This is a genomic window from Bacillus sp. CH_70, from assembly GCF_038007045.1.
Lineage (GTDB): Bacteria > Bacillota > Bacilli > Bacillales > Bacillaceae_G > Bacillus_A > Bacillus_A cereus.
In genome coordinates this window covers 2763575-2821245 of record NZ_JBBOWL010000001.1, presented here as the reverse complement: position 1 = coordinate 2821245, position 57671 = coordinate 2763575, and the positions used below count along the sequence as shown (strand labels likewise).

Genomic DNA, 57671 nt, shown 5'->3' with positions numbered 1-57671 from the left:
AAAAGCTAAAGAAGAAGAGAGAGCAAGAGAAATAGCAAAAGCTAAAGCTAAAGAAGAAGAAAAAGCAAGAGAAATAGCAAAAGCCAAGGAAGAAGAAAGAGCAAGAGAAATAGCAAAAGCTAAAGAAGAAGAGAGAGCGAAAGAAGTATCAAAAAACAACATACAGTCTGCTAAACGTGAATTAACGGTAGTAGCGACAGCGTATACTGCTGATCCAAGTGAAAATGGTACATATGGTGGACGCGTTTTAACTGCGATGGGGCATGATTTAACGGCAAATCCGAATATGAGAATTATCGCAGTTGACCCGAAAGTAATCCCATTAGGATCTAAAGTATGGGTAGAAGGTTATGGAGAAGCTATCGCTGGTGATACTGGAAGCGCAATTAAAGGTAATCGTATTGATGTATTAATGGGGTCAAAAAGTAAAGCTATGAATTGGGGAAGAAAAACTGTTAAAGTAAAAATTTTATAGTAACTATAATGATCCAAATAGAAGTCAGTTCTCTTTATTGAGGCTGGCTTTTATTTTTTTAGTGGAAGTATAATAGGATTTTTAAATGACTTATTAATAAACCTGTAATAAAACATAAAAATTGTCTCATGTTTAGAAAAACTATTAAGAATGAGGTAAGGAAGTAGAACAGAAGGTTATTGAGAAGTAGAGAAGAATAGTATGTTGAAAACGAAGGGTTAACGTATAATGAAATATATAAATCGGATCAAATCGTTTACTAAACACTTTCACTCATAATAGTGTAATTAAGTTCAAAGGATAGGTGTATTTCATGAAAGAAGTAAGAGAATATATTGAAACAAAGAAACAAGGTGTATTGGAGTTGCAAATAAAAGAAACGGAAGAAAAGCTAGGTGCTGCTTTCCCAAATCAATATAGGGATCTTATTAAATTAGTTAATAATGCTGAAATAGGGGAATGGATACTATATCCGATTAAAGATAATAGAAATGTAACGAAAACTTTGGATGATATTGTTAGAAAAAACATTGACATGAGAGATGAGTCTATACCAGAAAATCTTATCATAATTAGTGACGATGGTTCAGGGGATAAATTGTGCTTTAAAATAAATAATGGAAAAATGGATGATAAAATATATATTTGGTATCACGCGGATGACGAAATGGAAGAAATATCTCCGAGTTTAAAAGAATTTATTATGGAAACTATTCAGGAAGACGATGTTTTTTAGTCTTAATTATTATCATTTTGTGAATCATTCTTATAAAAGGCGAGGATAGAATATGACAATAGAATTATATGGCGCACATTGTAATGAGCGGAAAGGGTATAGAGTAATTGAAGGAAGAGGTTCATATAATCATTACTTTGGCGGTCAAGATTGCAATTTGCCAGTATGTAAGTTATGCGGTGAGAAGATGCACCAAATTCTCTGTTTTGATTTAAAAGATGAGAGACTTGCTGAACTTAAAAGTAGTGAACTAAATATTTTACCATTCGTTTCATGCTTGAACTGCGCGATGGTGTGGGAACCGCAATATTTTCAGTTAAGTGATGGAGGTAAAACAGTTCAAATCATACAGCAGCAAAATACAGAAGAATGGATAATGGAAGAGGAAGATAAGTTACCAGTTTCATTACCAAAAACAACGGTAAAGCTTATAAATATGAAAAATGAAGATATACCTACAGATGAAGATAGGTACTGGGAAGCTTTCGACTTGTTCGGTTCGGAATATGTATGTAGATTGTTAGGGGCACCATTATATGATGATCTTCCAGAGGATTTGGCGTGTCCAACTTGTTCTAAAGAGATGAAGTATGCTGCTACAATTACACAAGATATCGAGGAACGTGAACTTATTTCAGTAGTTGATTTCCAGTTTGGGGAAATGAATATCTATTTTTATTTATGTAAAGATTGTTCAATTATAAAAACGGAAACACAAAGTACATAACAAGACTAACATATTATATTAGTCTTGTTTTTGTATCGCAACATCGTTAAGAATCGCATCAAATATATCTTTTTGTGTAAAATTATCTGTAAAAATAGTTTCACTAGCAACTTCAATTGTATCGTGCGGATTATACCATTTTTGAAGGGAATATTCACCAAATTCATGTCGTTTGTCCCTTGTGTTATGTCGTCTAATGGTTTCCTCGAGTAATAAATCAAAGTAATATGTATATGCATTTCCATCAAAATAACGAATTAATTCTTTCAACATATCACCGTATCTACGATTGTTTAAAATACCTTCTAAAATAACAAACTTACATTTTCCTTTTCCGTACTTCGTAATTTCAAATAGTAGATCATGAGATAAGTTCCCCATCGTGTCGTGTACTCTTAACATATCTCTACGCACGACGTCTTGAGAGACTAAAAGTGTACCTTGTCCGAAATGTTCTTGTAGTTGCTTTGCGATCGTTGTTTTACCACTTGCGGAGTTTCCTCTAAGAATGATTAAAGTGGATGTAAGTATATGATTAGACATAATGCATTCCCCCAACAGTATTGATTATATAGAAAATTTTAACAAATAACGTGGAGAAAGTGTATAATCAATATGATGGATATTTAAGGAGGGGGTTAGATGGGGGATATATTAAAAAATGCACAACCTATATGGAAACGGACTTGGTTTCGTTATCTAGGGGCATTTTTTATTGTTCAGTTACTGTTTATTTTGTGTGAAATAACTGCGTGGGCACCAAACTTTAGGCCAGGCGGAGAGTTTTTTAATAGAATATTAAATTCTCAATTTTTCACTGAATGGTTCACACTCTATACAATCCCGCAATTTAACGTATTTACAGCATTTTTTGCGATTACATTACTACCATATGCATTAGTAGGTGCAATGAAAGATGTAACATCAAGAAAAAATATAAAGGAATAATAGAGGTATAATATGCTTTTTCAAAAAGAAGGTTTATTGATTAGATACGTAATGGAAAATGATGCAGCTATCATTTCTAAATGGTTAACGGACCCAGCAGTCCTGCGGTATTACGAAGGGCGAGATAATCCGCAATCTGTAGAAAAGGTGCTTGATCATTTTATGCATAATCCAAACAGTAATGAAAATAGATGTTTAATAGAATTTGATACCGTTCCGATTGGTTACATACAAATGTACCCAGTTGATTCAGAGTGGAAAGCGATATATGGCTATAAAGAATCACAAAATGTATGGGGAATGGATCAATTTATCGGTGAACCAGTCTATTGGGGAAAAGGAATTGGACAAAAACTCGTTCAGGCAGCAATTACATACATTATGGGTGAAATGGGAGCAGAAGCAATCGCAATGGATCCGAAAGTAAATAATGAACGAGCGATAAAGTGTTATGAAAAATGCGGATTTAAAAAAGTAAAGATTTTAAAGGAACATGAGCTGCATGAGGGGGAACTAGAAGATTGTTGGATGATGGAATACAAACAATTATAATGAATATGCAATGGCTTATATAAACGAAGGGAGCTGTGTGAAATGAAAAAAGCATTAATCGTAATTGATGTGCAAGCCGGTATGTATACAGCTGGAATGCCAGTACATAATGGGGGAAAGTTTTTACAAACATTGCAAGAGCTTATTGGGGAATGTCGTTCAAATGATATTCCAGTTATTTATGTCCAACATAACGGTCCTAAAGACCATCCGTTAGAAAAAGGTACGGATGGATGGCAAATCCATGCAACAATCGCTCCGCAAGAAGGGGATGATATTGTTGAAAAGACGACGCCAGATTCATTCCATAAGACAAACTTAAGCGAAGTGTTACAAGAGAAAGGAATTGAACACGTTATTCTTTCGGGAATGCAAACAGAGTATTGTGTAGATACGACAACGCGCAGAGCATGTAGTGAAGGATATAAAGTAACGTTAGTTAGTGATGCGCATAGTACATTTGATGCAGAAGTGTTACGTGCTGAAGATATTGTGAAACATCATAACGCAGTATTGGGAGCGTTTGCGGATGTTGTTGCATTAAAAGACTTGAAAGTGGCTGCCTCTAAATAAGAGGCAGTTTTTTTATTAGAAAAATAGCGTCAAATATTGTTGGTAAGTCGATATTTTGAAATAATCGTTTATATAATTTCACGTATCATAATAAAAATATACAAAAAAGGAGCACCACATAATTAAAAAGGGTGCTCCTGTATTAAAATGTTACTTTTTCTTGTCTTTATCCAATATATTTTGTTCTTCAGCAAACTCCGTACCATATGCAAAGCGGCGATTAATACGAATGTTATCATTGTTGTGCCTTGTATGAGAGTTAGAGAAGCGATGAACGATTACTTCAGATAAAGTGAAGACGATGGCAGAAAGGATACTGCCCCATGCAATTTGCATATAGTTGTCTAATAAAATATTACCGAAAATCCATACGCTTAAATATGTTAATAAGAAATCCGACATAATGGCACCAGTATTGCCAATTCGATTTAAAATAATTTTATCAACGAACATGTAGGATACGATTGTAACAAAGAGACTGAATGAAATAATTTGAACAAACGTTGCAGGGAAAAATAAAGCAAGCCCAATGCTAAATGCGATAATGCACGATATAAACTTGATAAGCACTACTGTGAAATCATTCAAAATTTACACCTCCGATTTATACATAGTTTTGCAATAAATTCTGGAGTTCATACATTGTAACGGATTTATTTACATAAAACTTTTTCATGTTCGGAATTTAGTCTAAATATTATAAAAATAACGAAAAAATGTTATAGTAAAATGAGAGTGTATGACATTTTTAGGTAAGGGGGAATCCAGGATGTGGATTACTTCAGAAGTAGAAATTCCAGATGAGTTAATTGATCACATTGAGCAAGGAAAGTTAGTGTTATTTGTTGGAGCGGGAGTTTCTATGAAAGGGAAATCAAACTTACCAAATTTTGATGATTTAGTTGATGAAATTGCAAAAACGTTATATGTCGAAAAGCGTGAAATAACAGAACCACATGATTATTATCTTGGTAAAATTGCGAAAACAAAAGATGTACATCAAGTCGCAAGAGATCTTGTTCATATAGAGAAATCAAAACCGAATCCATTACATTATGCAATTCCAAGGTTATTTCCTTTAGATACAGATATCCGCATTGTAACAACAAATTTTGATCAACATTTTACAACTGCAATTAAAGAAATAAATAGAGATATCAATGTTTATTACGCTCCAGCTTTACCGACTGGGAGAGCTTTTAAAGGTCTTGCTTATATACATGGTAATGTAGAACAGGAGAAAGAGGCTTTAATTTTAACAGACGGTGATTTTGGAAGGGCTTACTTAACGGAAGGGTGGGCGAGAAGATTTTTAGTCGATCTATTCTCAAATTACACCGTTTTATTCGTTGGATATAGTCATAATGACCCAGTAATGAAATATTTAGCAACTGGTTTACCACCAAGTACAAGACGATTTGCTTTCGTCGCACAAGGAGAAAATACGTACCACTGGGAACATTTGGGGATAAGACCGATTGTGTATCCGAATAAAGTGAATAATCATCAATCCCTCGTAAAAGCGGTAAAACGCTGGGCGGAATTAATGGGTGATAATTATATTACGAAAAGAATGCGTATTCGGGATATTGTAACGGTTCCCCCGTCAGTAGAACAGGAACAATTATCATACATAAAGCAATCAATTAAAAAAATTGAAACAGTTCGTTACTTTGTGGAATTTGCTCACGATTATGAATGGGTCGAATGGTTAGAAGCAGAAGGTAAATTACAAAATTTGTTTATGCTTACGCCAAACTATAATGAAGTAGATGAATTACTTGCAGAATGGTTAGTGGAACAATTTCTTTTTAGTCATCAGATAGAATTATTTCAATTAATTTATAAAAACTATTCTAAAATATCACCGTTATTATGGAGAACAATTTGTAACTACTTAAACGAAACGAAGAGTAAGATGGACCCATTGTTGTTTGCCAGGTGGACACTCCTTTTATTAGAAACTGCTGAAAAAGATAGTAGCTCTATAGAAAAGATTTCTAAGTTACTGCAAAAATGTTCTTTTCCTGAGCATAAGGAAATTGCGTTATTGTTACTAACTTTTATTTTAGACGGAAAGCTGAAGTTGAAACGTGTAAGAAAATGGGGAAATGATACGCAAGAAGCAATAGAACTCGAGGAATCGAGTCGCTTACCAGTATCAACAGTTTCTCATGTGGAGCAAATTTGGAATGAAAAGATGAGGCCATATATCGCCTATTATGCTGTTCCAATTATGATGATTGGATTAGAAAAATTGAGAATGTTGTCATTAAGACAAACGGCACTGAAAAAAAGAAATACGGAAGATGTAGAAAAAGAGTTTCATCAAAATGATCTTGCATTTTTAATACAAATTGTAAAAGAGTGTCTAACTTATTTATGTGAAAACAATGAGAAAAAAGCGGATTATTATATTACAGAAATGATAGAAGCGAATAGTGTACTTCAAAAGCGAATTGCAATTGATGCGATGAATAAAAATATTTTTGTTCGTGTAGATGACAAAATGAAATGGTTGTTACATGAAGGACTTCTTTTAGATTTCACTTATAAACACGAAGTTTTCCAACTTTTAAAAAGTCATTATGCAAATTGTTTGGAAAAAACAAAAGAAGAAGTCACTCGAACTGTAATAAAGCGTCTTACAGAAGAGAGAGTATTTGATGCATGTCTCGTATTAGACTTATTATTTAAGTGTGATTCAAATAGTCCATCTACGGCAAATGGGTATGAGTTAATGAAGCAAAAGCATCCTCATTTTCATTCTGAACAATACAGTGTACAAAAGAAAGAGGATACAGCGCAAAGCATTACTTGTAATGTAACAGCTGACGGATTATTGCAGCTGAAAGATGTTGAAATTATGAAGCAAGTTCGGCAATTTTCGCAAGATGGTGTTTTTGAACAACGCCATTTTTTAGAGATGTTATCAAAAGCATGTAAATTGAATACAGAGTGGAGTATTTCATTCGCATATCAATTAGTAGGAGTGCAAGAAATAAGTAATGAAGTATGGTTTGTTTGTATTAGAGAATGGCGAAATAACAGAGGATTGACAAATGATCAAATCCAAAAAATTATTCCGTTATTGCAGAAATTTGTTAGAAATACTGCTTTTCATTGGTTAATTAGTAGTTTTCTATATGAAATTAGTAATCGACTAGAAGAGTTAGAAGAGAATAGTATACGTGTTGTAAAACGCTTTGCTTTTTCAGTGTTTCCTCAAGTTATGAAGAGTGATACGGATTTTAAGCTTGGAAAACAAGATTTTTACAATGAATCAATTCAGCATCCTGTTGGAAAAATGACGGCTGTATTATTAAAGTTGTTATCATATGATCATTTATACGATCGTAATGTATATGAATATTTATTTTTATTTGAAGAACAAGTAAGAGTTAATTCAGTACGAACAAACTTTATGTTTGCTCGTTTAATAGCAGATATTACATTTCTATATCATATTGAAAAGCAATGGTGCCGAAAATATTTGTTACCATACTTAGATTTAAAAAAACAAAATGAAATTACGGAATATGCATGGGCTGGTTTATGTTACACGCAAATAAATTTACCTTTATTTACAGAAATGAAGCGTTTTATTAAGTATGCGATAGAACATTTGGAAGTATTACATCCGCATACGAGGGAAGCTTTCTTGAAGTGGCTTAGCTTTGTATTTATTAAATGTGTACTATATTGGGAGCAAAAAACAGATTGGTTATACCCTTTACTAGTATTAGAAAATGAAGAAAATAAAATTAAATTTATGCAGTTTTTATGCTATTACGTCAAAACATTAAGTGTAAAAGAACAACAAAAATTTTGGACAGCTTGGCTCAGTGTATTTTTGCGAGAACGACCAAAAATGGGTGAGATAACAGCGAGAGAATATGTAATGCTTTTACGTATTATTTTATACATGGATGAAATATTAGAAAAAGGATTATGTATTATGTCTCGTGCATTTTCAAGTGTAAATGGTAAATGTACAGGTGAGGAAATGAAGCAGTTATTGATTGAAATGCTTCATAAGAAAGAAAGTATGAAAGCGCATAAAGAAATGTTTGCAAATGTGTTTTTTATTTTACTACAAACATGTCAAGAAGCCGTTTTATTTGAAAAAGAAATCATAAAAATAAAAGAATTATTAGTTCAGTATGGAGTAGAGGAATATGTTTTACATTTACTAGAAAATGAAATAATTCGCATAGGAATTGTAATGGGTGATTTACAAGAAGAATTATAGGACGAAAGTGGAATTTTAAAAAATATATAAAAAGTTGTTGACAGTGTTTTGAAAAGCGTTCTATAATACGAATCATACTTATTCAATTTCAAAAACATTTGAATAAACAAAGTGCAATGAAGAGATCACAGTAGTGGTTAGTCTTACTGTAACAGAGAGCTGGTGGTTGGTGTGAACCAGTACAGGGATAATCATGAATTACAGTCTTGGAGCATCTTTTTCGTAATAAAGATAGTTTGTCTTTATGAGGAAAAAGCGGTCAATTGATCGTTAACAGTGAAGAGAGGTAGACAGAAAGTTAGTCTACAACTAGGGTGGTACCGCGATAAATATCGTCCCTACTGATTTATTCAGTAGGGACTTTTTGTATTTTAGTGGTCCAACTTGAAAATAAAATAGTCATGCATTGAAAGGAAAAGCAGTAGTTGTTGTTTCCCTGTAACAGAGAGCTGGTGGTTGGTGCGAACCAGTACAAAAACAAGAGCGAATTACAGTCCTGGAGCATCTTTTTCGTAGTAAAGATAGTATTGTCTTTATGAAGGGAAAGACGGTCAGATGATCGTTAACAATGAAGAGAGGTAGACGAAAGAAGTCTACAACTAGGGTGGTACCGCGATAAATATCGTCCCTACTGATTGGATCAGTAGGGCTTTTTTGTACAAAAAAGTGGCTTTTTAACTAGTAGTTCATGTCTTTGTACGAATTATTAGTTTAAAATAAGAAGAGGTATCGATTCCACTATAAATTTGTATAATTAACCAGTTCAGAAAATAGAGAATCTTTTATTCTCTTACTATACTTTTAAAACATTAGAGGAGGATTTCCAAATGGCAAATCATGAATTAGATCAATTACGTAAACAGGTAGATGAAATTAACTTACAACTATTACACCTTTTAAACAAACGTGGTGAAATCGTTCAAAAAATTGGAGAACAAAAGCAAGTACAAGGTACGAAACGCTTTGATCCAGTACGTGAGCGTGAAGTACTTGATATGATCGCAGAGCATAACGAAGGACCATTCGAAACATCAACAGTTCAACATATTTTCAAAACGATTTTCAAAGCAAGCTTAGAGTTACAAGAAGATGATAACCGTAAAGCGTTACTAGTATCACGTAAAAAGAAACAAGAAAATACAATCGTTGATGTAAAAGGTGAATTGATTGGAAACGGAACACAAACGTTCATCATGGGACCTTGTGCAGTAGAAAGCTTAGAGCAAGTTCGTCAAGTAGGGCAAGCGATGAAAGACCAAGGCTTAAAATTAATGCGCGGTGGTGCATTCAAACCGAGAACATCTCCATACGATTTCCAAGGTTTAGGAGTAGAAGGACTACAAATTTTACGCCAAGTAGCAGACGAGTTCGACTTAGCAATTATTAGTGAAATTTTAAATCCGAACGATGTTGAAATGGCATTAGACTACGTTGATGTAATTCAAGTTGGCGCACGTAACATGCAAAACTTCGATTTATTACGAGCTGTAGGTAAAGTTAACAAACCAGTATTATTAAAACGTGGATTAGCAGCAACAATTGATGAGTTCATTAATGCAGCGGAATACATCATTGCGCAAGGTAACGATCAAATTATTCTTTGTGAGCGTGGTATCCGCACATACGAAAGAGCAACACGTAACACATTAGACATTTCTGCAGTACCAATTTTAAAGAAAGAAACACATTTACCAGTTATCGTTGATGTAACACATTCAACTGGACGCAGAGATTTATTATTACCAACAGCGAAAGCGGCACTTGCAATTGGCGCAGATGCAGTAATGGCTGAAGTTCATCCAGATCCAGCAGTTGCATTGTCAGATTCTGCACAACAAATGGACATTCCAGAATTCCATAGATTCATGGATGAGTTAAAAGGTTTCAAAAATAAATTATCTTAATTCCATATCATATATGCGTTGAAGAGGAAACAGTAGTGCTTATCTCACTGTTAAAGAGAGCTGATGGCTGGTGTGAATCAGTACAAAGGTAAGCATGAATTACAGCCTTGGAGCATCTTTCTCGACAACTTATGGAGGGGAAGACGGTCAAACGATCGTTAAAGAAGAAGAGAGGTAGACGACAGTTGTCTACAACTAGGGTGGTACCGCGATAAACATCGTCCCTACTGAGCGCTCAGTAGGGACTTTTTTGTACAAAAAAATAGTAAAGGGGCAAGAGAAATGAGATACATTACAGCTGGAGAATCACATGGACCGCAGTTAACAGTTATTTTAGAAGGTGTACCAGCAGGTTTGACACTTACGGCGGAACATATTAATAAAGAATTATTAAGAAGACAAAAAGGTCATGGACGCGGAAGACGCATGCAAATTGAAACAGATACAGTTGAAATTGTAAGTGGTGTTCGTCACGGGATGACACTTGGATCACCGATTACGTTAATCGTAAAAAATGATGATTTCAAACATTGGACGAAAGTAATGGGTGCTGAGCCAATTTCTGAAAAAGAAAGTAAGGACATGAAACGTACAATTACAAAACCACGTCCAGGACATGCGGATTTAAATGGAGCAATTAAATATGGTCATCGTGATATAAGAAACGTATTAGAGCGCTCATCTGCAAGAGAAACGACAGTTCGTGTAGCTGCTGGTGCAGTTGCAAAACAAATTTTAAGCGAATTAGGCGTAAAAATTGCAGGACATGTTCTTGAAATTGGTGGAGTAAAAGCAAAACATATTTCAAACTTACCGATTGAAGAAATTCAAACGATAACTGAAAACTCACCAGTTCGATGTTTAGATAAAGAAGTAGAGCAAGAAATGATGGATGCGATTGACAACGCAAAAAGTAGCGGAGATTCAATCGGTGGTATTGTGGAAGTTATTGCAGAAGGTATGCCAATTGGCGTTGGTAGTTACGTTCATTACGATCGTAAATTAGATGCAAAACTTGCTGGTGCAATTATGAGTATAAATGCATTTAAAGGTGCTGAAATTGGCTTAGGTTTTGAAGCGGCAAGACAACCAGGAAGTAAAGTGCATGATGAAATTCTGTGGGATGAAGAAAAAGGATACACGAGAAAAACGAATAATGCCGGTGGTTTAGAAGGCGGTATGACAACAGGTATGCCAATTGTCGTAAGAGGCGTTATGAAGCCAATTCCTACATTATACAAACCGTTAGCAAGTGTTGATATTGATACGAAGGAAGCATTCCAAGCGAGTATTGAAAGATCTGATAGTTGCGCAGTGCCAGCAGCGGGTGTAGTAGCTGAATCTGTTGTAGCATGGGAACTTGCAGATGTACTAGTCGAACAATTCGGAAAAGATCGTATGGAATTATTAAAACAAAACATTATGCAACACAATAACTACGCAAAAGAATTTTAATAAAAAGGTGGGTTTAACGTGCAAGTAAAAGATCAACTATCATCATTACAACCATATAAACCAGGTAAATCACCAGAACAAATGAAAGAAGTGTACGGAGATCATTCGTTTGTGAAATTAGCATCGAATGAAAATCCATTCGGTTGTTCACCGAGAGTTTTAGAAGAGTTGCAAAAATCTTGGTTGGAACATGCTTTATATCCTGACGGAGGTGCTACGACGCTCCGTCAAACAATCGCGGATAAGTTGCATGTGCAAATGGAACAAGTACTTTGTGGTAGTGGTTTAGATGAAATCATTCAAATAATAAGCCGCGCCGTATTACGAGCGGGAGATAACATTGTAACAGCAGGTGCAACATTCCCGCAATACCGTCATCATGCGATTATTGAAGGCTGTGAAGTGAAAGAAATTCCTTTAAATAATGGTGTATACGATTTAGACGAAATTTTGTCAGCGGTAAATAATAATACGAAAATCGTATGGATTTGTAATCCGAACAACCCGACGGGCACATATGTGAATGAGCAAAAATTAACTCAATTTATTGAAGGCATTAGTGAAAATACGTTAATTGTCATTGATGAAGCGTACTATGAATACGTAACAGCAAAAGATTTCCCTGAGACATTACCGCTTTTAGAAAAACATAAAAACATTCTTGTACTTAGAACGTTTTCTAAAGCATACGGATTAGCTTCTTTCCGCGTTGGATATGCGATCGGACAGGAAGAGCTAATTGAGAAATTAAATGTCGTACGTTTACCATTTAACGTATCTTCATTAGCGCAAAAAGCAGCTACGATTGCTTTTGGTGATAACGAGTTTATTGAAGAAATAGTTCGTGTGAATACAGAGGGATTACAACAATACGAAAGCTTTTGTAAGGAAAATGAAATTCCATTTTATCCATCACAAACAAATTTCATCTTCTTGCCAGTTGAGAATGCAGGAGAGATTTATGAAGCTTGTGCACATGCAGGGTTTATTATTCGTCCATTCCCAAATGGTGTCCGTATTACAGTTGGAACAAGGGAGCAAAATGAAGGAGTGATTTCAGTGTTAAAACAACACTTTGAAAACAAAAAAAGTAAGTCTCGAGATGAGGCAAATGCGTAAAAAGGTAGTATTAATTGGAACAGGTTTAATAGGAGGCTCTCTCGCATTAGCGATTAAGAAAGAGCACGATGTAACGATAACAGGTTACGATATATTTAAAGAGCAAGTAGAGCGTACAAAAGAATTACACGTAGTAGATGAAGTAGCAGTTGATTTACAACATGCATGTGAAGAGGCACATTTAATTGTTTTTGCTTCTCCAGTTGAAGAAACGAAGAAGCTATTACACAAACTTGCGTCATTCCGTTTACGAGAAGATGTTATAGTGACTGATGTTGGTAGTACAAAAGGGTCTATTATGAACGAAGCGGAAGCTTTATTTTCAAAGGAAGTTTCTTTCATTGGGGGACATCCGATGGCGGGTTCTCATAAAACGGGAGTTGAAAGCGCAAAGGCGCATTTATTTGAAAATGCATTTTACATTTTAACACCGATGAATCATGTACCAAATGAACAAGTGGAAGACCTTAAAGTATGGTTAAAAGGAACAGGATCTCATTTTCTTGTTTTAAATACAGAAGAACATGATTATGTAACAGGGATTGTTAGTCATTTCCCGCATCTTATCGCAGCAGGTTTAGTAAAGCAAGTTGAGAAACATGCAGGAGATAATCCGCTCATTCATCAACTTGCTGCTGGAGGTTTCAAAGACATTACACGTATCGCATCTAGTAGTCCGAAAATGTGGAGTGATATTGTAAAGCAAAATCGAGAGCATTTAATGGTATTATTAAAAGAGTGGATCTCTGAAATGGAAGGTTTATATAAGACAGTTTCTACCGGAGATGCAGGCGAGATTCAAAACTATTTTGCAGATGCGAAGGAATACCGTGATTCTTTACCAGTAAGAAAGAGTGGTGCAATTCCTGCCTATCACGACTTATACGTTGATGTATTAGATAAGGTGGGGGCATTGGCTCATATTACGAGTATTTTAGCGCGCGAGGAAATTAGTATTACGAACTTGCAAATATTAGAAGCGCGTGAAGGACTGCTTGGGGTATTACGTATTAGTTTCCAAAGGGAAGAAGATCGTATGAAAGCGAAGCTAGCGCTTGGAGAAGAAGAATACCAAACTTATGAAACAATTTAAATGAGAAGGTGAAAAACGTGAAAGAAAGAACAATACAACCTGTTAATAACGGATTGAATGGCAATATTACAATCCCAGGTGATAAATCCATTTCACACCGTGCTGTTATGTTCGGTTCGATTGCAGAAGGGAAAACAACAATTAAAGGTTTCTTGCCCGGTGCAGACTGTTTAAGTACTATTTCATGTTTTAAAGAAATGGGAGTAGAAATTACGCAAAACGGTGATGAAGTTACTGTAGTTGGTAAAGGATTAGAAGGTTTACAAGAACCGAAAGTTGTATTAGATGTTGGTAATTCTGGTACAACAATTCGATTAATGTCAGGTATATTAGCTAACACACCATTTTTCTCTTGCGTACAAGGTGATGAGTCTATCGCAAAAAGACCGATGAAGCGTGTAACAAACCCATTAAAACAAATGGGTGCAAACATTGACGGCAGAGAAGAAGGAACATTTACACCGCTAACAATACGTGGCGGAGATTTAAAAGCAATTGAATATATTTCTCCTGTTGCAAGTGCACAAGTAAAGTCAGCTATTTTACTTGCAGGTCTTCGTGCAGAAGGTGTAACAGCTGTTACAGAACCACATATTTCCCGCGACCATACGGAAAGAATGCTTGAAGCATTTGGTGTTAAAGTAACTCGCGAAGGGAAAACAGTGAAGCTGTCAGGTGGACAAAAATTAACAGCAACAGACATTCAAGTGCCAGGTGACGTATCATCAGCAGCATTTTTCTTAGTAGCAGGTGCAATCATCCCAAATAGTAAACTAGTATTACAAAATGTAGGAATGAATCCAACTCGTACAGGTATTATTGATGTTTTAGAGAAAATGGGTGCTACGTTCACTGTAGATCTAATTAACGAAGGGGCATCAGAACCAGCTGCAAATATTACAATTGAAACATCTTCATTAAAAGGAATTGAAATTGGCGGAGATATTATCCCTAGATTAATCGATGAGATTCCTGTAATCGCATTAGCGGCAACGCAAGCGGAAGGAATTACAGTAATTAAAGATGCACACGAATTAAAAGTAAAAGAAACAAATCGTATTGATACAGTCGTTGCTGAGTTAACGAAACTAGGAGCTCGCATAGAAGCAACTGATGACGGCATGATCATTTACGGAAAATCAGCTCTAAAAGGCAATACAGTAAATAGTTATGGTGATCATCGCATCGGAATGATGCTTGCGATTGCTGGCTGCCTGGCAGAAGGAAAAACAATTATTGAAGATGCAGAAGCAGTAGGTGTATCATATCCTACATTCTTTGATGAACTTCAAAAGTTAGCTAAATAATAAGGATGGAAAGCAGATACGTGATGTATCTGCTTTTTTTGTTAAAACGTCTTTCTAATTTCACTTACCGAACTATAATAGAAAGAATTGTGATACAATTCAAACAGGGAATGGAGGAGAATTATATGAATGTCATACAATTAAAAGAAGATAAGTTCAGAGAAGCATTACGTTTATCAGAATACGCTTTTCAATATAAAGTAGATGAGGAACGATTACAGCAGCAACTTACAAAGATGAAGGAAAGTCATGAAATATACGGCATTATGGAAGGGGAAGACTTAGCAGCAAAACTACATCTTATTCCGTTTCATATTTACATAGGTAAAGAAAAATTTAAAATGGGTGGCGTTGCAGGGGTAGCGACGTATCCTGAGTATAGAAGAAGTGGGTATGTAAAAGAGCTACTTCAACATTCACTTCAAATAATGAAAAAAGATGGCTATACAGTCTCTATGTTACATCCATTTGCGGTTTCATTTTACCGTAAATACGGCTGGGAACTTTGTGCGAATTTAGTCATATGTCATATGACTAAGAGCGATTTAGTGATGAAAAAACAAGTAAATGGCACTGTGAAACGTTTCAATAAAGAAAAGCATCCAGAAGAGGTCGAAAAGCTCTATGAAGTATTTGCAGAACGTTTTTCAGGTATGCTAGTTCGAGAGAAGAACTGGTGGTTACAAGCGGTTTATGATGATTTAACATTAGCGATTTACTATGATGAAAATAAAAAGGCAGCAGGTTACATGTTATACAAAATAGAAAACTATAAAATGACAGTAGAAGAATTTGTACCACTACATAATGAAGCACGAAATGGTCTGTGGAACTTTATTTGCCAGCATGATTCTATGATTAAAGAACTTGAAATGACAGTAAGTGAAAACGAACCGTTGTTATATTCATTGCAAGAGCCACGCGTGAAGACAGAAATAAAACCATATTTTATGGGAAGAATTGTAGATGTAGAGCAGTTCTTAAAACAATATGAGTTGAATTGGAACAATGTACAGCAAGAAGTGATCCTACACATTACAGACGCATTTGCTCCGTGGAATAACGTAACAGTGAGACTTGCAAATCATGAAATAATAATTGTAGAAGAAACAACGGAAAAAGGAATAAAACTGGATATAAATGCACTATCGGCAATAATGTTTGGTTATAAACGCCCATTAGAACTAAATGAACTTGAATTAATTAGTGGAAGTGACGAGGCAATACGGTCAATTGAGAATCTAGTACCAGTGCGTAAGCCATTTATTTATGATTTCTTTTAATTTATATGTATGAAGGTGGGCTATCCTAAGTGGAATTTCGGGATAGCTTCCTCTTATATTGTGAATTTCTTTCGGTAAGTCAATATATCATGAAAATCGCTGATATAATTAGAGTTGTGCCAATATATCCAGAAAGTCGTTCATATAATTTCATTCACAAATAGAGGATAAAAAATCACAGCTATACTTTGTCACGCACTTGACTTTTAATTCATGTAATTTATAATTAAAAACGGAATGAATTTTCATTCCTGGAAATTGAGGTGGAAAAATGGCTAAAAACAAACAAGAGGATATTTTTGATGCTGCAATACAACTTTTTGCAGAACGAGGTTATGATGGTACAACAATTCCGATGATTGCTGAAAAAGCAAAAGTAGGCGCAGGTACGATCTACCGTTATTTTGAAAATAAAGAAGCGCTTGTTAATTCTTTATTTACGAAAAGTGTTTTACAACTATCAGAATTAATAAAAAATGATTTCCCGGTCGATGCAAATATTCGTGAACAGTTTAGCCATACATACAACCGTTTATTTGAATTTGCGAGACAAAATGCAGATGCTTTTCTTTTTACAAATTCTCACTGTGATAGTTATTTTCTAGATGAACATAGCAATGAAATATTCGAGGACTTCATGGGTTTCTTCATGAACTTGATTGAAGATGGAATCGAAAAAGGTTTGCTTCGTCCATTACCACCAATTGCTTTAATTATTATTGTATATCAACCAATTGAAAAATTAATTAAAGTAATGGAAACAGGGCAGTTAGAATATACAGATGAATTGGTAAAGGAATTGGAAGAAAGTTGTTGGAATGCTATTAGAATCATTTGATTCTATAGCGTTATAAGGATAGGAATGAACATTCATTCCGAGAGAGGTATGAAAAAGAATAACAGGAGATGATAACTCTTTATAACTAAAGGAATGAATATTCATTCCGATTCACCTAGTTTAATAAAGTTAATTAATAAATTAATAGAATGATAGGAATGAACGTTCATTCCGGAAAGTGTTTCCAAAAGATTAGGAATGAATATTCATTCCACATGTGGATTTTATAATGGGAGATGATTCAAATGAGCAAGTTAAAAAGTTGGAGAAGTTTATCTTTTCTATTATGGATAGTTATTACTATTACAATGGTCGTAACGATGCCTAATATGGATAAATTAGTGAAGGAAAAAGGGAAAATTACAATCCCTAATACAGAACAAAGCAGCATTGCTGACAAGATGATTAAAGAGATGGATAAAGAAGGGGTTGAAAAGTATGAAATTATAGCCGTTTTTAATAGTGGCAATAAGGCAGCTTTAACAGATGAACAAAAGAAGGAAATAACAAAAACGATCAACGCCCTGCAAAATGAAAAAGTGCAATTAGGAATTAAGGAAGTTGTTTCGCATTTAGATAATAAAGACTTGGAGAAACAATTAGTTTCTAAAGATAATACGACTATTTTAACGCAAATATCGATAGATAAAAAACATGGTGAAATATCAAGGGTTTCAAATAATCTGCATGAAAAGGTGCAAACGAAAGGAGTAAAAACGTATTTAACAGGAAGTGACTTAATAGCGGGTGATTTTCTTAAATCCTCTCAAGAGGGAGTGAAAAAGACAGAAGTTATTTCAATCATTTTCATTCTTGTAGTATTAATCCTCGTATTTCGTTCACCAGTTGTTCCGATTGTTTCTCTTCTTACAGTCGGTGTGTCGTATTTAGTTTCAATGGGGATTATTGCTCAGCTTGTAGATCAATTTAATTTCCCATTTTCAAACTTTACACAAGTGTTCGTAGTCGTCGTCCTCTTTGGAGTAGGAACAGATTATAATATTTTATTATATACGAGGTTTAAAGAAGAATTAAGTAAACAAGAAAATGCATTTTGGGCCACGAAAGAAACATTTAAATCGGCAGGTAAAACCGTATTATATAGCGGTATAGCGGTGCTAATTGGTTTTGCATCACTTGCGTTAGCAAATTTTAAATTATATCAATCTACTTCAGCGGTAGCAATTGGTGTTTTAGTATTACTACTCGTATTAACGACTTTAAATCCATTTTTCATGGTGCTTTTAGGAAAAGGAATGTTTTATCCAGTTAAAACATTTAAAGGTCATGAGGATAGTCGCTTATGGGGATTCTTTGCGAAAAACTCAGTAGTAAGGCCATTTGTCGCTTTAATCATCGTATTTGTAATATCGATTCCTTTCATATTAAAATACTCTAATACACTAAATTACAATGATTTATTTGAAGTAGATAATAAGTATGAATCAAAGATGGGTATTAACGTAATAGAGGATCATTTTCCGCCTGGTTTCTCTTCACCGAGTACATTAGTCATTCAATCTGATAAAAAGCTGGATGAAGGAACTTCTCTACAAATTTTAGACGAATTAACTGATAAAATTTTGAAAGTTAAAGGTGTATCAGAAGTATATGCACCAACACGTCCAACTGGTGAGAAGATAAAAGAATTATATTTAAATAAGCAAGCGGGAGAATTGAATACAGGATTAGGAGATGCCGATGGTGGCATAAAGGAAATTAATGATGGATTAACGGATGCGAAAAATAAAATGGGAAGTAATGATTCAAATAGTCTTGCGAATGTTCAAAAATTAATTGATGGAACGAACGAGGCGAAAAACGGGGTATCAGCATTAGGAACAGCTTTACATCAATTATCAAATGGCATAAACGACGGTGCACAAGGGGCACAGCAAATTGAGAGTGGCTTAGCTTCAGTAAACGAAAATATAAATGTTCTATCTAATGCAACGTCGCAGCTGCATGCTGGCTATGCACAGTTAGAAAAAGGTTTAAGCTCTTACGATCAGTACTTCGGAAGCATTTCTCAAGCAATTGATGGTGCGAAAAAGGGATATGAACAAATTGAAATGTTAATGACCAATTTCGTTCAAACGAAACCAGAACTAGCGAATGATTCAAACATACAACAAACGATAGGGGTTGCTAAAGAAGCTCAAAAACAATTAAATGTACTTTCAAAAGAATTAAATCAATTAGCAACGCAGCATAAAGCAGCGATGAGTTCATTTAAAGAAGCGAATCAATCGTTACTGAAAGTGGATAACGGCTTAAAAGAAATGAACAATGGAATTAATAAGTTACAAAAGGGAGCAGCGGATCTTAAAAATGGATTAAATGAAGGTTCTGCAGGTTCAAAACAAATTGCGAATAAATCAGCTGAGTTACAATCTGGATTAACGAAAATAAACGATGGGCAAGGGCAACTTTTAACGGGCCTTAAAGACCTGCAGGAAAAGATGGGGCAATTACAATCTGGTTTATCTAAAAGTACAGAAGGGCTTGGAAAAGTAAGCAATGGCCTGCATGACGCGCAGAAATATTTAGGGGAGCTCAATGAATCGAAAAGCTCTGAGAAGTTTTATATTCCAAAAGAAGTGTTAGAGGGAGACGATTTCCAAAAAGCATTGAACACGTACATGTCACAAGATAGAAAGATTGCTAAAATGACCATCATTTTAGATGTAAATCCGTATTCAAAAGAAGCAATGCCGATCATTCAAGAAATCAATAAAACAATCGAGGGCACTGTAAAGGGAACGGAATTAAAGGATGCGAAAACAGCAATTGGCGGAACAACAGCTAGAAACGTTGATTTAAAAGAAGTAACGGGGCAAGATTTCTTACGTACAGCTACGATTATGTTAATTGGAATTGCGATTGTATTACTTGTAATTACACGTTCATTATTAAATACAATATTTATTATTGGCTCATTACTATTAGCGTACTTTGCATCGCTTGGTATAAGCGAACAAATTAGTGCACATGTATTACATGTAGAGTCATTAAGCTGGAATGTTCCATTCTTTAGCTTCATTATGATTGTCGCTTTAGGAGTGGATTATAGTATTTTCGTAATGATGCGCTATAACGAGGTAGAAGGGGATTCGGTAACGAAAATTATAACTGCATCTCGTCATATAGGAGGAGTTGTATTATCGGCGGCGCTAATTTTAGTAGGGACATTTGCAGCATTAATCCCTTCAGGTGTATTAACACTTATACAAGTAGCATCAGTTGTTGGCGTTGCACTATTACTATTAGCTTTAATCGTGATGCCGATATTGTTACCTGCTTTAATGGGGTTAACGAGTAAATTGAAGAGTTATAAAGAAAAGATAATAAATACGAAATAAGTGAAGACTGTAGGGGATGATTTCTCTACAGTTTTTCTATATATAAAATTTTGAATGAAAAATGAATCCAATGTATTACAGAATGAGAAGTGAATGGTTATATGAGAAAGAGGTCAATGATATACATACAATAGCTAGGGGAATGGATAAAAACTATCCGATTTCATTATAGAAAGGTAATCAACCGTTGCTATTCATCCAGCTTCTACTATATAATAGCTATAGTCTACAATAATTGAGTCGTAATATGCGATTTTTTAAGACAATCGGTGAGAAAACGCTGAAATAAGCGGTATTAGTAGGAGGACACAAATGATTACAGTAAGTAACGTTAGTTTGCGTTTCGCGGATCGCAAATTATTTGAAGATGTTAACATAAAATTCACGCCAGGTAACTGCTACGGTTTAATCGGAGCAAACGGTGCTGGTAAATCAACATTTCTAAAGATTTTATCTGGAGAAATTGAACCATCAACAGGTGATATACATATTACGCCAGGTGAGCGTCTAGCAGTATTAAAACAGAACCACTTCGAATATGAAGAGTTCCCAGTATTAGAAACAGTAATTATGGGTCACACGCAACTTTACAAAGTAATGCAAGAGAAAAATGCTATTTACATGAAAGAAGACTTTAGTGATGAAGATGGAATGCGTGCTGCAGAACTTGAAGGTGAGTTCGCTGAGCTTAACGGTTGGGAAGCTGAGTCAGAAGCTGCAATCCTTCTAAAAGGTCTTGGTATTGGTGAAGATCTTCATGACAAAAAATTATCAGAATTGACTGGTGCAGAGAAAGTAAAAGTATTACTTGCTCAAGCATTATTCGGTAAACCTGATATTCTATTACTAGATGAGCCTACCAACCACTTGGACTTAAAAGCGATTCAATGGTTAGAAAACTTCTTAATGAACTTTGAAAATACAGTAATCGTTGTATCCCATGACCGTCACTTCTTAAACAAAGTATGTACGCACATGGCTGATCTTGATTTCGGTAAAATTCAACTTTATGTTGGTAACTATGACTTCTGGTATGAGTCAAGCCAATTAGCTTTAAAATTAACACAAGATGCTAATAAGAAAAAAGAAGAGAAAGTAAAAGAGTTACAAAACTTCATTGCACGCTTTAGCTCAAACGCATCTAAAGCGAAACAAGCAACTTCTCGTAAAAAATTATTAGATAAAATTACATTAGATGATATTAGACCATCATCACGTCGTTACCCATTCGTTGGCTTCACACCTGAGCGTGAAATAGGAAATGACTTATTAACTGTTGAAGGCCTTTCTAAAACAATTGATGGCGAAAAAGTGTTAGATAATGTGTACTTCACTTTAAATAAAGGTGATAAAGTTGCATTTATCGGTCGTAACGATATCGCGATGACAACATTATTTAAAATCCTTATGGGTGAAATGGAGCCAGATAGCGGTTCATTCAAATGGGGTGTTACAACATCTCAATCTTACTTCCCAAGAGATAACTCTAAATACTTTGAGAACAGTGACTATAACTTAGTTGATTGGTTACGCCAATTCTCTCCACAAGATGAGTCAGAAAGCTTCTTACGTGGTTTCTTAGGCCGTATGTTATTCTCAGGTGAAGAAGTTAAGAAGAACGTTTCTGTATTATCTGGAGGCGAAAAAGTTCGTTGTATGTTATCTAAAATGATGTTAAGTGGTGCGAACGTAATCACACTTGACGATCCAACGAACCACTTAGACCTTGAGTCTATCACTGCATTAAACAACGGTTTAATTGCTTTCAAAGGTACAATGTTATTCACATCTCATGACCATCAGTTCGTACAAACAATTGCAAACCGCATTATCGAAGTAACACCAAACGGTGTAATCGATAAAGAGGCAACTTACGATGAGTACTTAGAAAATGAAGAACTTCAAAAACAAGTAGATGCAATGTACAAAGGTCAATAATATATCATGAAAAAACTCGCTCTTTTTAGAGCGAGTTTTTTTGTCGAGAAAACATAACACCACTGGTAGGGTAAATGAATAATTATTCAAATATAACATTAGTGAACATGAGGGTTTTTCATGTATGGAAGAGATGTAATGAATTTAAGATTTAGTTGAAGTAGGGAAATGTAAGATGAGCGATATAATTAAATAACATTATTTTGTCATGTGAAATATGTACCAAAATTGGAGATAGAATAGTTTGCGAATGAGTTTATAAAGGTATATAGTATGGGATGTCATAATTAGTGGATGAATCTTGGGAGAAAACAGGAAATGTTACAAATTTATTTTGTTAAATAGAAACCAAGGTCAAAATGTTTAAAAAGAAATAGTTGAATAAATACTAGCTTCAAATTATAATTACTAATATTCTTCATATAGTTAAATAAAGATAATCTATTTGAAGAAGAAAATTTGAATAGAGAGACAGACTTATAAAAAATAAGCCTTGGATGATTAAAAGAGGTGGAGAAATGAAACAGTTCTTATTAAAGAGCAAAAGTGTGTTAAGCAATCATTTTGGATTCTTTCTGTTTGCCGTTATTTTATTTTGGCTCAAAACATATGCCGCGTATGTAACGGAATTTAATTTAGGAATTTCAAACACAATCCAAAAATTCTTGCTGTTTTTCAACCCGCTTAGTTCAGCAGTTCTATTTTTAGGACTTGCATTATTTGCAAAAGGGAAACGATCTTATATTTGGTTAATCGTTATCAACTTGTTATTGTCGATTCTTTTATACGCAAACGTAGTATACTATCGCTTTTTCAGTGACTTTATTACGTTCCCGACATTAACACAAACGAATAACTTTGGAGATTTAGGTGGTAGTATTCTTGCGTTGCTACATCTTTATGATCCACTATACTTTTTAGACACGATTATATTAATTGTGTTAGTCGCAACAAAATTTGCAAATCCAAAACCAATTCGTGTTGCGAAGCATAAATTATCTCTAGTATTTGTAGCAGGTATTTTATTATTCAGTGTTAACTTAGGTCTTGCAGAGTCTGACCGTCCTGAATTATTAACAAGAACGTTTGACCGTAATTATATTGTGAAATATTTAGGGGCATACAACTACACAATTTATGATGGAATTCAAAGTGCGAAAGCATCGACAGAACGAGCATTAGCTGATGGCGATAATATGACAGAAGTACGAAATTATTTAACATCAACTTATGCAAGTCCAAATCCTGAGTATTTCGGTAAAGGAAAGGGAATGAACGTAATTTATATTCATTTAGAGTCATTCCAAAACTTCTTAATTGATTACAAATTAAATGGTCAAGAAGTTACACCGTTCTTAAACTCATTTACAAAAGATGCGAATACACTATACTTTGATAACTTCTTCCATCAGACAGGACAAGGGAAAACATCTGATGCGGAGTTTATGTTAGAGAATTCAATGTTTGGTTTACCGCAAGGTTCTGTCTTTACAACGAAATCTCATAATACGTATCAATCAGCACCAGCTATTTTAGGACAACAAGGATACACATCAGCAGTATTCCACGGTAACTACAAAACATTCTGGAACCGTGACGATATTTATAAATCATTTGGTTTTAATAAATTCTTTGATGCGTCATACTACGATATGAATGAAAAAGACGTAGTAAACTACGGATTAAAAGATAAACCGTTCTTTAATGAATCTATTCCGTTATTACAAACATTGAAACAACCTTTCTATACGAAGTTTATTACGTTATCGAACCATTTCCCTTATCCAATTGATAAGGCAGAAGCAACGATTGAACCAGCAACAACAGGTGATTCATCAGTAGATACGTACTTCCAAACAGCACGCTATTTAGATGAATCTGTAAAAGGCTTCATCGATTACTTGAAACAATCTGGTTTATATGATAACTCAATTATCGTTATGTACGGAGACCATTACGGTATTTCAGATAATCATAACGCAGCAATGTCAAAAGTAATGGGTAAAGAAATGAACTCATTTGAAAATGCACAGTTACAACGTGTACCTTTAATCGTTCGTGTACCAGGAGTGAAAGGTGGCGTACAACATCAATATGGCGGTGAAATTGACGTTCTTCCTACGTTATTACACTTACTAGGTACAGATACGAAAAACTATGTTCAATTCGGTTCAGATTTATTATCACCAGAGCATAAACAAGTCGTTGCGTTCCGTAACGGTAACTACGTAAGCCCAACTGTTACTGCACTAAACGGCAAATACTATGATACAACAACTGGAAAACCTGTAGAATTTACAGATGAAATAAAGAAAAATGAACAAATGGTTCAAAACTCACTAAAATACTCTGACCAAGTCGTAAATGGTGACTTATTACGATTCTACACACCGGAAGGATTCACTCCAGTAGATCGTTCGAAGTATAACTATAACAATCGTGATAAAAACAAAACGAAGGTAAAAACGACTCCGGAAGGGGAAGCTAAATAATAAAAAGCGCTATTCATATGAATAGCGCTTTTTATTTGTAAATATACCATCATTATTAGACAGAACTAGCTGTTGCTTTTTGTTTTGCTTTTCCGAAGAAAACTACACCGACGATGATAATAATGATAAATGTCCATTTAATGAAAGGGTTACTTTCAAAAAATCCAGCAAACCATTTCTCATCTACAATCATTTTTGCAGCAGTATAAGCTAAAACCGCTGCTCCAATCGTAATGATGACAGGAAAACGATCCACCCATTTTAAAATCAATGTACTGCCCCATACGACTACAGGAATAGAAACTAATAGACCAATGATTACTAAAGAAAAGTTACCATGGGCAGCTCCTGCAACAGCGAGTACATTATCAATGCCCATTAACGCATCAGCGATAATAATGGTTTTAATAGCAGACCAAAATCCTTCTTCGGCTTTAATATCATGATTTTTGCCCTCAGCAATCAACTTGTAAGCGATCCATATAAGAAGTATACCGCCAATTAGGAGTAAACCAGGTATTTTTAATAACCAAACGACAACTAAGGTAGCGAGGGCTCTAATAGCGATTGCCCCGACAGTACCCCATATAATAACTTTTTTTTGTTGGTCTTTCGGTAATCTTCTTGCTGCTAATCCAATTACGATGGCATTATCTCCGGCTAACACTAAATCGATTACAATGATGGCAAGCAAGGCAGACAAATATTCAGATGAGAGAAACTCCATATACATATCACTCCTTATGGTTAATATGTGCTAAAGTGTTGATAATATAAAAAGGGTTGAAATTTTATATTCAATCCATAATTTCTTACTATATTTTGATAAATCTGTTTTAATTTCGTATAAGTCGCTTTTGCAATCTTTTTTGTTTTTCGATTCTTTTTCTTAATTTTCGATTCATCTTTTTAATACGGTTTTCTTTTCTACTATCCCAGTTATCACTTCTGATTTCATTAATAGATGTATCTTCCTTAGCGCGAAAACGCCTTACTTTTTTTACGAAGGAAAGGGGAATGTTGCCGATAACACCTTGTTTTTCTAACGAATCCTCTTTATCTAGACACCAATCAGGATGAGATAATAAATAATCGAAATCAAATATTATCTCGTATTTTTTATCCATATATGTATACCATTCATCTAAAGTACACTTATTTTTTGTATGTAAATATATTGATCCATCAGTCATAGCACAGCACCAATAGTCAAAATAGCTCCATAGTACCCATTCTTTCGGTACATCTAGTGTTAAAATTACCATTTTTGAATTTGTTCTACCCCAAGCTTTATGATTTCGATTTGGGTAATTATTTGCTTCCCAGACCCAAATAGGATAGTTACCTTCGTAATGAGGCAATCTTGTTTTAGCAACGCGCACCATCCAGTCATATGAATATAAATCGTCTGGATCGATGAATTCTTTATTACCTTCTAAATAACCAAGTTTCTTAAATTGTTTCCAAGCTTCTTCAGTTTGTACTGTATATACGATCATATGGCACCTACTTATTTAAACTAAATTTTAGTATAACATGTGATTTTGAATTTTTATTGATATTAGAGAAGGGGGAATTTGAGTCGAATATACGAAGAGTAATTCCCAAAACGACAAAAAGACTTGATTCCCAGCTAAAGGGAATCAAGTCTTTTCATTACATACGATTATCATGCCAGAAGTTTAATGGGAAATGTTCGTTCTCATTATATGCTTCTAATTCATATCCTTTTTCTTTCAGTCCTTTAATAATTCCAGGTACTGCTTTTACTGATTGTGGATGAATATCATGCATAAGGATAACTTCTGTTGGATTTGTAGCACCATGTAACACGTTCTCTACAATTTTAGCAGATGCAGCATCAACTTGCATTTTGTTGTATTTCCAGTCTAAAGAATCAATTGTCCAATCCCAAACTTTTAAGCCATTTTCTACAACTTTGTTGCGAAGAGCTTCGTTTAATCCTGGCATAGAGCCGTAAGATGGACGAGTTAATACTGGTGATTTACCTAAAACACCAGCGATTAAGCCTTGGTCTTCCTTCATTTCATCTACGTAATGACCTTCTGTGTAAAGTTTCTTGTAGTTATGAGTCATACTGTGCATCCCAACGTAGTGGCCTTCAGCATCTTCGCGTTTTACAAGATCAGGGAAAGCTTTTACGTTTGAACCAATTAGGAAGAATGTTGCTTTTGCATTTTCTTTCTTTAACATATCTAAAAGCTCAGCTGTGTATTTTCCAGGACCATCATCAAATGTTAAATAAGCGACTTTTCTAACTTGCCCGTTATAATGTTTAGGAGCTTCTTTCGGAGCAAGAGATGTTTGAATCTCACTTACAAGTTGAACAGATTTTGCTTCATCCTCTGTACTAGCTAGAGCAGTATGTACTGATCCCAAAGCCGCTTCGTATGTGAATAATACCCCCGCACAAACTAACATAGCCCTTTTTACTAAAGTTGTCATTCGAATTCCATTGTGCATAATTTTCCTTCTCTCTATAAAAGTTCTACTCTACTATATTAGCAATTATAGGTAGGGAAATGCAAAAAAACTTTTTTACAAGTGTAAAAAAGTTTACTCAAAAGTATGCAAGATTTTATATCAATTGCAGTTTTGAAAAATAGGATGAATTTAAACTTTATTATTTAAACTTTCAATCATCAAATTTAAATCTTCTAATAAGGATGCATGCGCTTTTTTAGGAGAACCTGTATCAAAGGGAGGCTGAGGGTCGTATTCTAACATGAGTTGAACTGCTTTGCTTTTTTCATCTCCAAATTCCCAAGCTATTAACTGAAGGGCCATATCAATACCTGCAGATACACCAGCAGCTGTTATAATTTTTTCATGGCGCACGAATCTCTCTTCAGTTGGAATAGCTCCGAGAGAACGAAGTAAGTTAAAACAGCTCCAATGACTAGTAGCATTAACACCATTTAGTAGACCAGTAGCACCTAAGATTAAGGAGCCCGTACATACAGTTGTAGTCCACTTTGTCGTTTTATGTATTTGGAGAATCCAATTAAGAGTTTCTTCATCCTTCATAAGTTGTGTAAAGTTTGGTGGACGACATCCGGGAATAATAAGAATATCTGCTGAAGTAATTTCATTAAAATTGTAATCAGCATGTAAATAGCCCATTTTCGAATCTAATTTTATTAATCCCTTCGTTTTAGCAACAAATTTTATGTTGTTGTTGCTTTCTGCAGCAAATACTTCGTATGGACCAATAGCATCTAATGCAGTAATTCCATCATAGAGCATAATAACGATTTCCATTAAAACCTCTCCTTTATTTGTTACGAATTGAATCTAGTAACGATAAGGAAGATAAAATTATTGAATATTCTTTTATCGTTACTTTAAATATACTATACCTCTAATGTGTATCGCTTAGTGCAACTATGTCAAAGGTGTGACGAAATCTATGAATAGGTTCATTTATTTTGAAAAGATGTATTCACTTATTTAATGGGTAAAAGTTTAATTTACTTGGAATTTCTATTAAAAACGATATGCAACTTTCACAGAAAGAAGAAATGAAAAATATAGTACTTAGGCTAAAGTCTTAAAACGAAAGGAGACTAATCATACTTTCGTATCATTTCATTTTCATTCCAATTATTGATTCGAATATTTTTGCTTTTTATTAAAATATTGGTAAAGAAACAATTACATGAAAAAAGGAGTGGGAATATGGATAATTATATTTGCACTACATGTGGAGTACAGTATCCCGAAAATGAAGAAGCACCTTCTCGCTGTAAAATTTGTAATGAGGAAAGACAATATGTTAATCCAATTGGGCAGTCATGGACAACATTAGAAACGATGCAAAATAGCAATTTATACAAAAACGAAATAATAAAAGAAGAAAGCGGTTTGTATAGCATTACTACTAAACCTAAATTTGCGATTGGACAAACAGCATTTTTAATACAAAGTAAAACTCTAAATGTTATGTGGGATTGCATTAGTTATTTAGATGATAAAACGATACAACGTATATATGATTTAGGTGGTATTCAAGCAATAGCACTTTCTCATCCACATTATTACTCTACACAAGTTAAATGGGCGGAAACATTCAATGTACCTATTTATATTCATGAAGATGATAAAGAGTGGGTGGTTCGTCCGAGTAAGCAAATTAAATTTTGGTCTGGGGAGCATCTGATATTATCGGAAGAACTTGCATTGCATCGCTTAGGAGGCCATTTTAAGGGCGGAACTGTTATACATTGGAAAGACGGTAATGAAGGGAAAGGCATTTTGTTATCAGGTGATATTATACAAGTAGTTTCGGATCGAAAATGGGTAAGTTTTATGTATAGTTATCCCAATCTCATTCCATTACCAGCGAATAAAGTTAGAGATATGGCAGAGAAGGTAAAAGATATCCAATTTAGTCGACTATATAATGCATTTCATGGTGTGGTGGAAGATGCGAATAAAGCTGTACAAAGATCTGCTGATCGGTATATAAAGGCCCTGCAAGGAGAACTATTTCATACGTAATAGCTTGTAATTCATCTCTACATTTATATAACTAATTTTATATGAATTTTATACTAAAGTCCTATTGTTTATTAACTAATAGGTCTTTCAACTTAGGAAGTTCACACTAATGAGGGATGTTAAAGGGAATATATGTAACCTATACTAATTACTATAAAGCTTTGGAAAATGAAAAGGAGGAGATTTGCATGAAGAATTGGGTTCAATTTAGAATTGCAAGACCAACAGATAAATTTGAAGAAGTGATAAGTTTTTATGAAACAGGATTAGGTTTAAAACGTATAGGGGAATTTCACAATCATGAAGGATATGATGGGGTTATGTTTGGCTTACCAGATGAAGAGTATCATTTGGAGTTTACTACACATGTTAATGGAAGTCCATGTCCGGCACCGACAAAAGATAATTTACTAGTTTTTTATATGCCTAATAAAGATGAAATTGAAAAGATAGTGAATCGATTAAGTAATATGGGCTATCATGAGGTGGAACCAGAAAACCCGTATTGGATAGAGAAAGGAACCACAATAGAGGATCCAGATGGTTGGAGAATTGTGCTTATGAATGCATCTGAATAAGGAAACTATTTTCATATGAAATAGAGTGTAACAAAATGATTTAGACATAAATCCCTACAGTGTTTGTAGGGATTTTTATATAAGAAGATCTTATTGAGAGAGTTATTAAAATGTAGAAAGTATTTTGGCTGAGAACAAATGTAATAAACATAATTTATGAAGGAGGTATAAAAGTATGATAGTAAACTATTTTGAAGAGTTTTCTAAACATGTTGGAAATACACCTCTCATGAAATTAAAATGCGAAGAAACGAAGGACCTTTCTATCTATGCTAAATGTGAATGGCACAATCCTACAGGATCGATTAAGGATAGGGCAGCACTTGGAATGATTAATAAATATTTACAAGAAGCGGACAAAAAACAAAATATTTTAGAGTATAGTGGTGGAAGCTTAGCGAGGTCAATTGGGTGTATTTGTAATTATTTAGGGATTCAATGCACGTTAGTTTTAAGTTCTGGAACCGGTAAATCTCTATTAAATGAACTTGATCGTTATGGTGCTAACGTAATCTTAGTTGATAAATGTAAAGGGTTCTACGCAGTAATTGAGAAAACAGTAGAGATTAGTAAACAAAATCCAGAATTATACTTTTTATTCCAACATTATAATAATGCAAATCTAGTAAGTCATATAGAAGGTACAGGGCGAGAAATTATTGCACAAATGATTGGAAAACCAATACATGCATGGGTAGCATCTGCTGGTACTGGTGGAACTCTAATGGGAGTCTATACAGCAATAAAGAATTATACAAAAAATGTTGAACTACATTTAGTAATGCCTGCTGAATTGCCTTATGGTTCGGAACAACCACCAAATGATTTAAAGAAATATGCTGGATCAGGTGGGTTCGGCTTAGGAAGGAAACAACATTTCATAGAACAGGAAGAAAATTTGATAGAAAAACAATGGACTTATTCATATGAAGATACCCTGTATGAAATGGCACGTTTTTACAAAGATACTGGTATAAAAATAGGAACTTCTGCGGCAGCGAATTTATTAGCAGCTAAACAAATTGGGAAAGAAAAAGGTGCGAATTTTAATGTAGTTACAGTTTTTCCGGACGCAGGATCAATAGAAGAGTGGTCAGATGTAAAAAATTTAGTTGAAAATAGGGAATAGACCAAATGATAGAGAGGACCATTAAAAGTTCTATTGTAGTTTATATCTTATTCTACGCAAAATTGATACCATTAAAAAACTGTATGTTTAACATGTACAGTTTTTTAATGGTGTAGCTGTGCAATGTTTAGAAATTTCACATACCGTATTTTAAAAATAAATATAGGAAAACCGAAAAGTAATGTAGAATATATCGTACATACATATATACAGTCAACATAAAAGGTAAAGAGGTGGGTATATGTTACTTGAGGAAGTAATGCAGCAACTAGAGGAATATGGAACAGAACAAAATCGTAAAACGTATAAAAACCACGGAGCGAAAGAGCCACTATTCGGAGTTAGTTTTGCAAATTTAAAATTGTTAAAAAAGAAAATAAAAAAAGATCACGATTTAGCAGTTGAATTGTGGGAAACGAAAAATATGGACGCAATGATATTAGCAACTTATATTTTAGACCCGAAGAATATAACAGCAGAACAGCTTAATAGTTGGGTTCAGGATGTTGATTATTACTGTTTAATGGATGTTTTTATGACATCTATATGTACTTCGCCAATTGCAAAAGAAAGAATGGAAGAGTGGACAAAGTCTAATGATGAATGGATTGGAAGAGCTGGCTGGTCTTTATTAGCAAATATATCGATTAAAAATAAAGCGTTACATGATGATTTCTTCTCTCCATACTTAGAAGAGATTAAAGAAAATATACATAATGAAAAAAATAGAAAAAAAGAAGCGATGAATAGTGCTTTAATCGCAATAGGAATTCGTAATGAAGACTTAGAGCGACAAGCGATTGAAATTGCACGTGAAATTGGAAAAGTAGAGGTTGATCACGGTGCAACATCATGTAAAACACCAGATGCAGAAAGCTATATAAAAAAAGCGAGAGAAAGAGCTCAAAAAAAGAAAGTGAAATAAGAAAAGAGGAACGGCTATGAAACCAATTGAAGCAGCACAAAGCATAATTACATCACAATTTCCGAATTGTGATGTAGCTTTACTCGGTGGAAGCGTTGCACGAGGAGAAGCGACGAAAACATCTGACCTTGATATTGTAATAGTTGACCAAAGTTTAACTTCTTGTTATAGAGAATCTTTCTATAGTAATGGATGGCCTGTTGAGGTGTTTGTTCATAATTTTACAACATATAAAACCTTTTTCAAAATGGATTGTGATCGAGGGAGACCGTCGTTACCACAATTAGTTTCAGAAGGGGTTGCATTAAAAGGGGAAAAGGAAATTGTTGAGAAATTAAAAAAAGAAGCGAATGATTTACTACATAAAGGACCAGCTAAATGGACCGAAGAAACGATTAAGCAGAAGCGATATTTTATTACGGATACTTTAGATGACTTTATTGGTGCAACAAAAAGAGAAGAAGAATTGTTTATCGCTAATTTATTAGCGGATTTAGTACATGAATATGTATTAAGAGTAAATGGTAGGTGGCTTGGGAGTTCAAAATGGTTTATTAGAGTGCTAAGAAGATATGATGAGCAATATGCAAACAAATTTGTAGCGGCTTTTGATCATTTTTATAAAACGGGAGAGAAAAATGAATTAATTCATTTTATAGAAATGACGTTAGAACAGTATGGTGGAAGAGTGTTCGAAGGATTTTCTATTGGTAAATAAAAAGGGGAGAGAAAAATGAATGTACCATATGTTCAATTAAGAGAATTGACACTAGATGATGTAGAAGATCGCTATCAATGGTCGTTAGATAGCGATGTAACAAAGCATTTAGTCGTACCAGACCAATATCCTCCGTTCACTCGTGGAGATACGAGAATCTGAATTGAAGCTTGTATAAGCCGAAAAAATGGTTATGAACAAAGGGCGATCGTTACTGAGAAAGGTATACATATTGGATGGGTAGACCTTAAAAATTTTGATAAAACAAATAAAAATGCAGAACTAGGAATTGCGATTGGAAATAAAGACTATTGGGGGAAAGGATTTGGAATGGCAGCTCTAAACAGCATGCTACAAATAGGTTTTTCCCAGTTTGAATTGGAGAAAATTTGGTTACGTGTAGATGAAGATAATACACAAGCTAAAAAGAGCTATGAAAATGCCGGATTTGTATGCGAAGGGTTAATGAGAAATGATCGATTGAGACAGGGAAAGTTCATTCATCGCTATCGTTACAGTATATTAAAAGAAGAGTATGAATCAAAAAATAATAACCTATAAAAATATTATGTCAATTAAAAAGGGGAAGATAAAATGATTCGATTACTTACAAAAGCGGATGCAAAACAATATTGGGAGTTACGTTTACAAGCACTACAAGTAAATCCAGAAGCATTTGTAACGACTTATGAAGAAGCAGTACGTCAAGAAAACCCTCTTGAACGCGTTGCTAGTAATCTTTCATCCAACAGTAGTTTTACATTTGGTGCTTTTAATAATGAAAATGGTTTAGTTGGGGTTGTTACTTTATTAACAGAAGAAAAGGACGCATATAAGCATAAAGGGCATATCGTTGCAATGTATGTAGATACTGAAAATCGAAGAAGTGGTCTTGCACGTGATTTAATACGTAAAGCAATTGAAAGGGCAAAAGAGATGAAGCTAGAGCAATTGAACTTAGGGGTTGTGTCAACGAACGAACCAGCCAAACGATTATATGAATCAATGGGATTTAAAACGTACGGAATTGAAAAAAGGGCTATAAAAATGAATGGTGTGTATAGTGATGATGAACATATGGTGTTGTTCTTTTAAGAGAGGAAGTTTTATATGAAAAAGGGGAAAATACGACTATAAGATGGGGAATTTGGCATATAGCAGATCATAATCGGTATCATCAAGCACATATAAGTCGATTGAGGAAATTATATAGAGAATATAAACTACATATTCTTTAATTTTTGAATGAACAAACGCCCCTAAATAATAATTAAAGGAGGCGTTTATTTTTATTTGTTTGCTTTTCTTCCCAAGCTATCATTAAATTTTTATGATAATCTTTTGGTTTTTCAATAGAAAACCAGTAAATTGAATGTGCAATAGTTGGTAGCCATCTTTTATGGCGGATTCGTATATTTTCATGGTGAGTATAATGGGTCGAGATTAAGGTAGATTTTGACCCTTGAAAATTTTGGTATGTAATATCCTTGATTTCATACCAATACACTTTATTCCCATGCAAATCTACTACAATTCCTTCATCATCCCAATAGGAACCTATATCGTTTGCACGTGTTTTCCATAAGGTTAGGGCATACTTTAGTAGCCATAAGGAGAAAAATATTGAAATAATTCCTAGTAAATCAAATTCTTCCATTAAAGATAAAACACTTATTAGAAGGAAAACAACTCCGAAAGAAAGTACAAATAAAATAGATTGTATAGAGGCTCTGTATATTTTCAGTGTTATCACATTCATAGAAGTAACTTATTTTTAAAATTATTTCTGTTTAATGTTTTTATATTAAGTATAATAAATGAATGAATGTATTATTATCTTTTTCATTGCAAGTGAATGGAAAGTGAAATGTAAGTTTGTATGTAGATTTTTCATCGCGTATACTAAAATATATGTTGTAGAGATTAAAAATTAAATACAAGGGGTTTTACAATGAAAGCAATTGTTATAGGGATACTGGCATCATTTTTCTTTGCCTTTACTTTTGTTTTAAACCGGGCAATGGACTTAGAAGGTGGAAGCTGGATTTGGAGTGCATCATTACGGTATTATTTTATGGTTCCAATGCTATTACTTATTGTTATGTATAGAGGGAACTTAAAGCAACTCTTTCAATATATGAAAAACAATCCGAAAGAATGGTTAGTATGGAGTATCGTTGGATTTGGTCTCTTTTATGCACCGCTTAGTTTTGCTGGAGCGTTCGGACCAGGTTGGCTCGTTGCATCAACATGGCAAATTACAATCGTTGCAGGGATTTTGTTAACACCATTTTTTGCGGTGGATCCACTACATAAAAAACTTCCGATGAAGGAATTAGTTATGTCGGGCATTATTTTATTCGGTGTTGTTCTCATGCAAGTAGAACATGCTTCTTCATTAGGTATTCGTGAAACCGTTTTATGTGTAGTTCCTGTACTTATTGCAGCATTTGCGTATCCTCTTGGAAATCGAAAAATGATGCAAGTTTGTAAAGGGGAATTAGATGTATTTCAGCGAGTACTCGGTATGACATTAGCAAGTTTACCATTTTGGTTTTTATTATCTGGTTACGAAGTATCAACTGGCGGATTACCGTCAAGTAACCAAGTTCTTCAATGTTTTATTGTAGCAGTTAGTTCTGGGTTAATCGCGACAATATTATTTTTCTTTGCAACAGATCTTGTGAAAGATGATCCACAAAAACTAGCAACAGTGGAAGCGACGCAGTCTGGTGAAGTTTTATTTGCGCTAGTAGGAGAGCTGATCTGGTTATCTGCACCAATTCCGTCATCATTATCTTGGATTGGTATGAGTCTCGTTATTATTGGAATGGTACTTCATAGTTATGTGGCTGTCGTTGTAAAAAAAGAAGAAAAAATAACGGCGTAATGAGATTAGCTCTTTTTATTAAAAGCTAGTCTTTTTTCATAGAAAGGGATGAAAATATGAATTTACAGCGTGTTGAACAAATTGAAAAAGATTCAATATTAAATGTGCTACAATATGCCGTCGGTCCAAATGAAATAAGCTTAAAGAAGGCAGTATTATTTTACCAAATGAATAAAGGGACTTTGTACAAATATGAAGAAAAAGCTTGTATAGGTATTGAAGTAATCGGAGCAACTAAAGCACGAGTATGCCATATAGCAGTGGATTCAGATTATCGTCAAAAAGGAATTGCACTGCAAATGATTAAAGAAGTGGTAAGGATATATCAATTGACTTATATAGAAGCAGAGACAGATGATGGGGCGGTAGAATTTTATAAAAGAATTGGTTTTCAAGTTAAAAGTTTAGGAGAAAAATATACGGGAATCGAAAGATTTCATTGTTATTTGGAAAAATAGTATAAAAATATGCATATGGAGTATAGCTTGAAAAAATAAGATTTACATTTTTCTTCATTTGAAAAAACTCTCGCTCATCATTATCTACGATTTTAATAGAGTTTTGAGGCTTCAGTACACCCATATACATATTTTTGTAGTAATGAATATGATTAAGTTAAAAATTAAGAAAAATATGATAATATATTTATATAAAAGTTTAAATTTACGTGGCTAGTGAGGGAACCAATATGAAAATGAATGAAATAGTAGCAAGCACACAATTTCCAAATACAATCGAAACAATAACAAAAGATTTAAAAGCATTAGGAATCGAAAAAGGAATGACAATTATCGTTCATTCATCACTAAGTTCTATCGGATGGATATCTGGTGGTGCGGTTGCTGTAGTAGAAGCATTAATGAAAGTTGTTACGGAAGAAGGAACGATAATAATGCCAACGCAATCTTCGGATTTGTCTGATCCGAAACATTGGTCAAGACCACCTGTACCGGAAGACTGGTGGCAAATTATCCGAGATAACGTCCCTGCATTTGATTCACGTATAACCCCAACAAGGGGAATGGGTGAAATAGTTGAATGTTTTCGTACATATCCGAATGTAGTACGTAGTAATCATCCGTTAGGAAGTTTTGCTGCATGGGGAAAACATGCAGTAGAAATAACAATGAACCATTCATTATCAATGAGCTTTGGAGAAGAATCTCCATTAAGAAAAATATACGATTTAGACGGGTACGTATTATTAATTGGTGTTGGATATGATTCAAATACGTCTGTTCATTTATCCGAGGTGCGTACTGGTGCATGTGAGTTAATACAAGTAGGAGCACCTATTATAGAAAACGGTGAAAGAGTGTGGAAAGAGTTTGTTGAAATGGATTACGAATCTGAGAAGTTTGTAGAAATTGGTGTGGAGTTTGAGCGAAAAGGAACTGTAAAAAACGGGAAGATAGGGAATGCAACGTGTCGTCTAATGAAACAGCGTGATATAGTTGACTTTGGAACAGAATGGTTTCGTAAGAAAAATTAGTAAGGGATGGTTACAATGAAGGGGAAAAAGGTATTAATTACGAGCGGTGGTTGTCTAGAAAAATGGGATCAAGTACGCGGGCATACGAATATGGCTAAAGGTACAATCGGAAGGATAATCGCAGAAGAACTTATAGCTAAAGGGGCACATGTTATATATTTGCACGGTTATTTTGCGGAGAAACCGAGCGATGTACATAGAGGGTTAGAATTACATCCATTTGAAGGAATTGTTGATTTACAAGATAAAATGAAAAGTATCGTCACACATGAAAAGGTTGATGCGGTTATTATGGCAGCGGCTGGATCAGATTGGATTGTGGAGAAAATTTGTGATCAAGATGGTAATGTTCTTAATATGGACGGAAAAATTTCAAGTGATATAGCACCGATTATTCACTTTCAAAAGGCTCCAAAAGTATTAAAACAAATAAAAGAATGGGACCCAGAAACAGTACTTGTTGGTTTTAAACTTGAAAGTGATTTAAATGAAGAAGAACTGTTTGCAAGAGCGAAAAATAGAATGAAAGAAGCAAGGGCGAATGTAATGATTGCAAATTCACCACATTCTTTATATTCGCGTGGAGCTGTACATTATGTAATTGGACAGGATGGTAAAGGGAAGTTGTGTAATGGAAAAGATGAAACGGCGAAAGAAATTGTCAAAAGCTTAGAAGTATTATGTAATCGTGTCACTGCTTTTTAAAATTAAGTTTTTAGATAAGAATGAATCCGCATAGTAATAAGTAAGCGAAACTTTAATTGGTGGGAATTTTACTTTTACACGAATGTGAAGCGTATATCAATCAAGAGCTATACACAGAATAATTGGTGAGGAGTGGATTCTATGGAACATTTATTAAAGCAAGCTATTAAACTTAGAAACGAAAAGAAATATGCGCAGTCTAAAGAGATGCTTATAGGATTAACAAACTTTACAAAGGATGCAGAAGTACTGTATCAGTGTGCGTGGATACATGATGTAATGGGGCTAGAAACAGAAGCAGTTCCGTATTATGAGCAGGCAATCGCAAATGGACTTGATGGCGAATCCCTTTGCGGTGCTTATATTGGTCTAGGAAGTACATATCGTTGTATAGGGGAATATGAAAAGGCAATTACAGTATTAGAAGCTGGGGTGAAAAAATTCCCAGAGAACGATCCGATGAAAGTATTTTTATCATTAGCAAAATATAACGTAAACGATCACGAGTCAGCGATGAAATTATTACTTGAAACTGTCGTGAAAGTAGAGGAAGTAAAAGAATTTGAACGTGCCATTTCATTTTATAAAGACCACTTAAATGAGGTTTTTAAATAAAGGAGTGAACGTATGAATGTTACACTATCGCGAAGGCGAAAAGGTATTTGGATTGGACTCGTCTCTTTAATTATGCTATCAAACTATTTATTGTATGCTCTTCCAATAGTACCAGCTGCGCCGAAAGAAGTTGTACTTGGGTCATTATTAGATTGCATGTTTGTCATTCCAATCATCACGTATTTCTTCATTATTCGAAAAAGGTACTCGTTAACGTATATAGTTCCTGTTGTAATAGCTGGTTATATTTTTGCAAGATTTATTATTCCAAGTGACTATTTACAAGATTTTTCATACGTTTCTTATATTATAATTGCAGGAGAAATTGCTTTTGTATGTTTAGAGTTATTCATTCTATATAAAATTGTTAGAAAGCTTCCTACCATAATAAAAAAATATAAAGAATATAAAAGTGAGTACTCTTCATTTTCTTATGCAATTGATGCTGCGTTTGACGCTACTATGAAAAGAAATAAATTAATAGATATCATTGTAACGGAGTGTAAGTTAATCTATTATGCATTTTTATCGTGGCGTGAAAAAGTACCAGAAGGTGAATACGTATACTCATATCACAAAAAGACTGGTGCAATAGGTGTATATATCATGATCATCCATGCGACCTTAATAGAAAGTATTGGTTTTCATTATTTGCTACACCAGTGGAATCCAGTAATAGCATGGATTTTACTTATTTTAAATGTATACGCGATGATTTATTTTATAGCTGAAATACAAGCGATGCGTAAAAATCCACTTAACGTAACAGAAGAACAAGTAATCATTCAAATTGGATTAGGAAAGAAAATTGTTATACCATTTACACAAATTGATAATATTGCGTTCTACAAGGGTGATGAATTGCTAACGGCAAAAGAAGGGAAACAGGTATTGGATGCAACTGTTATGGAGTTCATAAAAGAACCTGCTACTTTTGAAATAACATTAAAAGAGCCAGTGAAAGCACAGTTGTTATATGGATTTTCTAAAACAGTAAGTCGTGTGCACTTAAATGTTGATGAAGAACGAAAATTTTATGATGCGGTTAAGGAAAAGTTAAAACATGAGTAATAGTGCTGTTAGTTACATAAAAACAAATAAGCTTCCGTTAGAAGTGAAAAAATATGAAACATGGATAGTGAAAAACTCTTTCTAAATAAGAAGGAGTTTTTCTTGTGTACTTGTATAAATCATTATATAAAAAACTATATACTTCTTTATCGTTAGATAAGTGGATATAATTGAGGATAGAACTAGTATAAGGGGAAACAAAATAATGAATAAGTTACTTACATCGAAAAGTGAAATTATAGAAAGAAAAATCCGGTATAACTCAACAATAGTAGATCACAATTGTTTATTACTTGAAAAGCAATCACAAAGTATCGTTTTATTTCACGAGGTGCAGTATTCATTTACAATGACTGCAAAAGATACTAAGTTAACAATCCCAAAAGGAAGTTATACAATCGCATATTATTGGAAAGATCGTCCGTACAATTTATACGTATGGAGAGATATAAAAGGGAAGTATTTAGGTTCCTATTTTAATATCGTAAAAAATACACAAATAAAAGACGAAGTGGTTTCCTTCGAAGATTTAATCATCGATATTATGGTACTTCCTAATGGAGAATACTTCATATTAGATGAGGATGAATTACCAGAATCATTAGGGAATTTCGAAGGTGGTTATGTGAAGAAAGCTCTTTATGGACTGAAAGAAATCATTCAAAAAGAGCTTCCACAAATAGTTTTGGAGACAGCCAGGGTGCAGAAGAACTAAAATTTAATTACATAAATATTTTGAATGGAAATGAGTAGTCTCAAGTTATATGGTCTAACTTTTTTGATAAATCTAAGGTTAGTAGCATATTTCTTGAGATTACTTTTTTTGGTAGAAATTTTGTTGCTTAGTTATTAAATGGATTTAAAATTTATGAAATAATATTGACTGAATCAAGTTCAGTCGTTTATGATTGAATCAGATTCAGTCGTGGTGAAAACATTGTAGGAGATGACGTATGAAAAGAATATCAAAAGAACCAGATGTAAGACGCCAAGAGTTAATGGATATTGGTTTTGAACTATATATGAAAAATGGTATGAAAGGATTTAGCATAAAAGATGTTGTGAATCATGCAGGTGTAGCAACGGGCTTATTTTATTATTACTTCAAGTCTAAAGAGAATTTTGTTGATGAAGTTTTAAATGACTGTATTGTGAAAAATATGGAGTTAATTGAAGAAATACTTGTTTCAAATGAACGGTCTGTCATGCAAAAGATGAAAGATTCACTAGATATATTTTGGACATTTATTGAAAAGTTAGCACCCTATAAAAATGTGAGCTCGTTTCAGACGGAACAACATTTTCAACTGGAACAGAAATTATTCACACGTATGCAACCGTTAATTAGACAAGTAATTGAAGAGGGAGTAAACATAGGGGTTTTTTATACTGATAACTCATTATTAGCTTCTGGGTTTATTCTATACGGTCTTAGCAGTATTGCTCATTCAGAAGTAAAATTGAATCTAGATACAAAACATGAAATGGTTAATTTAGTATTAACTACACTACGATACAATCAAAAGGAAGGAGAAAGTTTATGAAAATTATTATCAATGGAAATAATATCTCACAAGAGCAACTTATAAAATGGAAAAGAGAACGGATAAAAAAAGTATTATATACATTAGGACATAAAGAGCTTGAAATAAATGATACAGACGTCATGATAAAACAGCTAACGGAAATAAAGTTGCGATATACATACAATGAAATGTACGAAAAGTTGAAATCAAAACTTAGATTAAGTGCAATAGGTATGCGTATCTGTACTCTTTTATCTGGTGATAGACGAAAAATTTCGAAAACTAGTATTTATTTAGACGGGATTACAGCAGAAGTAGCTATACATGGAATTGATAGTTTGATGCTTGAACAATCACGTGAAAATAACAAAGTGAATTTATCTGCTTGTCCTGATCACTATGTACTAAGACCCTTTGGGGAAAATGAATTAGAGGTTATCGAAACTACTGGTAATTCTCCGTTTCCAGTTCAATTTTTCATTGTTTTTGGTGACGAAACTGGATTGAAAACACCAAGAGATAAATCTTATCAATACCAATCAACAGGTGTTGCACGTATGAAAGATGGTACTACTATTGGTGGAGTTCGACATCAATTTAAAGATACTGATACAGGGATAGAAGTAAGTCTAGTTGTTGAGTTCCCAGCCCTTTGTCCTAATAGTCTAATTAAATCCCATCAAATGCATTTAGCGTGTGAGTTTTCTTATTGGTTACAGTGGATTAAAGATCAGAAAAAATAGTAAGTAAACGATATCGTTTAAATAAACAAAAGTAAAATGTTCAAACAAATCATATGTATGTTTTAATAAAACCTAGTTGACTTATCGGAAATATTTGTATAATATGTACTTAATTCCATAACGTATTGCTGATTGGAGAAACCAAAGGCATTTTATCAACAGATAAAATGCCTTTGGTTTTTTTATTGCACAAATACTGAATCTGTTCATTTATATGAATCATTTTAAGGAGGGGAAGAAATGACTGTTTCAATTGATGGGGTATCAAAATATTTTTTGAAACAAACTGGTACGGTTCAAGTGCTAGAGAATATTAATTTTCAATTAGAGAAAGGGGATTTTGTTACAGTAATTGGTCCGAGTGGGTGCGGAAAAAGTACATTACTAAAAATTGTTGCAGGTCTAGATAATGATTTTGAAGGTGAAGTTATTATTGACGGGGAGCCTATCTTAAAAACGAGCAAGAAACAAGGTTTTATTTTTCAAGAGCATAGGCTTTTTCCATGGTTAACAGTTGAAGAAAATATAGCGGCAGATTTGTCGTTAAAAGATAAATATGTGAAAGATAAGGTGAGAGAATGGGTTGAAATCGTTCGGTTAGATGGCTTTGAAAAATCGTATCCGAAAGAAATTTCAGGCGGGATGTCACAACGTGTTGCGATAGCGAGAGCGTTATTAAGAGATCCGAATGTATTATTACTTGATGAACCTTTTGGAGCGCTGGATGCTTTTACTCGAAGTCATTTACAAGAAGTATTGCTGAATATTTGGGAGCAGAAGAAAACAACAATGATATTCGTTACACATGATATAGATGAAGCGATATATCTTTCAAACCGAATTATCATTATGAGTGCAAAACCAGGGAAAATACATAAAGTGATTGAAAATAATTTGCCTTATCCGCGAAATAAAACTTCTCAATCGTTCCAACAACTTCGAACGAAAGTATTACAGCAGTTTGAATATGGAGGGTTGATTCAAACAAGTATATAGGAAAAGGGTGATTTTATATGTATAAAAAATTTAAAATTCTTTCTTTTGCTTTAGCTATATCAGTATTTTTATTAGGATGTGAAAAAAGTACAGTAAGTAGTAAGAAAGAAGATGTAACAATACAAATTGGTATACAGCAAGGATTAAGCCCACTATTACTAGCAAAGAAAAAGGGATGGTTTGAAGAGGAGTTTAAAAAAGAAGGAGTTAAAGTGAAATGGACAGAGTTCCAAAGTGGACCTCCTTATTTTGAAGCAATCGCATCAAACCGGTTAGACTTTGGTGAAGTAGGGAATTCTCCAGTCATTTCAGCGCAAGCAGCAGGTATTGGATTTACCGAAATCGCCAATACAAGTTATGCGAGAAAAGGAACTGGAATTCTCGTTCAAAAAGATAGCAAGATTGCGAGTGTAAAAGATTTAAAAGGTAAAAAAATTGCAGTAGCAAAAGGAAGTAGTGCCTTTAATTTATTATATCGAGCGCTTGATAAAGAAGGTATTGATGTAAAAGATGTAAATGTCATTCAATTACAACCAGATGAAGCGCAGCCTGCATTCGAATCAGGATCAGTAGATGCATGGGCGATTTGGGACCCTTTCATATCATTACATACGTTAAATAAAGGTGCGAAGGTGATTGCAGACGGTGAAACATTAAATGTCTCTTCACCAGAATTTTTAATTACGAGGACAAAATTTGCGAAAGAACATCCAGAATTAGTTGAGAAATTCCTCAAAGTTTATGAGAAAGCACGTGTATGGCAAGAGGCTAACTTAGATGAAGCAATAAAAGTGTACACTTCTGTAAAAAAGATAGATGCAGAGATTGTAAAAGAAGTGTTTAATCACGACAAACCAATTTTAGTTCCGGTAACGAAGGAAATAATAGCAGAACAACAAAAGACAGCGGATTTTCAATATAAGATCGGTTCTATAAAGAAAGAAATTAAGACGGGAAAAGTTGTAGATAATTCTTTCGTAGAAAAAGCATTGAAAGCGAAGTGAAAAGAGGTTTTGTAAAGTGGAAAATACGAAAGCTGTTATGAAACCAGCGAGTATAACGATTAAGAAAAATGGCATAAAGAAGGTACGAAAGTTAAATGTAAAAGTTTTAGTAAGGGCGATTACTATACCGGTTATTATATTAATAATTTGGCAGTTGGCTGGCGTATTCGTTCTTGTTTCTAAAACAGTTTTACCAACACCATTAGATATTTTTCTAGCTTTCCAAGAGCTTATTAAAACAGGAGAGTTATTCGGCCATTTAAGTATTAGTGTATTCAGGGCTGCGGCTGGTTTCTTTATTGGTGGGGGCTTAGGAATCATTTTAGGAACAATTGTTGGATTTTCAACGAGAAGTGAGCAATATTTAGACCCATCTGTGCAAATGTTAAGAACTGTACCTCATTTAGCTGTTGCGCCGCTTTTCGTATTATGGTTCGGTTTTGGTGAAACATCGAAAGTGTTATTAATTGCAGATGGTGCATTTTTTCCTTTATACGTAAACGCATTTTTAGGTATTAGAGGTGTGGATTCAAAGTTATTTGATGTTGCGAGAGTGTTAGAGTTCAGCAAAAGAAAACTAATTACGAAACTAATTTTACCATCTGCATTGCCTAACCTTTTACTAGGAGCAAGGTTATCGTTAGGTGTTGCATGGGTGAGTTTAGTAGTAGCAGAACTTATGGGATCTACAGAAGGTATTGGTTATATGATTATGGATGCAAGGCAATTTTCAAATACAGATATCGTATTTGTCGGCATAATTATCTTTGCATTTGTTGGGAAGTTTTCTGACTCTCTAGTACGTTTACTAGAAGTGAAGTTTTTAAGATGGCGAGATAATTTTAAAGGTGAGACTGGGAATTAACATATAAATTATTAGGGGTAATTTATATAGAATTTGTTAGTATACGTTTCAAAATAAATAAGGGGTGTGTAAAGGTATGGAATTATTATGGTTTATTCCGGCTTATGGAGATGGTCGATATTTAGGAACGACAAAACGAGGAAGAGCAGCTGAATATGGTTATTATAAGCAAGTTGCTGCGGCAGCTGATTATTTAGGATATACGGGTGTTTTACTTCCAACTGGTCAAGGATGTGAAGACCCTTGGGTGTTAGCTTCAGCTCTTGCTGCTGAAACGGAAAAACTAAAATTTTTAGTAGCATTGAGACCAGGACTAATGTCACCTACAGTTGCAGCGAGGATGGCATCTACATTTGATAGAATTTCAGATGGGAGACTACTTATTAATGTAGTAGCTGGAGGAGATCCAGTTGAACTACAAGGAGATGGATTATATCTTGAGCATGATGAAAGATATGAAGCAGCGGATGAATTTTTAAAGGTTTGGAAATCGACATTGCAAGGTGAAACGATCTCTTTAGAAGGAAAACATATTCAAGTTACAGATAGTAAAGTTGTATTCCCGCCAGTTCAAACACCATATCCTCCTATATATTTCGGAGGATCATCAGCTGCTGGAAAAGAAGTAGCAGCTGAACATAGTGATGTATATTTAACGTGGGGAGAGCCACCAGAGCAAGTGAAAGAGAAAATAGAAGAAGTAAGAAAACTTGCAGAAGAGAAGGGGCGTATAGTACGATTTGGCATTAGATTACACGTAATTGTAAGAGAAACAGAAGAAGAAGCGTGGGAAGAGGCAGAACGTTTAATTCAATATGTGGATAATGAAACAATTGAGCTTGCTCAAAAGACATTTGCAAGATATGATTCGGTTGGTCAAAAGAGGATGACACATTTAAATAAAGGTACGAGAGAGTCGTTAGAGATAAGCCCTAATTTATGGGCTGGAATCGGACTTGTAAGAGGTGGGGCAGGTACTGCACTTGTAGGCAATCCACATACAGTAGCAGAAAGGATAAAAGAATATGAATCGTTAGGAATTGATACGTTTGTTTTATCAGGATATCCGCATTTAGAAGAAGCGTATGAGGTCGCAGAATTGTTATTCCCATTATTGAAAGACGAGAAGAAAGAAGAAAATAAAATTGTTGGTGAAATGGTTGCTGATGCATATGCATTAAAAAAATAGTGAGAAATAAAGTTTCACATATTTATTGCTTTATTTTGTTCACTGCCTGTTAATACGGGATAAAAAACCCGCAAGTTATTCGCTTGCGGGTTTTCATCGTAAATTATTAGAAAATATGGTAAAATTAAAGGGTAACTTAAGGTGCGGTTGGTTGTTCAATTATCACTTCTCCGAGTAGGAGGGGGGTGATAATACGTGAGTGAAATAGCGTTGCTACTGCAAGGTGGACTGTTTCTCGTTGCATTGTTAACGTTCGTCGTCGTTTTAATAGACAAGCTCAAAAAATAACAACCCACCTATGCTTATAGAATGTGGGTTGTTTTGTTTGTAAGAAACAAATAGGATAAATGAACAATCCAATCTGCTAAGTTACGTGGACTAGTGTGTAGCCGCACACTAGTCTTTTTTATTTATATACAATTTATAATTGGTTTATGTGATTGTATTGTTCTTTTCATACTCATTATAACACAGTGTCTTTTCATCAAGAAAGGAGACCGTATGTTCTGGTTCCTGTTATATAGTAGGTGCTTTTTCTTTAAACAGCCCATCCATATACTGTTTTAAACTTTGGACATAAAATTTCTGCGTATTCACATTATTTACACCGACAATCGGCGATGGAAGGTCAAATCTTTTTTCTGATAAATGAACGACAACATCAAAGATGTCAAACAAACGAATGAAGCAAAACAGGCCGTCTTTATCGCTAAGTAAAATAAAGTAATGATTTTCACTACTTGTATTTAGCGTATTCCATAAAGAACTTTTGCTTAAATCACGTACAATGCTTTTTTCTTTTAGTTCCACGAAATCTGCATTTGAGAGAATGGTAGAAATATCAATTGCATCTTGATCTTCAAAGTAGCCATCAACTGCTTGTACAGCGAATGTATAAGCCATTTTTAATACACTCATTTTATATTTACGGTTATCTAATAGTAATTCACGTTGAATAGAACTCGCTACTTTCGTTACACGTTCCTCTTTCCAAATTTCATTATGTAAGGAAATATCGTGCTTTTTACATAGTTTCATAATTAATGCATTAGAATAAAGAATCTCGTCGCTTACTTCGACAACATCAGTCTCAGCAGCCGCAAGTTCCTCACCGTGCTCATTCGTATAGAGTGGGGAATCAATTTGTCTTTTCATTTGTTCAATCTTAAATTGACTCAATTTATGCCTAATTAAAGGACGATCAATATTTGTTGTCATTTGTTCATGACAAGTATCACAAATTGAGTTTGTGAAATAATATCCACATAATATTTCTGGAATGACATATTGTTCACTAAGTTCTTTCGTATCTTTTCTGCAAATGATGCATTGTGTCATTTTTATCACCTTTACCTGCAAATTTGTATGTAATCTCATTGTAGTGTATTTATCGGTATTTTGGAATATTGTAAAGGAAAATATTATGTGAAATTCATGCTTATTTTGGTACAATGAATAGAAGTGCTAGTTTAAAGGAGGCCGTTTTTTTTGAAATCAAAAGTGCACTTTTGGACATTAGAAGTGCTAATGGTTGTAGGAATCATATTTATTTGCACAAAAATATCATTTTTATTTCAACCGATTGGTATCTTCATATCAACATTGTTTTTCCCAATCTTAATCGCGCTTTTTTTATACTTCATATTTAATCCTGTATTAATCTTTTTGGAGAATAAAAAAGTACCTAGAAATTTAGCGATATTACTGTTATATCTTTTTATCATAACATTAACTGCGGTTGGCGTTGGAGTAGTTGTTCCTACGATTTCACAACAGCTAATGGACTTAGTAAAAAATATGCCAAGCTACATAAAAGAGGGGAAAGTATACATACAAGAATTATCACATCATAGGTTGTTTGAATGGTTATCTACACAAAACTATGTTTCCATTGAAACAATTGAAAAAAATGCGATTGAATACTTAAAAGATATACCAAATACAATTACGTCGAGTGCAACGGCTTTATTTGGTATTATCACGAACGTTGCATTAGTTGTATTTACTGTACCGTTCATTTTATTTTACATGTTTAAAGATGGACATGCCTTTCCGGGAAAAGCGGTAAGTTTATTACCTGAGTCTTACCGTGAAGAGGGGCTTCGTATCATTAAGGAAACGAACGAAACATTATCTGCATATATTCAAGGGCAAGCACTCGTTTGTATATTTGTAGGTGCGTTTACTTTTATCGGTTATTTAATTATCGATTTACCGTACGCTTTCGTTTTAGGAATTATTGCAGCATTTACAAACATCATTCCTAACTTAGGGCCATTTATTGGGGCAGCACCAGCTGTTATTGTAGGACTGTTCGTATCTCCGATGCAAGCCTTATACGTAATTATTATCGTAACAATTGTACAACAGTTTGAAAGTAATATTATTTCACCGCGTATTATGAGCTCGAAATTAAACATTCACCCATTAACAATTATTATCCTAATTTTAGGGGTAGGTAACTTTGCTGGAATCATCGGAATGATTTTAGCAGTACCAGTTTATGCAGTAACAAAAACTGTTGTTTCGAACTTAGTGAGATTGTTTAAGACAAAGAGAAGTAATCGGAAATAGTGAAACCTGAGAAAGATACACCGCTTTTTAAGTGGTGTATCTTTTGTTTATAAATAAATAATTAAAAGCGGGTTGATTTGATTTTATTATATATTTTTTATACATCAAATTCAGTGATAAACTTGTGTGATATAAGCTCTATAAAACTATGTGGAATCCCTCTGAACTATCCAAATCATTTCCTTACAGCGTGCTATCAACATCATAATCGACTCCTTTCAATTCTATATAGTTAAACGATTAAAGGTGAGTGTAGTATTTGCTTCTACGATCTCGAATTTCATCAATAACTTGTTTATATTGTCTTTCTTGTTTTAATTCATTTTGAGATATTGTTTCTTTTTGAATTGTAATCGTTAAAAAGAAAAGGTGAAACTTCATATGTGAATTCCTCCTTTCGAATTGGAATTACAGATGACTACAGTAATGACTTTGTCTTTCTTTTACATGATCTATAGCCTGATTAATTTGTCGTTCATGAAACATTTCAGACTCAGAAAACGTATTTTTTTGAATGGTAATGGTTAAAAAGAATACTTTAAATTTCATTAGATAATTGCCCCTTTATAAGTGATTTAGAAAAAACGAGTGTAATAAGAAATTACAGATGACTACAGTAATGACTTTGTCTTTCTTTTACATGATCCATAGCCTGATTAATTTGTCGCTCATGAAACATTTCAGACTTGGAAAATGTATTTTTTTGAATGGTAATGGTTAAAAAGAATACTTTAAATTTCATTGGATAATGAACCCTTTATAAGTGATTTAGAAAAGACGAGTGTAATAAGAAGATTGGCGCTCTTTTACTTCGTCCATAATGTTTTGAATGTGTTGCTCACGTAAAATCTCTTTCTGTGAAAGTTTACGTTTTTGAATAGTGATAGTTAAAAAGAATGCTTTAAATTTCATTAGATTTATGACCCCTTTATAAGTGATTTAGAAAAGACGAGTGTAATAAGAAGATTGGCGCTCTTTTACTTCGTCCATAATGCTTTGGATGTGTTGCTCACGTAAAATCTCTTTCTGTGAAAGCTTACGTTTTTGAATGGTGATTGTTAAAAAGAATGCTTTAAATTTCATGAATATATGACCCCTTTAAAATATATTTTTAATACATTTGAGTGTAGTATGAACTTTTAATGTCAGTTATTTTATCAGTCAGTTGTTTTAACTGTTGTTTACGATTGATTTCAGTTTCAGATAAAGTATTTTTTTGAAGCACAGTCGTAAAAAAGAAAATATGAAAAGTCATAAATGAATTCCTCCTTTCGAAAAGGAATTACAGGTGATCACAGTAAAGTGCTTGGCGCTCCTTAACATCATTCATAGCTTTTTCAATTTGCTCATTATGAAGAATTTCATCTTTAGAAATTGTATTTCTTTGAATCGTAATACTTAAAAACAATACGCTAATAGTCATTGAATGTTGCTCCTTTCTTAGAAAAATAATGTAAGAGACTAAAAAATCGCGCAAAAAAACCACAGGAAGATACAGTTCTCCTATGGCTGGGCGTGAAAAAGCCACAGGAAAGTATACGACCTCCTGTGGCGAATTTATGAATTAAATGAAATAAAGTACGATTTTCAATTCTCCATTAGGGTGGTCGAATTCATATTTAATTGTCCAGAAAACACAGGTGCAGTTAACGCTAAAGTTAATGCATGTAATTGTAATTTCATCATTTCCTTCGACCTCCTTTTAGAATTTTTTTCTTACGTTAGTAAGTATATACAATTAATGGATAATTGTAAACATAAAAAATGAAAATTTTTAATTTTGATTAAAATGCGTATATTTAAAAAGGGATTTGAAAGTAAATATTGTAATTAACGAAATATCGATAAAAATGGGGGATGCTAAATGAAATATATGCATCATAACATGATCGTTATGCTAACAATTTTTTTATTCATTGCGGCTTGTTCTAACGGAGAAAGAATAAAAGATATATATGATGTTAGGTCAGATGATTTTAAGAAATATACTGGGACATACGTTGGTAATAATTCAGATGTGGTTGCAATTGTTAATCATTTACCCGGTGGTGGAACAGTTCAAAGTATAAGTTTAGAAAATGAAAATATAAAAGTGAACTATGGCACAAAAGAAAGTGGGGCTCTTACAGAAGAAATGATTGAGACGTATTGGTTTGATGAGAAGGATACGATGAAGAAGAATTTTTTCTTTAATGCTATATATTTAGTGATTTTAGTGCCAAATGCAAAAAGTTATGAGTTTCAGGTAGAGAATAAAAACTTTAAGATAACGAGGGAAGAAATGTTATCAATTTTGCATAGGGAATTCGATGATTTTCCAAAAGAAAAAGATATATGGGATAAAAATAAAGTTATAAAGTTCTTTAACGGCAATGAAGAAAAAATTAAAATGCTTGTGGAAGATAAAGATTTTCGGAAATCTTTATTTGCTAAATATCCAGTGAGCCAGTTGAAATAATGGAGGGGAGAAGATGGAGTTAGTATACAAAATTTCTTATCATAGAATGCAGGATCATTATTTACCTAAATTAGTACAGGCAATTAGGCTCGTTAGTGAAGAAGATTTGTGGAAAAAAGAGACCTCTGTTAATTCAATTGGTGGAATCGTACTACATATTTGTGAACATTTACAGAGAAATACAAGGCGTTATAAGGATCCAAATATAGTTTTTGAAAATGGAATTGAAGAATATTTTCCAGTGAAACAAATAAGCTCTGAAGCTTTGTTAAAAACTGTTGAAGAAATATTTGATGAGTGGGGCAAAGCATATATACAGGTCTGGGAAGAAAAAAGGTATATTGATCTTCAAAGTCTATTACATTTGGTTGAGCATACAAGCTATCATTTAGGGCAAGTAGTAGATCGTACAAAATGTATTGAGGGACAACAGTTTAATTTTTGTCAAAATGGTATAAATGAAAAGAATTTGAGAACAAGAGTTGAAACTTCGAATTTTTAGAAAGAGAGACATTCTTAATTGAATGACTCTCTTTTTTTGTAAAAGAAATTTATGGAAAAAAATAATTCTATGTGATATGGTTAATTACATAAGTAATGAACCTATGAACCTAAGGTGGTGAAAATGTGAAGCCGACTCTAGAACAAAATAAATTAATATACATACAAATTGCAGAAACGATTGAATCTGATATTTTAAAAGACATATTGCTTGAAGAAGAACAAGTTCCATCGACAAATCAATTTGCGAAGATGTTACAAATAAATCCGGCTACTGCAGCTAAAGGGGTGAATGTATTAGTGGATGAGGGGATTTTATATAAAAAGAGAGGAATCGGAATGTTTGTTGCAAAGGGAGCGAAAGAAGTCGTACTAAAAAAAAGACAAAATACTTTTATGACTGAATATTTACCTAAAGTGTGGGAAGAAGCGAAAGTACTAGAAATATCAAAAAATGAATTGATGGATATGATTCAAAAGATTACGAAGGAGGGGAAAGAGGGATGATTGCACTTGAAACGAAAGATATAACGAAAAAATATAAAAAGAAAATAGCTGTAAATGAAGTAACGATTTCATTGGAAGAGCATAAAATATATGGTTTGCTTGGAAGGAACGGAGCAGGGAAAACGACTTTATTAAATTTACTAGCAGGACAAATTACTTCAAGTAGTGGAAGTGTATCAATATTTGGTGAAGATGTTTTTGAAAATAGTAAAGCGATGCAAAATATTTGTTTCGTTAGAGTAAAAGAAGAGTCTCATTTAAGTTATAGCGTAAAAGAAATTTTTAAGATATGTAACATGTTTTATAAAAATTGGGATCAGAAGTTTGCTGAAGAACTGGCGGGTAAATTTCAGCTTAATATAACAGAGAAATACCATAAACTATCTCATGGCATGCAAACAGTTGTAGGAATTATTAAAGGGTTAGCAAGCAGAGCGACAATTACTATTTTTGATGAACCAACTACAGGATTAGACGCAGCACATCGTGAGTTATTTTATAGTTTACTACTAGAAGATTACGGGGAGTATCCCAGAACAATTATATTATCAACACATCTGGTAGAAGAAGTAACCCATGTTATTGAAGAAGTAATTATCATAAAAGAAGGTGCACTTGTTGTTCAATCAACAGTGGAAGATTTATTGCAACAAGGTCATATTATTTCAGGGCAAAAAGGTAAAGTGGAGGAGTTCTTGATTAATAAAAAAATTATAAATAAAGAAATTTATGGGAATAAAGGTATTGCTGTTATATGGGAAGAGCTTTCTAATGAAGATTGTTACTCTCTTGAAAAAGAAGGTTTAGTAATTGATAGAATTACATTACAAAAACTATTTATTCACATGACTGGTGGTGAAGTGGAATGACGATGTTAATGAAACAATTGAGGTTACATATAAATTTTCATTATAAAGCAATTTTAATATTTTGGATTGTAGCTTTATTAATAAAAGGAGCTTTATATGCTGCTCATTTAAATGAAGCGAAAGTTGGTTATTTACCCGAAATTATCAATAATCCTTCAATTGCAATTATGATTTTTATAGTAGGGAGTGTTTTCATTGTTCAAGATGATTTATTTCGTTTAGCAGTTTTATTTGGTATAACGAGAATACAATATTTTATCGGAGCGATTTGCTATATTGTGTTGCAATCCGCATTGTTTTCATTCCTTCAAATACTGTTTTTACAAGATATAAAATATAACTTAGTAAATGTTAACTTTGGAGAGCAATTAATACAACAGTTTATTTTACAATTTTTATTTTATGTTACGATAGCATGTTTCTTTCAAGTAGTAGTAATTTTTAAGCAAAGATTTCAATGGATTGGTCTCATGATTGGTGGGTCGCTTTTCCTTTCAACAAATAGTGTGCTGTATGGAGAAGTAGGGATAAAAGGATTGTTATTTACAAATGATGTATCTTTAATAGATATCCCTTATTTTATTGTTATTTCAATTGGATTAACAATTCTTTATATCATAACTAGTAGTATATTTATTCGTAAAGTATCATTTGAACGAACAGTTTAAAATAGTGATAGATTATTCTTTTAGGGAGAAGGAAAATATATGGGAGACACGTCCTCACTAATAACCGTCTTTTTATGCATTGCACTACTGATATTTTGGCGTCGTTATCGCTCCATGCATAAGCCAATAAAGGGATCGGGAAAACGTATTTTATGGCCATTACTATTTTTAACACCAGGTATTGTATGGTTTTTAGGTCCCGTACATCCAGCTATATTACAAGTAATTATAGCGGTATTCATTGGTGTACTTTTTGCTGTACCGCTTATAGTATTAACAAATTATGAACGAAGAGATGATGGGAATATTTATACGAAAAAAAGTGCAGCTTTTTTAATTACTTTTATTGCACTTGTCTTTTTAAGATATGGTTCAAGACAATTTATCGTTGATTTAGATCAACAAACGATTGGTTTATTATTTTACGTTGTTGCAGTATCGTATATTTTTCCTTGGAGAATTGCCTGTTATATAAAGTTTAGGAAAGTTTGGCGGGAAAATAATAATCATGCTATATGAAAACTTCTCATTTGAGAAGTTTTTTTATTTTTACAGGTAAGCAAAACAAGTTGTTGAAGGGCAGGCTGTCATAGAATATGATACATATTATAATGAGGAAAAGTTGAGGGGATAAAAATGCGTACAATTTTACTTTTTCTAAACAACATGTTCATTAGCGAAATCGAGGACATTAGGCAAAAACATGATCCTTTATTTGGATTAATTCCACCGCATATTACAATTGTATTCCCATTTGAAAGTTCGATTTCAAATGATGAGCTGAAATTACATATTATAAATGTATCAAAACCGATACAGAATATAGAAATTGAATTTAAGAATCAAATTACAAGTGAAAGAGAATATTTGTTTTTACTAGTTGAAAAGGGGAAAGAACAAATAGAGGAACTACATAATATTCTATATACAGGACCTTTATTACAATTTTTGAAAGAAGACATTCCGTACATCCCGCATGTAACAGTCGGAAGAAAAGAGAGTGCCGAATTAGCTGCTGAAGTAGTGAAGGAGATTGCTAGTTTTCATGGGAAGTTAAATTGTGTGATTGATAGAATAAGCGTGGAGCGAATTGGAGAGAACGGGGAATCAATTATTGAATTTGAAGTGCCATTTCTAAAAAGCTGACAAAAGTCAGCTTTTTATTTCGTAGCATGAAGTAATGCACCAATTGCACCGCTATTACCACCATCTTGTAAAAAGATTGGTGTTTTATTTTGATATTCGGTGTAGCTACTAATAATATGTTGAAGTTGTACGTTATTACATAAAGTCGAACCAATATAAATAATATGTTCAATGTTTTTTGTTTCAGCGAATTGAAGGCTTAATGCAGTAACGACTTCACCGACAAGTCCTTGTACAGTAGCTAGTATATCGGAGCTACTATTATTTGATTCTGTAATGGTTGCTTTTCCGAAGTTACTAGCAGTTAAGTTATTATCGATAGGGGAAAGAATACCACCATAAATATCTCCAACCGTAATATCTAGTTCTTTTCTAGATCCTACTTTTGTTAGAGGGATTAAATCTTCAAAATGATCTATATTTGTTAACAATTTTGAAAGTCCCATAATAGTCCCACCGCCAACTCCGGTTCCACCAGCGCGAATATATTGTTCATTATAAACGTAATGGATAGAAGTACCTGTACCGATATTGGTTAAAATAAAATTGCGTATAGCATGTTTTTCTTCTTTTAATATGTATTGGACACCTGCAAGAGTAGCTTCAAATTCGTTTAGCTCTATTATTTTATATGAACCTGTAAGCAGTTGCTGTAATAGTTTCGATTTACCACCCGTAATACATATTTGTTTTATGCCATTGTTGCTTTTAATCCAATCTATTATTTTATGTTGTTCATGCGAATAAAATTTTTCAAAAGTTAATAGCCTTTTTTCGTTAAAATAAGCTATTTTCGTTAATGTGCCTCCAGCATCGATACCGATAGTACGTTCCATTTTCCTGCTCCTAACTACGTAATATGTTTTCCTATTTATTTTTAATTGGTTGAGAATAGATATTCCCCACTGATATAAGGAACAATTTAATCTGCTTGATATATTAATAGTTTTTCTATAGTTACAATAGGCTGGTCGTTTACAGTTGCAATACCTTTACCAAGAACAAAACCTCGGCGATTGCGCGTTAGTTCATAATGTAAATCAAGTTTATCACCGGGATATGCTTTTCCTTGGAATTCAACTCCATCTAAAGAGGAGAGGAATCCTAGTCCTTCAGAATCACTTGTATGTACAAATGCACTAAGCTGAGCAAGTGCTTCTACAATTAACATATGAGGCATATGTTTTTGACTATCATTTATAAACCATTCGTTATTTGTAATGAGTTTATATCCTGTAACGGATTCACCTTGTTTTACATTTGTTACTTTATCAGTCATTAAAAATGGATAACGATGGGGGAGAGTGTCTTTAATATGCATATGAAAGTACCTCCAATTAATAATACCCCTGCTAAATTTAAGCAGGGGAGTGGGAACTAATTTTTAACTAATTCATTTACTTTTTCAAGAGTGAAAATGCCGCTATTTCTAATGTTTTCAACAACTTGTTGCAACACTTCTTTATCTTGAACGAGTGCAATACGTACGAATCCTTCTCCGTGAGGTCCAAATGCATGACCAGGTGTAACAACGACATTCGCACGATCCATTAATGCATAAGCGAAGTCTAGAGAAGTCCATCCTTGTGGAATTTCAGCCCAGACAAACATACTACCAGCTGGCTTATCGACATTCCAGCCAAATGTTCGGAATCCATCAACTAAAGTATCTCTCCGTTCTTGATAAATATCGCGGTTTTTCTCACAAAATACAGCGCCATTTCTTAGTGCTGCAGATGCCGCTTTTTGAATTGGTAAAAATACACCGTAGTCGGTATTAGATTTAAATTGAGTAAGTGCACGAACAATTTCTTCGTTTCCAATCATATATCCAATACGGCTACCTGCTAAACTATAACTTTTTGACAAAGAATTGATTTCTACACCAACTTCTTTAGCACCATGTACAGAGAGGAAGCTAATTGGCTTATTACCATCGAAATAAAATTCAGCATAAGCAAAATCATGGACAACGATAATATTATGCTTTTTCGCGAATGCGATTACTTCTTTAAAGAAATCTTCATGAGCCATTGCTGGAACGGGATTCCCTGGGAAGTTTAAAATCATCATCTTCGCTTGATCGGCAATTTCTTCAGGGATGACTTCTAAGTCTGGTAAGAAATCATTCTCTTTCTTTAAAGGCATGTAGTAAGATGTTGCACCAGCCATTTGAATACCTGTTTCATAAGCTGTATATCCTGGATCAGGAACTAATATAATATCACCTGGATTTGCATAAACCATAGGTAAATGAACGAGCCCGTCTTGTGAACCCATTAATAATAAAACTTCTTTATCCGCATTTAATAAAACGTTATGAGTGTTGTTGTAATATTCAGTTACAGCTTCGTGAAATTCTTGAATACCTGATAATGTATACCCGTAGCTCTCTTTCTCACTCGCTGTATGTACCATTGTTTCTCTTACAAAATCAGCGGGCGGCATATCAGGATTTCCGATGCTCAAATCAATCATGTTATGACCTGCTGCAATTTTTTCTTTTTTATAGGCTCCTAATTCACTAAATATAGAAGATTGGAATGCTTTCATTCTAGTTGCTAACGTGTAAGTCATCAAAACCCCTCCTAAAACAGTGCTTTCATTCTGCGTTTTTAATTATTCTGAAAACACATGTTTATATTTTATCATTTTTTTATGAAAATTAAAATGATTGACAAATTTAGAGGAAGTATTAGCCTATTTTGAAAAGTATCGATGTAAATAGCGTAGATGTGTAAATTGAAATGTCTATTATAGGATTCATTTTATATAACTTAAGTTATTTTATAGTTTTTATTAAGTATTTGTGGAAGATTTCTAAAGTGAAATAACGCAGAAAATATTTTCTGCGTTTCCTCTAAAATGTAATCATTTCTTTTTATACGTGCATAATTTTTCAGCTGTCAAAAAGTATACATTTAATG

General features: G+C 33.7%; 64 protein-coding genes, 2 pseudogenes and 3 other annotated features (2 of these 69 running past the window's edge). Of the genes and pseudogenes, 47 read left to right on the top strand and 19 right to left on the bottom strand.

What is annotated here, in order from left to right:
- From entB to N2V79_RS14375, 3 genes are all read left to right on the top strand, one after another.
- Positions 1-475, top strand: partial view of a cell wall-binding protein EntB gene (gene entB / locus N2V79_RS14385; protein ID WP_340719982.1) — the end only. It extends 1016 nt beyond the left edge of the window; 475 of the gene's 1491 nt are visible here — the last part of the coding sequence; the start codon falls outside the window, past its left edge; its stop codon occupies positions 473-475.
- Between the two features lie 313 nt (positions 476-788).
- The gene (locus N2V79_RS14380; RefSeq protein WP_197242609.1) at positions 789-1211 is read left to right on the top strand and encodes an SMI1/KNR4 family protein; all 423 of its coding nucleotides are present in this window, start codon (positions 789-791) and stop codon (positions 1209-1211) included.
- A gap of 52 nt (positions 1212-1263) precedes the next feature.
- Positions 1264-1938 carry a hypothetical protein gene (locus N2V79_RS14375; RefSeq protein ID WP_142947118.1) on the top strand — a complete coding sequence of 225 codons (675 nt, stop codon included), beginning with the start codon at positions 1264-1266 and terminating at the stop codon, positions 1936-1938.
- 18 nt (positions 1939-1956) lie between these two features.
- On the opposite strand, the gene N2V79_RS14370 is transcribed toward N2V79_RS14375, so the two are convergent.
- Complete coding sequence (locus N2V79_RS14370) at positions 1957-2481, bottom strand: kinase (RefSeq protein WP_242806231.1); 525 nt, start codon at positions 2479-2481, stop codon at positions 1957-1959.
- Between the two features lie 99 nt (positions 2482-2580).
- On the opposite strand from N2V79_RS14370, the gene N2V79_RS14365 reads away from it, so the two are divergent.
- From N2V79_RS14365 to N2V79_RS14355, 3 genes are read left to right on the top strand one after another with little or no spacing between them, the layout of a single operon-like run.
- Positions 2581-2886 carry a YfzA family protein gene (locus N2V79_RS14365; RefSeq protein ID WP_000502339.1) on the top strand — a complete coding sequence of 102 codons (306 nt, stop codon included), beginning with the start codon at positions 2581-2583 and terminating at the stop codon, positions 2884-2886.
- Positions 2887-2898: 12 nt separating this feature from the next.
- On the top strand, positions 2899-3438 hold the full coding sequence (locus N2V79_RS14360) for a GNAT family N-acetyltransferase (RefSeq protein WP_000898784.1): 540 nt from the start codon (positions 2899-2901) through the stop codon (positions 3436-3438).
- A gap of 42 nt (positions 3439-3480) precedes the next feature.
- Positions 3481-4011, top strand: coding sequence for a cysteine hydrolase family protein (locus tag N2V79_RS14355; protein WP_242806232.1), 531 nt, complete (start codon positions 3481-3483; stop codon positions 4009-4011).
- Between the two features lie 150 nt (positions 4012-4161).
- On the opposite strand, the gene N2V79_RS14350 is transcribed toward N2V79_RS14355, so the two are convergent.
- Positions 4162-4599: a YndM family protein gene (locus N2V79_RS14350; protein WP_000997702.1), complete on the bottom strand. Its 438-nt coding sequence runs from the start codon at positions 4597-4599 to the stop codon at positions 4162-4164.
- Positions 4600-4780: 181 nt separating this feature from the next.
- Between N2V79_RS14350 and N2V79_RS14345 the strand changes: the two genes are divergently transcribed.
- The 11 genes from N2V79_RS14345 (at position 4781) to N2V79_RS14295 (ending at position 25054) form a co-directional block, all read left to right on the top strand.
- The gene (locus tag N2V79_RS14345; protein ID WP_340719981.1) at positions 4781-8263 is read left to right on the top strand and encodes a DUF4020 domain-containing protein; all 3483 of its coding nucleotides are present in this window, start codon (positions 4781-4783) and stop codon (positions 8261-8263) included.
- Between the two features lie 107 nt (positions 8264-8370).
- Positions 8371-8606: a binding site (T-box leader), on the top strand.
- Positions 8607-8660: 54 nt separating this feature from the next.
- Positions 8661-8896, top strand: a binding site (T-box leader).
- A gap of 194 nt (positions 8897-9090) precedes the next feature.
- Positions 9091-10167 (top strand): bifunctional 3-deoxy-7-phosphoheptulonate synthase/chorismate mutase, encoded by a 1077-nt coding sequence (locus tag N2V79_RS14340; RefSeq protein ID WP_001273575.1) that lies wholly within the window; start codon positions 9091-9093, stop codon positions 10165-10167.
- A 9-nt stretch (positions 10168-10176) separates the two neighbouring features.
- Positions 10177-10396, top strand: a binding site (T-box leader).
- 53 nt (positions 10397-10449) lie between these two features.
- On the top strand, positions 10450-11622 hold the full coding sequence (gene aroC / locus N2V79_RS14335; protein ID WP_088022196.1) for a chorismate synthase: 1173 nt from the start codon (positions 10450-10452) through the stop codon (positions 11620-11622).
- Positions 11623-11640: 18 nt separating this feature from the next.
- Positions 11641-12741, top strand: a complete 1101-nt coding sequence (gene hisC / locus N2V79_RS14330) for a histidinol-phosphate transaminase (protein ID WP_053564164.1) — start codon at positions 11641-11643, stop codon at positions 12739-12741.
- Complete coding sequence (tyrA, locus tag N2V79_RS14325; protein WP_340719980.1) at positions 12734-13834, top strand: prephenate dehydrogenase; 1101 nt, start codon at positions 12734-12736, stop codon at positions 13832-13834. The genes hisC and tyrA overlap by 8 nt, the downstream gene beginning before the upstream one ends.
- A gap of 17 nt (positions 13835-13851) precedes the next feature.
- A complete protein-coding gene (aroA, locus tag N2V79_RS14320; RefSeq protein WP_242806236.1) occupies positions 13852-15141 on the top strand; it encodes a 3-phosphoshikimate 1-carboxyvinyltransferase in 1290 nt (429 codons plus the stop codon).
- Between the two features lie 125 nt (positions 15142-15266).
- Entirely contained in the window at positions 15267-16424 is a 1158-nt protein-coding gene (locus N2V79_RS14315) for a GNAT family N-acetyltransferase (protein WP_340719979.1), read from the top strand.
- A 271-nt stretch (positions 16425-16695) separates the two neighbouring features.
- On the top strand, positions 16696-17262 hold the full coding sequence (locus N2V79_RS14310; protein ID WP_001107290.1) for a TetR/AcrR family transcriptional regulator: 567 nt from the start codon (positions 16696-16698) through the stop codon (positions 17260-17262).
- Between the two features lie 245 nt (positions 17263-17507).
- Complete coding sequence (locus tag N2V79_RS14305; protein ID WP_340719978.1) at positions 17508-20624, top strand: MMPL family transporter; 3117 nt, start codon at positions 17508-17510, stop codon at positions 20622-20624.
- A gap of 312 nt (positions 20625-20936) precedes the next feature.
- On the top strand, positions 20937-22562 hold the full coding sequence (locus N2V79_RS14300) for an ABC-F family ATP-binding cassette domain-containing protein (protein WP_000633860.1): 1626 nt from the start codon (positions 20937-20939) through the stop codon (positions 22560-22562).
- 518 nt (positions 22563-23080) lie between these two features.
- Complete coding sequence (locus N2V79_RS14295) at positions 23081-25054, top strand: LTA synthase family protein (RefSeq protein ID WP_000808748.1); 1974 nt, start codon at positions 23081-23083, stop codon at positions 25052-25054.
- Between the two features lie 55 nt (positions 25055-25109).
- On the opposite strand, the gene N2V79_RS14290 is transcribed toward N2V79_RS14295, so the two are convergent.
- The 4 genes from N2V79_RS14290 to N2V79_RS14275 all read right to left on the bottom strand — a co-directional run bounded on the left by N2V79_RS14290 (position 25110) and on the right by N2V79_RS14275 (position 28336).
- On the bottom strand, positions 25110-25781 hold the full coding sequence (locus tag N2V79_RS14290) for a TerC family protein (RefSeq protein WP_053564170.1): 672 nt from the start codon (positions 25779-25781) through the stop codon (positions 25110-25112).
- A 109-nt stretch (positions 25782-25890) separates the two neighbouring features.
- Positions 25891-26553 (bottom strand): DUF3841 domain-containing protein, encoded by a 663-nt coding sequence (locus tag N2V79_RS14285; protein ID WP_000637700.1) that lies wholly within the window; start codon positions 26551-26553, stop codon positions 25891-25893.
- 157 nt (positions 26554-26710) lie between these two features.
- On the bottom strand, positions 26711-27538 hold the full coding sequence (locus N2V79_RS14280; protein WP_000551449.1) for a peptidoglycan-N-acetylglucosamine deacetylase: 828 nt from the start codon (positions 27536-27538) through the stop codon (positions 26711-26713).
- 150 nt (positions 27539-27688) lie between these two features.
- Positions 27689-28336: a DJ-1/PfpI family protein gene (locus tag N2V79_RS14275; RefSeq protein ID WP_000407025.1), complete on the bottom strand. Its 648-nt coding sequence runs from the start codon at positions 28334-28336 to the stop codon at positions 27689-27691.
- Between the two features lie 417 nt (positions 28337-28753).
- Between N2V79_RS14275 and N2V79_RS14270 the strand changes: the two genes are divergently transcribed.
- The 8 genes and pseudogenes from N2V79_RS14270 to N2V79_RS14235 all read left to right on the top strand — a co-directional run.
- Complete coding sequence (locus tag N2V79_RS14270) at positions 28754-29575, top strand: hypothetical protein (RefSeq protein WP_242806238.1); 822 nt, start codon at positions 28754-28756, stop codon at positions 29573-29575.
- Positions 29576-29763: 188 nt separating this feature from the next.
- Entirely contained in the window at positions 29764-30153 is a 390-nt protein-coding gene (locus tag N2V79_RS14265; RefSeq protein WP_000800670.1) for a VOC family protein, read from the top strand.
- Positions 30154-30328: 175 nt separating this feature from the next.
- Positions 30329-31282 (top strand): PLP-dependent cysteine synthase family protein, encoded by a 954-nt coding sequence (locus N2V79_RS14260; protein WP_242806239.1) that lies wholly within the window; start codon positions 30329-30331, stop codon positions 31280-31282.
- 241 nt (positions 31283-31523) lie between these two features.
- Positions 31524-32207 carry a DNA alkylation repair protein gene (locus N2V79_RS14255; protein WP_200458242.1) on the top strand — a complete coding sequence of 228 codons (684 nt, stop codon included), beginning with the start codon at positions 31524-31526 and terminating at the stop codon, positions 32205-32207.
- 16 nt (positions 32208-32223) lie between these two features.
- On the top strand, positions 32224-32925 hold the full coding sequence (locus N2V79_RS14250; protein WP_000802433.1) for a nucleotidyltransferase domain-containing protein: 702 nt from the start codon (positions 32224-32226) through the stop codon (positions 32923-32925).
- Between the two features lie 15 nt (positions 32926-32940).
- Positions 32941-33486 (top strand): annotated as a pseudogene (locus N2V79_RS14245) (GNAT family N-acetyltransferase).
- A 33-nt stretch (positions 33487-33519) separates the two neighbouring features.
- Positions 33520-34020 carry a GNAT family N-acetyltransferase gene (locus N2V79_RS14240; RefSeq protein WP_340719977.1) on the top strand — a complete coding sequence of 167 codons (501 nt, stop codon included), beginning with the start codon at positions 33520-33522 and terminating at the stop codon, positions 34018-34020.
- Positions 34017-34163 (top strand): annotated as a pseudogene (locus N2V79_RS14235) (DinB family protein); the annotation flags it as partial. The gene N2V79_RS14240 and the pseudogene N2V79_RS14235, both read left to right, overlap by 4 nt.
- 32 nt (positions 34164-34195) lie before the next feature.
- On the opposite strand, the gene N2V79_RS14230 reads toward N2V79_RS14235, so the two are convergent.
- Positions 34196-34582 carry a hypothetical protein gene (locus tag N2V79_RS14230; protein WP_000390805.1) on the bottom strand — a complete coding sequence of 129 codons (387 nt, stop codon included), beginning with the start codon at positions 34580-34582 and terminating at the stop codon, positions 34196-34198.
- Positions 34583-34876: 294 nt separating this feature from the next.
- On the opposite strand from N2V79_RS14230, the gene N2V79_RS14225 reads away from it, so the two are divergent.
- The 14 genes from N2V79_RS14225 to N2V79_RS14160 all read left to right on the top strand — a co-directional run bounded on the left by N2V79_RS14225 (position 34877) and on the right by N2V79_RS14160 (position 46309).
- Entirely contained in the window at positions 34877-35815 is a 939-nt protein-coding gene (locus N2V79_RS14225) for a DMT family transporter (RefSeq protein WP_242806241.1), read from the top strand.
- A gap of 56 nt (positions 35816-35871) precedes the next feature.
- Complete coding sequence (locus N2V79_RS14220; protein WP_088024654.1) at positions 35872-36273, top strand: GNAT family N-acetyltransferase; 402 nt, start codon at positions 35872-35874, stop codon at positions 36271-36273.
- A 230-nt stretch (positions 36274-36503) separates the two neighbouring features.
- Positions 36504-37307 carry an aminoglycoside N(3)-acetyltransferase gene (locus N2V79_RS14215; protein WP_000783341.1) on the top strand — a complete coding sequence of 268 codons (804 nt, stop codon included), beginning with the start codon at positions 36504-36506 and terminating at the stop codon, positions 37305-37307.
- 15 nt (positions 37308-37322) lie between these two features.
- Positions 37323-38012 carry a phosphopantothenoylcysteine decarboxylase domain-containing protein gene (locus tag N2V79_RS14210; protein WP_098127898.1) on the top strand — a complete coding sequence of 230 codons (690 nt, stop codon included), beginning with the start codon at positions 37323-37325 and terminating at the stop codon, positions 38010-38012.
- A 141-nt stretch (positions 38013-38153) separates the two neighbouring features.
- Complete coding sequence (locus N2V79_RS14205) at positions 38154-38627, top strand: tetratricopeptide repeat protein (RefSeq protein WP_000400637.1); 474 nt, start codon at positions 38154-38156, stop codon at positions 38625-38627.
- 12 nt (positions 38628-38639) lie between these two features.
- Entirely contained in the window at positions 38640-39698 is a 1059-nt protein-coding gene (locus tag N2V79_RS14200) for a hypothetical protein (protein WP_069355799.1), read from the top strand.
- A 205-nt stretch (positions 39699-39903) separates the two neighbouring features.
- Entirely contained in the window at positions 39904-40413 is a 510-nt protein-coding gene (locus N2V79_RS14195; RefSeq protein ID WP_001037889.1) for a DUF402 domain-containing protein, read from the top strand.
- A gap of 238 nt (positions 40414-40651) precedes the next feature.
- On the top strand, positions 40652-41242 hold the full coding sequence (locus N2V79_RS14190; protein ID WP_098678969.1) for a TetR/AcrR family transcriptional regulator: 591 nt from the start codon (positions 40652-40654) through the stop codon (positions 41240-41242).
- The gene (locus N2V79_RS14185) at positions 41239-41967 is read left to right on the top strand and encodes a hypothetical protein (RefSeq protein ID WP_078401536.1); all 729 of its coding nucleotides are present in this window, start codon (positions 41239-41241) and stop codon (positions 41965-41967) included. Before N2V79_RS14190 ends, N2V79_RS14185 begins: the two co-directional genes overlap by 4 nt.
- A 240-nt stretch (positions 41968-42207) precedes the next feature.
- Positions 42208-42963 carry an ABC transporter ATP-binding protein gene (locus N2V79_RS14180; RefSeq protein WP_000218578.1) on the top strand — a complete coding sequence of 252 codons (756 nt, stop codon included), beginning with the start codon at positions 42208-42210 and terminating at the stop codon, positions 42961-42963.
- 17 nt (positions 42964-42980) lie between these two features.
- Complete coding sequence (locus N2V79_RS14175) at positions 42981-43967, top strand: aliphatic sulfonate ABC transporter substrate-binding protein (RefSeq protein WP_242806243.1); 987 nt, start codon at positions 42981-42983, stop codon at positions 43965-43967.
- A 16-nt stretch (positions 43968-43983) separates the two neighbouring features.
- Positions 43984-44832 carry an ABC transporter permease gene (locus N2V79_RS14170; protein ID WP_075719658.1) on the top strand — a complete coding sequence of 283 codons (849 nt, stop codon included), beginning with the start codon at positions 43984-43986 and terminating at the stop codon, positions 44830-44832.
- Between the two features lie 76 nt (positions 44833-44908).
- A complete protein-coding gene (gene ssuD, locus N2V79_RS14165) occupies positions 44909-46021 on the top strand; it encodes an FMNH2-dependent alkanesulfonate monooxygenase (RefSeq protein ID WP_242806244.1) in 1113 nt (370 codons plus the stop codon).
- A gap of 195 nt (positions 46022-46216) precedes the next feature.
- Positions 46217-46309 (top strand): putative holin-like toxin, encoded by a 93-nt coding sequence (locus N2V79_RS14160; RefSeq protein WP_001289320.1) that lies wholly within the window; start codon positions 46217-46219, stop codon positions 46307-46309.
- Between the two features lie 228 nt (positions 46310-46537).
- Here N2V79_RS14160 and N2V79_RS14155 read toward each other — a convergent pair whose 3' ends face one another.
- On the bottom strand, positions 46538-47359 hold the full coding sequence (locus N2V79_RS14155; protein ID WP_000189714.1) for an HNH endonuclease: 822 nt from the start codon (positions 47357-47359) through the stop codon (positions 46538-46540).
- Positions 47360-47509: 150 nt separating this feature from the next.
- Here N2V79_RS14155 and N2V79_RS14150 point away from each other — a divergent pair, with 150 nt between their 5' ends.
- Positions 47510-48595 (top strand): AI-2E family transporter, encoded by a 1086-nt coding sequence (locus tag N2V79_RS14150; RefSeq protein WP_000837894.1) that lies wholly within the window; start codon positions 47510-47512, stop codon positions 48593-48595.
- 240 nt (positions 48596-48835) lie between these two features.
- Here N2V79_RS14150 and N2V79_RS14145 read toward each other — a convergent pair whose 3' ends face one another.
- From N2V79_RS14145 to N2V79_RS14115, 7 genes are read right to left on the bottom strand one after another with little or no spacing between them, the layout of a single operon-like run.
- Positions 48836-48976, bottom strand: coding sequence for a YrzI family small protein (locus N2V79_RS14145; RefSeq protein ID WP_000668497.1), 141 nt, complete (start codon positions 48974-48976; stop codon positions 48836-48838).
- 27 nt (positions 48977-49003) lie between these two features.
- Positions 49004-49144 (bottom strand): YrzI family small protein, encoded by a 141-nt coding sequence (locus N2V79_RS14140; RefSeq protein WP_090977759.1) that lies wholly within the window; start codon positions 49142-49144, stop codon positions 49004-49006.
- 52 nt (positions 49145-49196) lie between these two features.
- Positions 49197-49337 (bottom strand): YrzI family small protein, encoded by a 141-nt coding sequence (locus tag N2V79_RS14135; RefSeq protein ID WP_000669810.1) that lies wholly within the window; start codon positions 49335-49337, stop codon positions 49197-49199.
- A gap of 26 nt (positions 49338-49363) precedes the next feature.
- Positions 49364-49507: a YrzI family small protein gene (locus tag N2V79_RS14130; protein WP_000668963.1), complete on the bottom strand. Its 144-nt coding sequence runs from the start codon at positions 49505-49507 to the stop codon at positions 49364-49366.
- 27 nt (positions 49508-49534) lie between these two features.
- Positions 49535-49678, bottom strand: coding sequence for a YrzI family small protein (locus N2V79_RS14125; RefSeq protein ID WP_000668965.1), 144 nt, complete (start codon positions 49676-49678; stop codon positions 49535-49537).
- Positions 49679-49706: 28 nt separating this feature from the next.
- Positions 49707-49850, bottom strand: coding sequence for a YrzI family small protein (locus N2V79_RS14120; RefSeq protein ID WP_000142729.1), 144 nt, complete (start codon positions 49848-49850; stop codon positions 49707-49709).
- A 27-nt stretch (positions 49851-49877) separates the two neighbouring features.
- Entirely contained in the window at positions 49878-50018 is a 141-nt protein-coding gene (locus N2V79_RS14115; RefSeq protein WP_000156193.1) for a YrzI family small protein, read from the bottom strand.
- Between the two features lie 441 nt (positions 50019-50459).
- Here N2V79_RS14115 and N2V79_RS14110 point away from each other — a divergent pair, with 441 nt between their 5' ends.
- The 7 genes from N2V79_RS14110 (at position 50460) to N2V79_RS14080 (ending at position 54744) form a co-directional block, all read left to right on the top strand.
- Positions 50460-51053 (top strand): DUF4825 domain-containing protein, encoded by a 594-nt coding sequence (locus tag N2V79_RS14110; protein WP_197242598.1) that lies wholly within the window; start codon positions 50460-50462, stop codon positions 51051-51053.
- 13 nt (positions 51054-51066) lie between these two features.
- Positions 51067-51555, top strand: coding sequence for a DinB family protein (locus N2V79_RS14105; protein ID WP_197242597.1), 489 nt, complete (start codon positions 51067-51069; stop codon positions 51553-51555).
- 125 nt (positions 51556-51680) lie between these two features.
- Entirely contained in the window at positions 51681-52061 is a 381-nt protein-coding gene (locus N2V79_RS14100) for a GntR family transcriptional regulator (protein ID WP_053564185.1), read from the top strand.
- Positions 52058-52930: an ABC transporter ATP-binding protein gene (locus N2V79_RS14095; protein WP_242806246.1), complete on the top strand. Its 873-nt coding sequence runs from the start codon at positions 52058-52060 to the stop codon at positions 52928-52930. The genes N2V79_RS14100 and N2V79_RS14095 overlap by 4 nt, the downstream gene beginning before the upstream one ends.
- Positions 52927-53598: a DUF4052 domain-containing protein gene (locus N2V79_RS14090; protein WP_197242595.1), complete on the top strand. Its 672-nt coding sequence runs from the start codon at positions 52927-52929 to the stop codon at positions 53596-53598. The genes N2V79_RS14095 and N2V79_RS14090 overlap by 4 nt, the downstream gene beginning before the upstream one ends.
- Before the next feature lie 39 nt (positions 53599-53637).
- Positions 53638-54117 (top strand): CcdC family protein, encoded by a 480-nt coding sequence (locus tag N2V79_RS14085; RefSeq protein WP_000502963.1) that lies wholly within the window; start codon positions 53638-53640, stop codon positions 54115-54117.
- 117 nt (positions 54118-54234) lie between these two features.
- Positions 54235-54744, top strand: coding sequence for a 2'-5' RNA ligase family protein (locus N2V79_RS14080; protein WP_069355794.1), 510 nt, complete (start codon positions 54235-54237; stop codon positions 54742-54744).
- A gap of 14 nt (positions 54745-54758) precedes the next feature.
- On the opposite strand, the gene coaW is transcribed toward N2V79_RS14080, so the two are convergent.
- From coaW to N2V79_RS14060, 4 genes are all read right to left on the bottom strand, one after another.
- Complete coding sequence (gene coaW / locus N2V79_RS14075) at positions 54759-55580, bottom strand: type II pantothenate kinase (RefSeq protein WP_242806248.1); 822 nt, start codon at positions 55578-55580, stop codon at positions 54759-54761.
- A gap of 86 nt (positions 55581-55666) precedes the next feature.
- Positions 55667-56065, bottom strand: a complete 399-nt coding sequence (locus N2V79_RS14070) for a 3-hydroxyacyl-ACP dehydratase FabZ family protein (RefSeq protein WP_065484095.1) — start codon at positions 56063-56065, stop codon at positions 55667-55669.
- Positions 56066-56121: 56 nt separating this feature from the next.
- On the bottom strand, positions 56122-57321 hold the full coding sequence (locus N2V79_RS14065; RefSeq protein WP_000222696.1) for an LL-diaminopimelate aminotransferase: 1200 nt from the start codon (positions 57319-57321) through the stop codon (positions 56122-56124).
- A 294-nt stretch (positions 57322-57615) separates the two neighbouring features.
- On the bottom strand, positions 57616-57671 hold the end of the coding sequence (locus N2V79_RS14060; protein WP_242806249.1) for a hypothetical protein. It continues 307 nt past the right edge of the window; the window shows 56 of its 363 coding nt (coding positions 308-363); the start codon falls outside the window, past its right edge; its stop codon occupies positions 57616-57618.

Bases quoted from the DNA above. Each gene is read 5' to 3' on its own strand.
- N2V79_RS14380 (WP_197242609.1), top strand. From the start codon at position 789: ATGAAAGAAGTAAGAGAATATATTGAAACAAAGAAACAAGGTGTATTG.
- N2V79_RS14375 (WP_142947118.1), top strand. From the start codon at position 1,264: ATGACAATAGAATTATATGGCGCACATTGTAATGAGCGGAAAGGGTAT.
- N2V79_RS14370 (WP_242806231.1), bottom strand. From the start codon at position 2,481: ATGTCTAATCATATACTTACATCCACTTTAATCATTCTTAGAGGAAAC.
- N2V79_RS14365 (WP_000502339.1), top strand. From the start codon at position 2,581: ATGGGGGATATATTAAAAAATGCACAACCTATATGGAAACGGACTTGG.
- N2V79_RS14360 (WP_000898784.1), top strand. From the start codon at position 2,899: ATGCTTTTTCAAAAAGAAGGTTTATTGATTAGATACGTAATGGAAAAT.
- N2V79_RS14355 (WP_242806232.1), top strand. From the start codon at position 3,481: ATGAAAAAAGCATTAATCGTAATTGATGTGCAAGCCGGTATGTATACA.
- N2V79_RS14345 (WP_340719981.1), top strand. From the start codon at position 4,781: ATGTGGATTACTTCAGAAGTAGAAATTCCAGATGAGTTAATTGATCAC.
- N2V79_RS14340 (WP_001273575.1), top strand. From the start codon at position 9,091: ATGGCAAATCATGAATTAGATCAATTACGTAAACAGGTAGATGAAATT.
- aroC (WP_088022196.1), top strand. From the start codon at position 10,450: ATGAGATACATTACAGCTGGAGAATCACATGGACCGCAGTTAACAGTT.
- tyrA (WP_340719980.1), top strand. From the start codon at position 12,734: ATGCGTAAAAAGGTAGTATTAATTGGAACAGGTTTAATAGGAGGCTCT.
- N2V79_RS14315 (WP_340719979.1), top strand. From the start codon at position 15,267: ATGAATGTCATACAATTAAAAGAAGATAAGTTCAGAGAAGCATTACGT.
- N2V79_RS14310 (WP_001107290.1), top strand. From the start codon at position 16,696: ATGGCTAAAAACAAACAAGAGGATATTTTTGATGCTGCAATACAACTT.
- N2V79_RS14305 (WP_340719978.1), top strand. From the start codon at position 17,508: ATGAGCAAGTTAAAAAGTTGGAGAAGTTTATCTTTTCTATTATGGATA.
- N2V79_RS14300 (WP_000633860.1), top strand. From the start codon at position 20,937: ATGATTACAGTAAGTAACGTTAGTTTGCGTTTCGCGGATCGCAAATTA.
- N2V79_RS14295 (WP_000808748.1), top strand. From the start codon at position 23,081: ATGAAACAGTTCTTATTAAAGAGCAAAAGTGTGTTAAGCAATCATTTT.
- N2V79_RS14290 (WP_053564170.1), bottom strand. From the start codon at position 25,781: ATGGAGTTTCTCTCATCTGAATATTTGTCTGCCTTGCTTGCCATCATT.
- N2V79_RS14285 (WP_000637700.1), bottom strand. From the start codon at position 26,553: ATGATCGTATATACAGTACAAACTGAAGAAGCTTGGAAACAATTTAAG.
- N2V79_RS14280 (WP_000551449.1), bottom strand. From the start codon at position 27,538: ATGCACAATGGAATTCGAATGACAACTTTAGTAAAAAGGGCTATGTTA.
- N2V79_RS14275 (WP_000407025.1), bottom strand. From the start codon at position 28,336: ATGGAAATCGTTATTATGCTCTATGATGGAATTACTGCATTAGATGCT.
- N2V79_RS14270 (WP_242806238.1), top strand. From the start codon at position 28,754: ATGGATAATTATATTTGCACTACATGTGGAGTACAGTATCCCGAAAAT.
- N2V79_RS14265 (WP_000800670.1), top strand. From the start codon at position 29,764: ATGAAGAATTGGGTTCAATTTAGAATTGCAAGACCAACAGATAAATTT.
- N2V79_RS14260 (WP_242806239.1), top strand. From the start codon at position 30,329: ATGATAGTAAACTATTTTGAAGAGTTTTCTAAACATGTTGGAAATACA.
- N2V79_RS14255 (WP_200458242.1), top strand. From the start codon at position 31,524: ATGTTACTTGAGGAAGTAATGCAGCAACTAGAGGAATATGGAACAGAA.
- N2V79_RS14250 (WP_000802433.1), top strand. From the start codon at position 32,224: ATGAAACCAATTGAAGCAGCACAAAGCATAATTACATCACAATTTCCG.
- N2V79_RS14240 (WP_340719977.1), top strand. From the start codon at position 33,520: ATGATTCGATTACTTACAAAAGCGGATGCAAAACAATATTGGGAGTTA.
- N2V79_RS14230 (WP_000390805.1), bottom strand. From the start codon at position 34,582: ATGGAAGAATTTGATTTACTAGGAATTATTTCAATATTTTTCTCCTTA.
- N2V79_RS14225 (WP_242806241.1), top strand. From the start codon at position 34,877: ATGAAAGCAATTGTTATAGGGATACTGGCATCATTTTTCTTTGCCTTT.
- N2V79_RS14220 (WP_088024654.1), top strand. From the start codon at position 35,872: ATGAATTTACAGCGTGTTGAACAAATTGAAAAAGATTCAATATTAAAT.
- N2V79_RS14215 (WP_000783341.1), top strand. From the start codon at position 36,504: ATGAAAATGAATGAAATAGTAGCAAGCACACAATTTCCAAATACAATC.
- N2V79_RS14210 (WP_098127898.1), top strand. From the start codon at position 37,323: ATGAAGGGGAAAAAGGTATTAATTACGAGCGGTGGTTGTCTAGAAAAA.
- N2V79_RS14205 (WP_000400637.1), top strand. From the start codon at position 38,154: ATGGAACATTTATTAAAGCAAGCTATTAAACTTAGAAACGAAAAGAAA.
- N2V79_RS14200 (WP_069355799.1), top strand. From the start codon at position 38,640: ATGAATGTTACACTATCGCGAAGGCGAAAAGGTATTTGGATTGGACTC.
- N2V79_RS14195 (WP_001037889.1), top strand. From the start codon at position 39,904: ATGAATAAGTTACTTACATCGAAAAGTGAAATTATAGAAAGAAAAATC.
- N2V79_RS14190 (WP_098678969.1), top strand. From the start codon at position 40,652: ATGAAAAGAATATCAAAAGAACCAGATGTAAGACGCCAAGAGTTAATG.
- N2V79_RS14185 (WP_078401536.1), top strand. From the start codon at position 41,239: ATGAAAATTATTATCAATGGAAATAATATCTCACAAGAGCAACTTATA.
- N2V79_RS14180 (WP_000218578.1), top strand. From the start codon at position 42,208: ATGACTGTTTCAATTGATGGGGTATCAAAATATTTTTTGAAACAAACT.
- N2V79_RS14175 (WP_242806243.1), top strand. From the start codon at position 42,981: ATGTATAAAAAATTTAAAATTCTTTCTTTTGCTTTAGCTATATCAGTA.
- ssuD (WP_242806244.1), top strand. From the start codon at position 44,909: ATGGAATTATTATGGTTTATTCCGGCTTATGGAGATGGTCGATATTTA.
- N2V79_RS14155 (WP_000189714.1), bottom strand. From the start codon at position 47,359: ATGACACAATGCATCATTTGCAGAAAAGATACGAAAGAACTTAGTGAA.
- N2V79_RS14145 (WP_000668497.1), bottom strand. From the start codon at position 48,976: ATGAAGTTTCACCTTTTCTTTTTAACGATTACAATTCAAAAAGAAACA.
- N2V79_RS14140 (WP_090977759.1), bottom strand. From the start codon at position 49,144: ATGAAATTTAAAGTATTCTTTTTAACCATTACCATTCAAAAAAATACG.
- N2V79_RS14135 (WP_000669810.1), bottom strand. From the start codon at position 49,337: ATGAAATTTAAAGTATTCTTTTTAACCATTACCATTCAAAAAAATACA.
- N2V79_RS14130 (WP_000668963.1), bottom strand. From the start codon at position 49,507: ATGAAATTTAAAGCATTCTTTTTAACTATCACTATTCAAAAACGTAAA.
- N2V79_RS14125 (WP_000668965.1), bottom strand. From the start codon at position 49,678: ATGAAATTTAAAGCATTCTTTTTAACAATCACCATTCAAAAACGTAAG.
- N2V79_RS14120 (WP_000142729.1), bottom strand. From the start codon at position 49,850: ATGACTTTTCATATTTTCTTTTTTACGACTGTGCTTCAAAAAAATACT.
- N2V79_RS14115 (WP_000156193.1), bottom strand. From the start codon at position 50,018: ATGACTATTAGCGTATTGTTTTTAAGTATTACGATTCAAAGAAATACA.
- N2V79_RS14110 (WP_197242598.1), top strand. From the start codon at position 50,460: ATGAAATATATGCATCATAACATGATCGTTATGCTAACAATTTTTTTA.
- N2V79_RS14105 (WP_197242597.1), top strand. From the start codon at position 51,067: ATGGAGTTAGTATACAAAATTTCTTATCATAGAATGCAGGATCATTAT.
- N2V79_RS14095 (WP_242806246.1), top strand. From the start codon at position 52,058: ATGATTGCACTTGAAACGAAAGATATAACGAAAAAATATAAAAAGAAA.
- N2V79_RS14090 (WP_197242595.1), top strand. From the start codon at position 52,927: ATGACGATGTTAATGAAACAATTGAGGTTACATATAAATTTTCATTAT.
- N2V79_RS14085 (WP_000502963.1), top strand. From the start codon at position 53,638: ATGGGAGACACGTCCTCACTAATAACCGTCTTTTTATGCATTGCACTA.
- N2V79_RS14080 (WP_069355794.1), top strand. From the start codon at position 54,235: ATGCGTACAATTTTACTTTTTCTAAACAACATGTTCATTAGCGAAATC.
- coaW (WP_242806248.1), bottom strand. From the start codon at position 55,580: ATGGAACGTACTATCGGTATCGATGCTGGAGGCACATTAACGAAAATA.
- N2V79_RS14070 (WP_065484095.1), bottom strand. From the start codon at position 56,065: ATGCATATTAAAGACACTCTCCCCCATCGTTATCCATTTTTAATGACT.
- N2V79_RS14065 (WP_000222696.1), bottom strand. From the start codon at position 57,321: ATGACTTACACGTTAGCAACTAGAATGAAAGCATTCCAATCTTCTATA.